Genomic DNA, 40,717 nt, shown 5'->3' with positions numbered 1-40,717 from the left:
GCCGAGCCCCGCACGACGGCCAGTACCCGGTGGCCGTTGCGCTCCGCGTCCGACAACCGCTCCACCAGCAGCATGCCGACCCCCTCAGCCCACCCGACGCCGTCGGCGGAGTCGGCGAAGGCCTTGCAGCGGCCGTCGGGGGCGAGGCCGCGCTGGCGGCTGAACTCCACGAAGGTGGCCGGGGTGGCCATCACCGTCACCCCGCCCGCGAGGGCGAGGTCGCACTCGCCGCTGCGCAGGGCCTGGGCCGCGAGGTGCAGGGCGACCAGGGAGGAGGAGCACGCCGTGTCGACAGTCACCGCCGGTCCCTCCAGACCGAAGGTGAAGGCGATACGGCCGGAGGCCACGCTGGCGTGGCTGCCGTTGCGCAGATAGCCCTCCAGTTCCTCCGGTGCGTGCTGCAACCGGCCGCCGTAGTCGCCGTACATGACGCCGGTGAAGACGCCGGTCGTGCTGCCGCGCAGGGTGGCCGGGTCGATTCCGGCGCATTCGAAGGTCTCCCAGGAGACCTCCAGCAGGAGCCGTTGCTGCGGATCGGTGGCCAGGGCCTCGCGCGGGCTCATGCCGAAGAAGTCGGGGTCGAAGTCGCCGGCGTCGTGCAGGAATCCGCCGTGGCGGGTGTACACCTTTCCGGCCCGTGCGGGGTCGGCGTCGTAGAGGTCGTCGATGTTCCAGCCACGGTCCGCGGGCATGTCGCCGATGGCGTCGGTCCCCTCGGCGACGAGGCGCCACAGGTCCTCCGCGGACCGCACACCACCCGGGTAACGGCAGCCGATCCCGACGATCGCGACAGGTTCGTCGTACGCCCCGGCCCTGCTCGACGGTACCGCCGCGCTCTCCCGGGCGCCGGTGAGCTCGCACCGCAGGTGCCGGGCGAGTCCGCGGGGTGTCGGGTGGTCGAAGACCAGGGATGCGGGCAGCCGCAGTCCGGTGGCCGTGGTCAGTCGGTTGCGCAGTTCCACCGCGGTGAGCGAGTCGAAGCCCAGCTCCCTGAACGCCCGGTCAGCGTCGAGTCCGTTGCTCGCTGCGTGGCCCAGCACTGCCGACGCATGCGTGCCGACGAGGTCCAGCAGCATGCCCTCCTGCTCGTCCGCGGACAGCCCAGCCAGGCGTTGGGGCAGGCCGGAGGCGTCTGCTTCGGGGGCTGCCGCGGCGACCCGCCGTAGGGGTGTACGGAGCAACCCGCACAGAACGGGCGGGAGTTGGCCGGCCGTGGCCTGTGCGCGTACGGCGGTGAGGTCGAACCGGGTTGCCACCAGTGCCGGTCGGCCGGTGGTCAGCGCCGTGTCGAAGAGGGCGAGGCCGCGCTCCGAGGAGATCGGCAGGACGCCACCGCCGAGCATGCGGGCGCGATCGCCGTCCTCCATGTGTGCCGTCATGCCGCTGGTCTGCTCCCACAGGCCCCAGGCGAGGGAGGTGGCGGGCAGGCCCTGTGTGTGGCGGTGGTGGGCGAGGGCGTCCAGGAAGGTGTTCGCGGCGGCGTAGTTGGCCTGCCCCGGACTGCCGAGCGTTCCGGTGATGGAGGAGAACAGGACGAAGGCGGCGAGGTCGTGGTCCTGGGTGAGGTGGTGCAGATTCCACGCGGCGTCGGCCTTGGGGCGCAGGACGGTGTCGAGGCGGTCCGGGGTCAGGGACTGCACGGTGGCGTCGTCGAGGACGCCGGCGGCGTGGATGACGGCGGTGAGGGGGTGCTCGTCGGGAATGCCGGCCAGCAGTGCGGCCAGCGCCTCGCGGTCGGCGGCGTCGCACGCGGCGATGGTCACCTCCGCACCGTGGGCGAGGAGTTCGGCCTCCAGTTCCAGGGCGCCGGGCGCCGAGGCGCCGCCGCGGCTGGTGAGCAGCAGATGCCGTACGCCATGCCGCTCCACCAGGTGACGGGCGACCAGGCTGCCGAGGGCCCCGGTGCCACCAGTGATCAGAACGGTGCCGGCCGGGTCGAGCGCGGACGCGGCGGCGTCCTGGGTGGGCGCGGTGCGGGACAGCCGGGGGATGTGCGCGGTTCCGGCGCGCAGGGCGAGTTGGGGTTCGCCGTCGGCCAGGGCCTGGGGCAGGGCGGTCGTGGAGGCTTCGTCGTCGTCGAGGTCGATCAGGACCAGACGGCCCGGATGCTCGGACTGGGCGCTTCGGACCAGGCCCCATACGGCGGACGCGGGTTCATCGGCCACGTCCGCGCCGGTCCAAGCGCCGCTCCCGCCTTCCGGTGAGCCGGGTACAACCACGGCCCCGCGGGTGAGGACGACCAGGCGGGCGTCGGCGACCTCCTCGTGGGAGAGCCACTCCTGGATCAGCCGGAGCACGTGCCTGGTGAGGGCGTGGGCCCGTGCGGCGGCGTCGGCGCTGCCGGGTGCGCCGTCTGCGGCCGGTACAGATGCGAACACACAGTCGGGCACCACGCCTCCCGCCATGACCGACTCTGCCAGCGCGTCGACACCGAGATGGATCTCGGGCCGCACACCGTCCGGCCCCGTCACCCGCTCGGCCGCTTCGGCGTCGAGGGCTGCCCAACCGGCCGGTGGCGCGCACGAGGCGACGGGAGCGACGGTGGAAGCGATCGCGGGCGCCGCCGCCGTGGCTCCGGTTTCCGTGGCCGCCTGGGCCGGGGCCGGGATCCACTGCACGTGATACAGCGCGCCCTCATGGCCGCTACCGCCCTCGATGAGCCGGTCGGGTGGCGCACCGCGCAGCGTGAGGGACGCGACGGTGAGGACGGGCGCACCGGACGGGTCGGTGATCGTTGCCGTGACCGTGTCGTCGGCGGCCCGCGACCAACGGACCAGGCCCGCGGTCGCTCCTGTGGCGTGCAGGGTGACGCCGGTCCAGGAGAACGGGAGTCGGATGTGCCCCTGGGCGTCGACGCCCAGCCGGCCGGCCGGTGCCAGCCCGTGCAGCGCCGCGTCCAGCAGGGCCGGATGGATACCGAACCGGGCCGCGTCCGCCTGCTGGTCCTCGTCCAGGCGTACCTCGGCGTAGTGGTCGTCACCGTGCCGCCAAGCCGCCCGCAGGCCCTGGAAGGACGGTCCGTACTCGTACCCCTGGTCGGCAAGCCCGTCGTACAACTCGGAGACTGAGACGGGGGTTGCGCCCGCCGGGGGCCGAGTACCGGGGCTCTCTCCAGGGTCGGCGGCAGGGCCGGTGCCGAGCAGCCCGGTGGCATGGCGGGTCCAGGGCTCGTCGTCGGCGGTCTGCGGCCGGGCGTGCACGCTGACGCGTCGGCGGCCGTTCTCGTCCGGCGGGGCCACCGTCAGCTGGAGGCACACCGCTGTCCGTTCGGTCAGGACGAGGGGTGCCTCGAGAGTGAGGTCGTCGATGCGATGGCAGCCGGTGCGGCCGGCCGCGTGCAGCACCAGTTCGACGAAGGCGGCGCCGGGCAGCAGGGCGGTGCCGTGGACGGCGTGGTCGGCCAGCCACGGGTGGGTCTGCAGTGACACCCGGCCTGTCAGCACCAGCCGGTCGTCGTCGGCGAGGGCGACCTCGGCGCCGAGGAGGGGATGGCCGGCGTCGCCGAGTCCGAGGCCGGCGGCGTCCGTCGCCACGCCGCCGGACGGCAGCCAGTGGCGCTCGCGCTGGAAGGGGTAGGTGGGCAGGTCGACCGGGCGGTTGCCGTCGCCGGTGAGGAGGGGCCGCCAGTCGACGGTCGTGCCCCGTACGTGGGCCTCGGCCAGGGAGGCGGCAAACCGGGTCCAGCCGCCTTCGCCGCGGCGCAGTGATCCGATGGCGGCGGCGCCCTGGGCCCCGGCGTCGTCGAGCGTCTCCTGGACCGCCATCGTCAGCACCGGGTGCGGGCTGGTCTCGATGAAGGTGCGGTGTCCGGCGGCGAGCAGGGCGCGGGTGGTCTCTTCGAAGCGCACGGTCCGGCGCAGGTTGCGATACCAGTACTCGGCGGTCAGTTCGGCAGTGTCGATCGGGGCGGCGGTGACGGTGGAGTAGAAGGCGACGGCGGTGGGCCGGGGGCTGATGCCCGACAGGACGTCCAGGAGGTGCGCGTGGAGGGACTCCACATGGGCGCTGTGCGAGGCGTAGTCGACGGGGATTCTGCGGGCCCGTGTGCCGTCGGCCGTGCATATGGCGACGATCTCGTCGATGGCGTCGGGGTCGCCGGAGACGACGGTGGAGGCCGGGCCGTTGATCGTGGCGATGTCGAGACGGCCCCGCCACCGTTCCAGCAGCGGCGCCACCCGCTCTGCCGGGAGCGCGAGGGAGGCCATGCCCCCGGTGCCGGCCAGCGCGACGAGGGCGCGGCTGCGCAGAGCGACGACGGCCGCGGCATCCTCCAGGGACAGCGCGCCGGAGACGGCGGCGGCGGCGATCTCTCCCTGGGAGTGCCCGACCACCGCGTCCGGGTGGACACCGAAGGAGCGCCACAGTTCGGCGAGCGACACCATCACCGCGAACAGGGCGGGCTGGACCACGTCGACCCGGTCCAGCGTCGGCGCGCCCTCGGCTCCCCGGAGCACATCGGTGAGCTGCCAGTCCACGTGCGGCGCCAGGGCCTCGGCGCAGGCGTCCATCCGCTCCCGGAAGACGGGGGCCGTGGCCAGCAGGTCGAGCGCCATACCGGCCCACTGCGAGCCCTGGCCCGGGAAGACGAACACGGTCCGGCCCGGGTCGCCCGCCACGCCGCGCACCAGTTGTGGCGCGGCCGAGCCCTCGGACAACGCGCGCAGGCCCTCGATGCGGCCTTCCCGGTCGCCGCCGAGGAGCACGGCTCGGTGGCCGAACGTGGCGCGGCTGGTGAGCAGCGAGCGGCCGATGTCGTGGGCGTCCAGGTCCGGGGCGGCCGCCACGAGTTCAACGAGCCGCCGGGCCTGGTCCTGCAGGGCCTGACCTGTCTTGGCGGAGACGAGCCAGGGCACGACGGGGGCGGCGGGGCGGCTCTCGTCGGCGACAGCGCTCGTGGGTGCGGCCGGCGCCTCCTCGATGATCACGTGTGCGTTGGTGCCGCTGATGCCGAACGACGACACCGCCGCCCGGCGTGGTCCGTCGGCACAGCGCGGCCAGGGCCTGGCCGCGGTGAGCAGCGACACTGCGCCGGCGGACCAGTCGACGTGCGGACTGGGCTCGTCGACGTGCAGGGTCTTCGGCAGTTGTCCGTGTCGCAGGGCCATCACCATCTTGATGACGCCGCCGACGCCCGCCGCGGCCTGCGCGTGCCCGATGTTGGACTTCAGCGAACCGAGCCATACGGGCTGGCCGGTGGGGCGGTGCTGCCCGTAGGTGGCGATGACGGCCTCGGCCTCGATGGGGTCGCCGAGCGTTGTCCCGGTGCCGTGTGCCTCGACGACGTCGATCTGGTCGGCGCGCAGCCTGGCGTTGGCCAGTGCCTGCCGGATCAGCCGTTCCTGCGACGGGCCGTTGGGGGCCGCGAGCCCGTTGCTGGCTCCGTCCTGGTTGATCGCCGAGCCGCGCAGCACGGCGAGCACCTGATGGCCGTCGCGGCGCGCGTCCGCAAGCCGTTCCAGTACGACCATGCCGGCGCCCTCGGCCCATGCGGTGCCGTCGGCGGACGCCGCGAACGCCTTGCACCGGCCGTCGCGGGCGAGCCCGCGCTGGCGGCTGAACTCCACGAACATGCCGGGTCCCGCCATGACCGCGGCGCCTCCCGCCAGGGCCGTCGAGCAGTCGCCCTGCCGCAGTGCCTGGATGGCCAGGTGCAGGGCGACGAGCGACGACGAGCAGGCGGTGTCCACGGTCACCGCGGGGCCCTCCAGGCCGAGGGTGTACGCCACCCGGCCGGAGGCGACACTCGGCGTGCCGCCTGTCAGGAGGTGGCCGCCGAGCCCTTCGGGAGCCTTGTGCAGCGGTGGCCCGTAGTCCTGGGCGGTGGCGCCCACGAAGACGCCGGCCGGTGCGCCGCGCAGGGTGAGTGGGTCGATGCCTCCCCGTTCGAGAGCCTCCCAGGCGACCTCCAGCAGCAGTCGCTGCTGCGGGTCCATGGCCAGCGCCTCGCGTGGGCTGATGCCGAAGAAGGCCGGGTCGAACTCGTCGGCGTCGTACAGGAATCCGCCCTGGCGGACGTAGCTGGTGCCGTTCGTCTCGGGCGAGGGGTCGTAGAGGGTGTCGATGTCCCAGCCACGGTTGGCCGGAAAGGGCCCGATGGCGTCCCGTTCCTCGTGCACGAGCCGCCACAACTGTTCGGGCGAGTCGGCGCCACCCGGGAAGCGGCAGGCCATGCCGACGATGGCGATCGGCTCGTCGTCCGCCGTGGTGGCCGGTGCCACCAGGGTCGGCGGGGTGGCCGTCTTCGTCAGTTCGGCCAGTAGATACCGGACCAGCGCGGCGGGTGTCGGGTGGTTGAAGGTGAGGCCCGTGGGCAGACGCAGCCCGGTCGTGGCCGACAGTCGGTTGCGGAGTTCGACGGCGAGCGACGAGTCGAGGCCGAGGTCCTTGAAGGCCCGGTCGCCGTCCACCGCGTCGGGGGTCACATGCCCGAGGACGAGGGCCACCTGCGTGCGGACCAGGTCCAGCAGGGCCCGCTCCCGTTCGTCTTCGGCCAGCGCCACCAGCCGGTCCGCCCAGGACGGCGTGCGGTCGTCGGAGGGGTCTTCGGACGCTGGGGCGGGGGCGTCCGCAAGCGGCATCGGGGCGTCGGCGGGTGCATCGGCCGGCTCGGGCCAGTGGCGCCGTCGTTGGAAGGCGTACGTGGGCAGGTCCACGCGTCGTGGCCGGTGCGGGGCGAGGACCGCGTCCCAGGCGACGGGGCTGCCGTGGACGTGGAGCCGGGCCAGGGCGGTGAGCACCGCTTCCGGTTCCGGCCGCCCGGAGTGCAGGGTCGACACGAGTACGGGGGCGTCGGCGACGGTGTCGAGGCAGTCCTCCGCCATGCCGGTCAGCACACCGCCGGGGCCGAGTTCGAGGTAGGCGGTGGTTCCATCGGCGTGCAGGGTGCGGATGCCGTCGAGGAACCGCACGGCCTGCCGGGCGTGCCGGGCCCAGTACTCGGGTGTGCCCAGGTCCTGCGACTGGGCCGGGCGGCCGTCCAGGTTGGAGACGACGGGGATGCGCGCCGGAGCGTACGACAGCCCGGCGGCGACCTCGGTGAACTCGGCCAGCATCGGCTCCATCAGCGAGGAGTGGAAGGCGTGGCTGACGCGCAGCCGTTTCACCTTTCGTCCCTCGGACCGCCACCGCTCAGCCAGTTCCAGGGCCGTGTCCGCCACGCCGGACACGACGACGGAGCGGGGGCCGTTCACGGCGGCGATACCGACGCGGCCGTCCGTGCCGGCGAGCGACGCCAGGACCTCGTCCTCCCTGGCCTCGACGGCCACCATTGCCCCGCCGGGCGGCAGTTGCTGCATGAGCCGGCCACGCGCGGCGACCAGGGCGCAGGCATCCTCCAGGGACAGCACGCCGGCCGCATGGGCAGCGGTGATCTCGCCGACGGAGTGGCCGATGAGCGTGTCGGCGCGCACGCCCCAGTACTCGAAGAGGCGGTAGAGCGCGGTCTCCACGGCGAACAGGGCGGCCTGTGTGTAACGGGTGAGGTGCAGCAACTCGGCGTCGGCCGATCCCTGTTCGGCGAAGACGACGCGCCGCAGCGGACGGTCGAGGTGGGCGTCGAGGTGTCGGCCGACGGCGTCGAACGCCGCGGCGAACGGGGGGAACTCCTCGTACAGTTCGCGTCCCATGCGCGCGTACTGGCTGCCCTGACCGGTGAACAGCACCGCGAGCCGGGCCACGTCGCTGACGGACCCCGCGCATACCAGCCCGGCGGCGGGCTCCCCGGCGGCAAGCGCCCGCAGGCCGTTCAGCAGGTCGTCCGTGTCCCGGCCCAGGAGCACCGCGCGATCCTCGAAGGCCGTGCGCGTCGTGGCGAGCGACCAGGCGATGTCCGCCGGAGCGGCGGCGGGACCGGTACCGAGGTGCGCCCGCAGCCGATCGGCCTGCGCGCACAGCGCTGCGGCGCCGCGACCGGACACGAGCCAGGGCACGACGGGCGGTGCGGCCTCCGCGTCCCCGGCGGGCAGAGCCGCGTTCCGCTCCCTGTGACCGGGCGGCTCGGCGAGGATCACATGGCAGTTGGTGCCGCCCATGCCGAAGGAGCTCACCCCGGCCAGCAGAGGCCGGTCCTCGTGCGGCCACGGGCCGAGGTCGCGCTGAACACGGAGATGCAGCGCGTCCAGCGGAATGCCGGGGTGGGGTGTGACGAAGTTGAGGCTGGCGGGGAGTTGCCGGTTACGGATGGCCAGGGTGGCCTTGATCAGCCCGACGATGCCCGCGGCGCCTTCCAGATGGCCGACGTTGGTCTTCGCCGAGCCGACCACCAAGGCGGACCCGGGGTTGCGGTCGGTCCCGTACACGGAACCCAGCGCGGACGCCTCCACGGGATCGCCGACCCGGGTGCCCGTACCGTGCAACTCCACGTACTGCACGTCCCGCGGATCCACTCCGGCGTCGCCGCAGGCCCGCCGGATCGCCTCTTCCTGGGCTCGCGGGCTGGGTACCGTCAGGGCGTCGGTGGCGCCGTCGTTGTTCAGAGCGCTGCCGCGGATCACGCAGTGGATCGGGTCCCCGTCGGCGAGCGCCGCCGCCAGCGGTTTCAGTACGACGAAACCGCCGCCCTCGCCCCGGACGTAGCCGTTGGCCCGGGCGTCGAAGGTGTGGCTGCGCCCGTCCGGGGAGAGCGCGCCGAACTCGGCGGTCATCGCGGTGCTGTCGGATCCGATGATCAGCTGGACACCACCGGCCAGCGCAAGGTCGCACTCCCCCGCGAGCAGGCTGCGGCGGGCGAGGTGGACGGCGGTCAGCGAGGAGGCCTGGGCGGTGTCGACGGTGAGGCTGGGTCCGTGCAGCCCCAGTGCGTAGGACAGCCGGTTGGCGATGATCCCGCGGTTGGTGCCGGTCAGCGTGTGCTGGGTGTACGCGCCGCGCCTGGCGAGCAGGGTGGCGTAGTCGTCGGCGATGGCTCCGACGAACACACCCGTCGCGCTGCCGTCGAGGGTCCGTGGGAGGAGTGCGGCGTTCTCCAGCGCCTCCCAGCCGAGTTCGAGGGCGAGCCGCTGCTGCGGGTCCATCTGGGCGGCTTCCCGCGGGGAGATGCCGAAGAAGTCCGCGTCGAAGTGGTCGATCCGGTCCAGCAGTCCGGCGTGCCGCGGCAGCCGCTCCTCGGGGTCGCCGGTGGTGCCGAGCCGGTCGCCGAGGCGCTGGGTGACCGCGCTGCGGCCGGCCGCCAGCAGTTCCCAGAAGGCCTCCGGATCGGGCGCCCCGGGGAGGCGGCAGGACAGCCCGATGACGGCGAGAGGGGTGTCGCAGGCCCTTGTGCCGTCGGCTGCGGTCCCGGCCCGGGGAAGCATCGCCATCTGCCGTCCTCCTGTATCCGTGTGCCGGCGAGCGCGCAGCAGAACCACGGCCGCCATCTCAATTCACGACCCGCAGCGGCCCTCATTCCGCGGGCGGGCAAAACCGCAGGCAAAAACGGGCCCTGGGAAAACGCCTAGGGCAATTCCCGGGACACGGAAGGCCGATTCACGCCATTGCGCAGTCTTGTCCGGCGGCCTTAAGCCCGTCTAACAACCCTCTTTCGCCCCGGCCCCGGGAATGACCCGGCATGGCTTCAGGACGGCTTCAGGGAGACGAAAGCGGAAAATTGTCACTCTCCGTAGTGGCGGACGTCGGCCGTGTACTCCTGCGCCCGCTGCTGTACGACCTCCGGCAGCGTGCCCTGGGCGAGGTCGGCGAGCGTTGCGGTCTCCAGCACCTGGCGCAGACTGGTGCGCACGGCCCGCCATACGTCCGGCAGGACGGCTGCCGGGCCCGGGTATTCAAGGCCGGTCAGGCTCAGGTCCCGCACCTTGGCCAGCGACCCGTCCACCGCTCGGATCACGTCTGCGAGGCTGATTTCCGCGGCCGTCGTGGCCAGCAGATATCCGCCGCGCGGGCCGCGCACGCTGTGCACCAGACCGGCCAGTCTCAGCTCGCCCAGGATGCCGAAGAGGAACCGCACCGGGATGTCCTGCCGGTCCGACAACTGCTCGGCCGTCAACGGTGTCTCGCCGGACGCGGCGAGTTCGGCCATCGCCCGCACCGCGTAATCCGTCCTTGCCGTGATCCGCATTCGGCCAATTTCTCATACGAGACCCCTCGCTGACCGACCCTGGACCTCAAGTGACTTCCGAATCATGCACAGAGCGTGAGGAGATCCCACACCGGAAACCCGCCAAAAGGGGCGCGCAGGGCCAAATCCCTGACCGTTGCGAGTAGTTCAGCGAAATGGTGAACTACTGCGCACCGGCCATGCGGCACGGGCGGTTCCGGTAGGCGTGAACCGCCCTCACCGCATGGCCGCACACGTCCGTCACATTCGGCGCGGACGACAGGTGCGCCGGTGTGTGCCGACCCGGCCGGGTTCACCGGCCGACAGGAGGCATCGCATGACTCCATCAGTCCCGCGGCATTCCGTGGCCGTCGTAGGAGCAGGCGCGGCCGGCGCCCTGGTCGCCGTGCAGCTCTGCGAAACCGCGGTCCGCCGCAGGGTTCCCCTGGACCTGTTTCTGATCGATCCGGCACCGGAGGCCGGCCGCGGCACCGCCTACGCCACACGCGATCCACGGCATCTGCTCAACGTGCCCGCCGGGAACATGAGTTGCCATCCGGACGACCCCGATCACTTCCTGCGGTGGCTGTGCCGGCACGGCGAGCCGACCGTCACTGCCGCCGACTTCGTCTCACGCCATCGCTACGGCGCCTATCTCGCCGACACGCTCGGCCGCGCCATCATCGCCGCCCATGGCGTCGTCTCCGTGCGCCGCCTGAAGGTCCGGGTCACCGACTGCCGCTGGAGCCGTGGCCCCGCCGGTCCGGCCCGGCTCGAACTGTCCGACGGTACGGCCGTCGAGGCGGACGGGGTGGTGCTGGCCACCGGCCCGGCACGTCCGTCCTCCGCATGGCTGCCGAACGCGCTGTGCACCAGCGACCGCTTCATCCCCGATCCCTGGGCGCCGGGTGCCCTCGACGCCGCGGCCGACGAGCAATGTCGCGATGACGTCCTGCTGGTCGGGACGGGGCTGACCGCTGTGGACGTGGCCCTGCGGCTGGACCGTCCCGGCCGCACGGTGCACGCGGTGTCCCGCAATGGCCGGCTCCCCGAGGCGCACGCCGTCGCCCCGCTGCCCGCCACGCCCTGTGCCGAGCCGCTGCTGGGACTGCCGCTGCCGGAGCTGCGCGCCGAGATCCGCCGGCACATCGGCCGGGCACTGCGCACCCAGGGCGACTGGCGCCCGGGCCTGGACGGACTGCGCCCGGTCACGGCCGAGTTGTGGGCGTCCCTGTCCGTCGAGGAACGCGCCGACTTCCTCGCCCGCGACGGCTCGCTGTGGAATGTGCACCGCCATCGCATGCCCCCGGCCACCGCGGAGACCGTGGCACGGATGTGCCGTACCCGGCGGCTACGGACCGCCCGCGGAGGCATCACCGATGCCCGGCAGCTGCCCGACGGGCTGCTCGCGGTCGGCCTCGGTGACGGCCGTGAGCTCCGGGTCGGCCGCGTCGTGGACTGCACGGGCCCGGGCCTGGGGCCGGCGGACCTGACCGATCCGCTGTGGGGGAACCTGCTGCGCCGCGGTGACGCCGTGACCGGCCCGCTGGGCCTCGGCGTGTCCACCGTGCACGGGCGGCTGCGCGACCGGGACGGCCGTACCGTACGCGCGCTGTGGACGCTGGGCGCACCGCGCCGCGGCGAACTGTGGGAGACCACCGCGATCCCGGAGATCCGCGTCCAGGCCCTGGCGGTGGCCGAAGCGGTGCTCGCCCGCCCGGCCGATCACTCGTCTCCGGCTGGGCGCAAGGTACGACGGCCCACCGACGGCGGCGGACTCGCCCTGAGCACCCACTCCGCCGCGGCCGCCGCCTACCGCTCGGGAGTGGACCGGCTGCTCAAGGTGCGGTTGGGGGCCCAGGAGGCGTTCCGCCGGGCCGCGGCGCTGGATCCGGGCTTCGCGTGCGCCCATGCCGCGCTCGCGCTGATCGGCCATGAGTGCGGAGCCGACGTGGACGTACCCCGCGCCCTCGCCGATGCCCAACGCTGCGCACGTGAAAGGGCCGACGAGCGAGAGCGCTCCTTCGTCGACGTGGTCTCCCGGCGCGTCCGGGGCACGACCGAGGAAGGCGACGCGGCACTCGTCCGCCACCTGGATGTCTATCCGTGCGACCGGCTGGCGCTGGCCGCCGCAGTGCCGACCATCGCCTTCTCCGGGCTGTACGACCTCGACGGCAGCGCCGCGCTGCGGCTGGTGGAGCGGACCGCTCCGGCGCACCGGGGGCACTGGTTCCACACCTCGCTGCTGGCCTTCGTACGCCAGGAGGAGGGCCGCTACGACGAGGCCGGCGTCCTGGCCGAGCAGGCGCTGGCGAGGGAGCCCGCCTCGGGACACGCCATGCACGCCCTGGCCCATGTGCACTACGAGTGCGGCGACCACGACAAGGGCCGTGCACGGCTGGACGCTTGGCTGAGCGGCCAGGGCCGCGGCGGCACGCACCGGGCCCACTTCGCCTGGCATGCCGCGCTGCACGAACTCGCCGTGGAGGATGCCGCGGCCGTGCGCCGCAGGTGGGCGACCCAACTGGCGCCCGGGAAGGTCAACGGCATCCGGGCGCTGGTGGACTCCGGTTCCCTGCTGTGGCGGGCCCGGGTGGCCGACACCTGGCAGGGCCGGCTGCCCATCGACGACGTACTCCAGTCGGTCGCCGCGGAGATCCTGGAGCATCCGGCCACCGCGTTCACGGCCCTGCATGCCGCGGTCACGCTTACCGCGGCGGGCGATCTGCCGGGGCTGCGGCGACTGCAGGCGCACGCACTGGACGCGGACCAGGTGCAGCGCGAGGTTGTTGCGCCGCTGTGCGAGGCGTTCGAGCACGTCGTGGAGGAGAACTGGGCCGAGGCGGCACGGCGACTGGAACGCATCCTGCCCTCGCTCCGCCTCGTCGGCGGCAGCGCCGCACAGCGCGAAGTCGTCGAGGAGACCCTGCTGTACGCGCTGGTGTCGGCGGGCCGCTGCGATGCGGCCCGGGCACGGCTGCAAGAACGCCTGGACCGCCGGCCCTCACCTCATGACCGGCGCTGGCTTGCTGCCCTTCCGCGCTGAACGCCCGTCGGGGGGAGGCCACTTGGGACAGGGGCTGCACGACGAGAGCCGTGCGGCCCTTCCCTTGGGACCAGCTCGCGTGAAACAGGATGACGAGGGCCGATCGCTGCCGACACACTGGACCGGGTGATCCGGGCACTGCGGCGAGCGAAGTGGGCCGTGCAGGCCGGAAGCGGTCCGCTTCCCGAACGTCACCCCGCCGGCAGTGGCCCGCCGTGACGCCCTGCGCGATGCCGATGCCGCGGCTGGACACTGCCGACTACCGGCTCAAGCAGACAGCCGCCTGATTCACGAGCTTCCCTCTCCCGGCACGGCCCCCGCCACGGGCCTGTGTCGGGGACTCGAATTCGCACGGCACTCCCTCGACGCCCCGGCTGACGAGCCAAGTCGTACCCCCGTGGCGGACACTCCCGCCTGCCCGGGATCACCTCCCCGCCACCACATCTGTTCGGCCCGGCTGCATGCCGCCGGGCCCACCGACGCTCTGAACCCACGGCACCGCTTCACGGTCAACCTCCTTAGAGAACGCTTGTGTTCACTAAGGCCGAGTCGCTATCGTCCTGGCTAGTGAACGCACACGTTCACTACTTCGCCTCTGGGGGACCTTCCTGTGACGCACGATCAGATACAGACGCAGTCACCCGTGCCCGCGCCACCGGGTCCGGCCTCACGCCCGGCACGCCCGGGCATCGCGCTCACGGTCATCGCCGCGTGCCAGCTGATGGTGGTGCTCGATGCCACCATCGTCAACATTGCCCTGCCCGACATCCAGACCACGCTGAACTTCTCCACGACCAACCTGACGTGGGTGGTCAGCGCCTACACCCTCACCTTCGGCGGCCTGCTGCTGCTCGGCGGGCGAGCCGGGGACATCCTCGGGCGCCGCAGGGTCTTCATCGCCGGCATCCTGCTGTTCACCTTCGCCTCGCTGCTCGGCGGACTCGCCCAGGAACCCTGGCAGTTGCTGGCCGCACGAGTGCTGCAGGGAATGGGCGGCGCGATCGCATCACCCACCTCGCTCGCGCTCATCACCACGACGTTTCCCGAAGGCCCCGAGCGCAACCGCGCATTCGGCATCTTCGCGGCCGTCTCCGCGGGCGGCGGCGCCATCGGACTCCTGGCCGGCGGACTGCTCACCGACTGGCTCGACTGGCGCTGGGTGCTCTTCGTCAACGTACCCATCGGCATCCTCATCGCGGCACTCGCACCGCGCTACATCAACGAGTCCGAGCGCCACCCCGGCCGCTTCGACCTGACCGGCGCGCTCACCTCGACACTCGGCATGGTCGCGCTGGTCTATGGGTTCATCAGGGCGGCGTCCGACGGCTGGCGGGACTCGCTGACGCTCGGCGCGTTCGGCGCGGCCGTGGTGCTGCTCGTCGCCTTCATGTTCGTCGAAAGCCGCGCCAAGGAACCGATCACACCCCTGCGGATGTTCGCCGACCGCAACCGCTCGGGCACGTACGTGATCATGATCAGCCTCGCGGCGGCGATGTTCGGCATGTTCTTCTACATCGTGCTGTTCGTCCAGAACGTGCTGGGCTACTCCCCCATCCGCGCCGGCCTGGCCTTCCTGCCTGTCACCGTGGTCATCGCGGTGGGCGCGGGGATATCGCAGCGACTGCTGCCGGCGCTCGGCCCCAAGCCGTTCCTGATGACCGGAACCACCCTCGTCGCCATCGGCCTGGCCTGGCAGTCCTTGGTCGACTCGGGCAGCTCCTATGTCGGCGGGGTGCTCGGCCCGATGCTGGTCTTCGGCTTCGGCATGGGACTCAACTTCGTCACCCTCACCGTGACCGCCGTATCCGGCGTCGCCCCGCGCGAGGCGGGGGCGGCCTCCGCCCTTCTCAACACGACACAGCAGGTGGGCGGTGCACTCGGTCTGTCCATCCTCACCACCGTCTTCGGCTCGGCCAGCCGCGACGAGGCGACCAAGCAAGTCGCATCGTTCATGGCCCAGGCCACGCCGGAGCAGAAGGCCGCGTTCGCCAAGACCCAACAGCTGCCTGCCCCGTGGAGCCACGAAGTCCTCGCCCAGGGGATCTCCACGGCCTTCATCCCGGCCGCCGCCATGGCCGTCCTCGCATTCGTCGTCGCTACGGTCGTCGTACGGGTCCGCAAGAGCGACTTGGAAGCCCTCAGCGGCTCGGGCGGCGGCGCCCCGGCCGCGTAAGCTCCGCGCGTCCCCCTTTCGCGGCGTCCGTAACCGACCGCCCCGCCCGCCACGGGACGTCGGCCCTACGGACGCCGTGCGGTGCCCTCTGGCCGGGCAGCCCCCGCCATCACGTCGCGGCCCGAATTCGGAACCTGATAACGCGCGTTGGAGCGCCACCGGACGCGACGACTGTGAACATCGCGCTCCCGCACATTCAAGATGAATGCCACGCAGCAGGTTGGCGGTTCGCTCGGACTGTCCATCCTCACGACGGTGTTCGGCACAGCCAGCAAGGACGAGGCGGAGAAACAACTGCCGCAGTTCATGGCGGAGGGCTCGGCCCAGCAGAAGGCGGAGTTCGCCCAGACGGGTCAGCTTCCCTGCCGGTGGGGCCATGAAGTGCTCACCCAGGGCATCTCGACGGGCGATCTTGAAGCCCTCTCCGGTACGGCGGGGCCGATGGCCGGCTGACCCGGCCGGGCCCGCACAGGGCCGCGGGTGGCTGGATCGCGTCCGGGGGACCGACGGCGAGGACGACGAACCGGCCATCCGCACCACCCGCACGGCGACCGTCCCCGGGCCGGCCCCGACGGCCCGGGGAAGCCCGAGCCCACCGAGCACCGCAGCCGCCGCTACCAGCAGCACCCCGCCCAGCACCGACATGAGTCCCATGGTTCAGCCCCCTGCACCCCTCGTGCGTCACCGGTGCATACGGCCCCCGAGGCCGCATAGCAACTGACACGACAACGGACTGCCGGTCACGCAGAGTTCCCGGCATGCACAGAAAGTTATCGAGGGGCGCCAGGTTGGGCAGAAGCGGGCTACGTCGGCGTCGGCGCCCACTCCGGGAGCGCCTCGGTCCGCTCCAACCACTCGGCCGGCGCCGCCCCGGCCTTCCCGGAGCCGATCACGCCGCCCACGATGGCGCAGGTGGTGTCGACGTCACCGCCGACCTGCGCGGTCGTCCAGAAGGCCTGCTCGTAGTCGCCCAGGGACCGTGCGGCCGACCAGAGCGTGAAAGGCACGGTGTCGTGGGCCGTCGTACGCCGCCCGCAGCCCAGGACGGCCGCGACGGTGCCGGCATCGCCGTAGTCGAGCATGTCCCGGGCGCGCCGCAGGCCCGCCCCGACCGCGCTCTTCGGAACCAGAGCGATGACGTCGTCGAGAAGGGACTCCGGGCTGGGCGGACCGCCGGGGGCACCGGCCAGCGCGGCAGCCGCGGCGACGGCCATGGCGCCGACCACGGCCTCGCGGTGCTGATGCGTGGGATAGGCCGAGATCTCGGCCTGGTGGGTCGCCTGCTCGGGGTCGTCCGCGTACCAGGCGCCCAGCGGCGCGATCCGCATCGCGGCGCCGTTGCCCCAGGATCCCTGGCCGTTGAAGAGCGCAGCCGACAGCTCACGCCAGTCCCCGCCCTCCCTGACCAGGCGCAGCAGCCGGTTGACCGCGGGGCCGTAGCCCCGGTCGAAGTCGTGATGCTCGGCGAAGGAGCGGGCCAGGGCGTCCTGGTCGATGCGGTGGTGGGCGGCCAGGACGGCGACCACGGAGCAGGCCATCTCCGTGTCGTCGGTCCACTGCCAGGAGCCGGACGGCAGCTCGCGCCGCTTGAGCAGCGGGTAGTTCACCGGCACGAAGAACTGCGAGCCCAGCGCATCCCCCACCGCGAGTCCGCGCAGGCTGGCAAGGGCGCGGTCCAGGCGCCCTTCGGGAGAGAAGTCAGCGGTCATCGCCCTGCCACTCTATCCGGTGATCCCGTACGGTTCCGGATCACGCCAGCGTTCGAACGGCCGGTTCAACGTGTACTTGCCGTCGTCCCCGAGAACGAGCATCCGCATCTCCGCGTTCCCCGGATTCGACAGCGACTCGAATTCCGCGACCGTCCAGTGGAACCAGCGCATGCAGAACAGCCGCATCGCCAGCCCATGGGTCACCAGCAGCACGTTCGGCGGGTGATCGGGCGCCTCGAAGCTGCGGAACAGGCTCTCCAGGAAGCCACCGACCCGGTCGTACACGTCGGCGCCGGACTCGCCCTGGGCGAAACGGTAGAAGAAGTGGCCGTAGGCGTCCCGATAGGACTTCTGGAGGCGTACGTCGTCGCGGTCCTGCCAGTTCCCCCAGTCCTGTTCCCGCAGCCGGGGCTCCTCCCGCACCCGTATGAGCCCGGGGTCCAGGTGGAAGGCGCGCAGTGTCTCGTGCGTACGGCGGTAGGGCGAGACGTACACGCTGACGCGCTCGCGGCCGAAGACCTCCCGCAGTCGTTTGCCCGTCTCCTCGGCCTGCCGCCAGCCCCGCTCGGTCAGAGCCAGCGCGTGGTCGGGCTCACGCTCATAGACGGTGTCATCAACATTGCCCGTTGACTCCCCGTGTCGGACAAGGACGATGCGCCGTGGTCGTGCCATGCCAAAACCCTAGATCGACCGGCGGCCGATCGAGCACTCGTACGGGCTCCATACGGCGTAGGTCACACATTTCCTGCACCAGCAGCCGCATTCAGGCGCACGCGTAACGGGTCCGGAATTCAAACCGTCCAGGTCGACTCGAGCTCCACGATGTCACCCGTGAGGGCCGCGATGTCCGCCTCCGTCTGAGCCCGCAGCGCCAGTCGCTCCACGCGCTCGGTGCGGTACTTGCCGTGCTCCGCGGCCGAGCGCCACATCGACAGCACCAGGAACTCATGACCCGGTGCCTCGCCGAACAGACCGCGGACCATGCCCGGGGAGCCGGCCATGGCGGGGTTCCAGACCTTCTCCTGCATGAGCGTGAAGTGCTCGGCGCGCTCCTCGTGGACACGACAGTGGGCCACCCGGACGAGGTCCGCGTCGGTGAAGCGCGGCTCGAAGCCGGTCTTCACGTCGAAGCGGTAGTCGAACAGTTTGACCTGTATGTCCTTGAAGGTGCCCGACTGGGCCGCCGCCAGCCTGTCGTGGGAGCGGGCCATGAAGGAGTCGTAGAAGGAACGGCTCTCCCAGAACGAGAAGATGTGCGCCACCCCCTGCCGTCCCCGGCTCCACCCACCACCCTGCCCCCGAAATCCCGGCTCCCCCAGAAGCCCCGCCCATTTTCGCTGCCCCCGCTCGAAGCCGCGGCGGTCCACCACGGTGCAGCGAATCCACTTGACCAGCACCGCGCCATGGTAAGGCCACTCAGCGTGGCGTCGGTCACGCTCGGCGAGAGAGCTGCCCGGCGCGCGCTCCCACATGCGTGGCAGGATGGACAACCGGCCTTGTCCACGAGGCAGTTCGGGCTGAGGGCAAACGCGTTACGGGGAAGGGGAAGCCTGGTGAACGCCATCAACAAGGGGCTCGGGAAGATCGAGATCTCACTCAAGTGGGACCCGAGTGCGGCCGGACAGCCACCCACCGATCTGGACATAGTGGCCGCGACATATCCGGCGAGCGATCCCTACGGGGATCCCGCCTACGTGGTGCACTTCGACAGCCGCTCGCCCGACGGCACCATCTATCTCAACCGGGACAGCAAGGACGGCAAGGGCTTCGGCTGGGACGAGGTGCTGACCGTGGAGCTCGACCGGCTCGACAGCCGGTACGCGCGCGTGATGGTCGGCGTCGTGATCCAGCAGCGCCCCGCGCAGCGCACCTTCGTCAGCGTCATCAAACCGGCCCTGCGCATCCGCGAGGGCTACACCGTCATGGCCGAGGACGACTTCGGCGGCGTCCTCGGGTCGACGGCGGCGACGGTCGCGGAGTTCGTCCGCGAGGGGTCGGGCCCGTGGGAGTTCCGTCCCGGCGTCCTCGGTTTCGAGGAAGACCCGGAGACGTTCACGGCAACCATGGGCCGCACTCGCCGACCCTGAGAGCCGCACGCACACGCGTGGAGACGCCCCGCGCGTGAGGGGACGTACGACAAAGAGGGGCGCCGACACATGGTCGGCGCCCCTCTCTCGCGGAACCTGCAGTCAGAGCCCTTCAAGGTCTGTGGTATTCCTGCCAGTTCACGCTCTGCGTCGCCGTGGCCGGGGGCCCGGGCGGTAGCCGAGCTACTCGACGGCATCCGGCGGACGGCCCGAACCTTCAGACGGCGCCCGCATCCGTCACCCGGGCCCCCGCCTGGCTCGTCCCAACGAACGTTCACCGCGCCGGCGCCCAGCCTGTTGAATGGCGATTCGGGTCTCCAAAGCACCGAGCGACGGAGATGTCATGGGCGAAGCCGAGAACACGCGACTGATGCAGCGCATCTTCGCCGGGCTCTCGGCCAGGGAACGGCCGCCCCCTGGCCGAGAGCCTCGCCGACGACTTCTGCTGGACGATCACCGGCGCGACGAAATGGTCCGGGACTTACGAGGGCAAACAGGTCGCCCTGAACGAGCTCTTTCGCCCCCTGCTGGCCCAGTTTGCGGATACATACACGAACACCGCACAGCGCTTTATCGCCGCCGGCGATTGCGCGGTGGTGGAGTGCGGGGGCCACGCCACAACCAGTGAAGGGAAGCCTTTTCACTCGGGGACCCGGACAACAGAAGGCCCCGATAACAACGACTGCCGAGACCGAGCGGATATCGATGCCGTGGGCAGCAAGTCTCTTCGCCGCGGTTGTGGGACTGATCGGCATCCCCGCCAGATGACCGGGGAGAGCCATCGCGTGTCATCGTGGACCACGCGTCCTACGACTGAGGTTGAATTAGCGACCGCAGCACCAGACGGTTCCGGTATTCGTCGGAGACTCCGGAGCAGATGACAGTGGTGGACGCGTATTCATGGCCGACTTGGTCCTGCACAACGCGTTCCGGGTAGCCAGTTCGAGCTCGTCTGGCAGGCCTGCTATTTCGCGGGCCGTTTCGAGGGCTTCATCTAGGCGACGCAGCGACAGCCGCCCACGCCTCTCAGCCACCCACAACACTGGGCGCTTCCCCGGCGAGAAAGCCGGCCGGATCTCTTCCAGGTAATGATCCAGGACATCGACGATCGCGCAACGAACAAATATCGCTCCGTAGCGCCCAAAGTCAGGAACTTTCGGGTTGCGTCGCAGATCAGGGAGTCCAAGCCGCAGGCTTCCTGGCGCCGCAGACGTCATAGTCTGCGGTCCCCGTTCTGGTTTTCCCTCGTACACACTGGAGTGAGTGTTTTTGTTCCATTCGTGCAGAGCGAAACGGCGAACCAGCCGCCCGCGCGGCTTGATCATGTCGTCCTCATCCAGGAACCGAGCTCGCTGTTGGACGACCCAGCCGTCCAACATTGCCTCGAAGATCCACCCACCCTTGAATCGCTTAGGCCACGCTGGTCACTAGCATGACGAAGGGGATCGACGCTCGGTCGATCCCCTTCGTAAACTGCTGATCAGCTAATGGTCAGCTAAATGTGCGAGCTACGGCGGATGTTGCAGCTGACGCAATTCCGCTCAGCTTCAGCTACAACCGCTGGTCGAGCCACAGCCCTCGCAGATGTAGCAGGAGCCGGCCCGCTGCATCTTGGTGCCGCACGAGAAGCACAGCGGGGCGTCGGCCTGGATGCCCAACTGCATCTCCACCAGCTCGGCGCTGGTGTGGGCCTGCTGCGGCGCGGCCTTCGCCGCCGCCCCGGCGTCGGACTTCGGAGTGGAGACGGCCTTGAGCTCCTGTGCGCGCGGGGCCGACTGGGCCAGGCCCTCGACGTCCACCTCGTCCTCGTTGGGCTCGTAGGAGCCCGTCTCCAGGTGACGCTGACGCTCCTCGGCTGAGTGGATGCCGAGCGCGGAACGCGTTTCGAAGGGCAGGAAGTCCAGCGCCAGGCGGCGGAAGATGTAGTCGACGATCGACTGCGCCATCCGCACGTCCGGGTCGTCCGTCATGCCGGCCGGCTCGAAGCGCATGTTGGTGAACTTCGAGACGTACGTCTCCAACGGCACGCCGTACTGGAGGCCGACGGAGACCGCGATGGAGAAGGCGTCCATCATGCCCGCGAGGGTCGAGCCCTGCTTGGACATCTTCAGGAAGACCTCGCCAAGACCGTCGTCCGGGTAGGAGTTGGCGGTCATGTAGCCCTCGGCGCCGCCGACCGTGAAGGACGTCGTGATGCCGGGACGACCCTTGGGGAGGCGCTTGCGGACCGGGCGGTACTCGACGACCTTCTCGACCGTCTCACGGATGGTGGCCTCGGCCTTCTCCGTGATCTCGGCCTTCTCCTTCTCCTTGGTCTTCGCGGAGAGCGGCTGGCCGACCTTGCAGTTGTCGCGGTAGATGGCGAGCGCCTTGACGCCCAGCTTCCAGGCCTCGAAGTAGATCTCCTCGACCTCTTCGACGGTCGCCGACTCAGGCATGTTGACCGTCTTGGAGAGCGCGCCGGAGATCCAGGGCTGAATCGCGGCCATCATACGGACGTGGCCCATCGCCGAGATGGAGCGCTCGCCCATGGCGCAGTCGAACACCTCGTAGTGCTCGTGCTTGAGGCCGGGGGCGTCGACGACATTGCCGTGTTCGGCGATGTGGGCGACGATCGCCTCGACCTGCTCCTCCTGGTAGCCCAGGCGGCGCAGGGCCTGCGGAACGGTGCCGTTGACGATCTGCATCGAACCGCCGCCGACCAGCTTCTTGAACTTGACCAGCGCGAGGTCGGGCTCCAGGCCCGTGGTGTCGCAGGACATCGCCAGACCGATGGTGCCGGTCGGGGCGATGACGGACGCCTGGGAGTTACGGAAACCGTTCTTCTCACCGATGCGCAGCACGTCCTGCCAGGCCTCCGTGGCGGCGGCCCAGATCGGAGTGTCGAGGTCGTCCATGCGGACGGCCTTGCCGTTGGCGTCGGCGTGCTGCTTCATGACGCGCAGGTGCGGCTGCGCGTTGCGCGCGTAACCGTCGTACGGGCCGACGACCGCGGCGAGTTCGGCGGAGCGCTTGTACGACGTGCCGGTCATCAGGGAGGTGATGGCACCGGCGAGGGCGCGGCCGCCGTCGGAGTCGTACGCGTGGCCGGTCGCCATCAGCAGGGCACCGAGGTTGGCGTAGCCGATGCCGAGCTGACGGAACGCGCGCGTGTTCTCACCGATCTTCTGCGTCGGGAAGTCCGCGAAGCAGATGGAGATGTCCATCGCGGTGATGACGAGCTCGACGATCTTGGAGAAGCGCTCGACGTCGAAGGACTGGTTGCCCTTGCCGTCGTCCTTCAGGAACTTCATCAGGTTCAGCGAGGCCAGGTTGCAGGACGTGTTGTCCAGGTGCATGTACTCGCTGCAGGGGTTCGAGCCGTTGATACGGCCGGACTCCGGGCAGGTGTGCCAGTGGTTGATGGTGTCGTCGTACTGGATGCCGGGGTCGGCGCAGGCCCAGGCGGCCTCGGCCATCTTGCGGAACAGGGCCTTGGCGTCGACCTCTTCGATGACCTCGCCGGTCATCCGCGCGCGGAGGCCGAACTTGCCGCCCGCCTCGACCGCCTTCATGAACTCGTCGTTCACACGGACCGAGTTGTTGGCGTTCTGGTACTGGACGGACGTGATGTCGTCGCCGCCCAGATCCATGTCGAAGCCCGCGTCGCGCAGCGCGCGGATCTTCTCCTCTTCCTTCACCTTGGTCTCGATGAAGTCCTCGATGTCGGGGTGGTCGACGTCGAGGATGACCATCTTGGCGGCGCGACGCGTGGCACCGCCCGACTTGATCGTTCCTGCGGAGGCGTCGGCGCCACGCATGAAGGAGACCGGACCGGAGGCGTTGCCGCCGGAGGACAGCAGCTCCTTGGAGGAGCGGATGCGGGAGAGGTTCAGGCCGGCACCGGAGCCGCCCTTGAAGATCATGCCCTCTTCCTTGTACCAGTCGAGGATCGACTCCATGGAGTCGTCGACGGCCAGGATGAAGCAGGCGGAGACCTGCTGCGGCTGAGGCGTACCGACGTTGAACCAGACGGGGCTGTTGAAGCTGAAGATCTGGTGCAGGAGGGCGTAGGCCAGCTCGTGCTCGAAGATCTCGGCGTCGGCGGGCGAGGCGAAGTACTTGTTGTCCTCGCCGGCCTTCCGATACGTCTTCACGATGCGGTCGATGAGCTGCTTCAGGCTCACCTCGCGCTGCGGGGTGCCGACGGCACCGCGGAAGTACTTGCTGGTGACGATGTTGACCGCGTTCACCGACCAGAAGTCGGGGAACTCGACGCCGCGCTGCTCGAAGTTGACCGAGCCGTCGCGCCAGTTGGTCATGACGACGTCACGGCGCTCCCAGGCCACCTCGTCGTACGGGTGCACGCCGGGGGTGGTGTGGACGCGCTCGATACGCAGTCCCTTGGCCGCCTTGCTGCCCTTGGCGCGGGAACTCCGTGCCGGACCGCTCGCCGTCTCTGTCATGCCGCCTCCCTGTACGGGCTAAAACGCCCTGAAGTGCCCCGATGTTCCCCGTGGCACGTGTTCTGTCTGGTGCTGCGGGCACCCTCTGATCGCCACCCGCAGCAGGTCTTCTGTCGCCGCCCTCTCGACCGGATCCGGGTCTGACCACCGGGTCCGGCTCGCCCTCAGTCGGCGGCGTTGGCGGGCACCGGGACCTGTGCAGTCCCCCCGGCCCCGCGCTTGTCTTCCTGGCCCCCCGTGCCTGCGTCCACATCGCCCTCGCGGTCGTCGTCGTCCGCGGCGCGTCCCGTCGCCTCCCTCAGTTCCGCGATCGCGGCCTCGAAGTCCTCGAGCGAGTCGAACGCCCGGTAGACGGAGGCGAATCGCAGATAGGCGACGAGGTCGAGTTCCTGCAACGGGCCGAGTATGGCCAGCCCCACGTCGTGGGTGGTCAGCTCGGCGCTTCCGGTGGCCCGCACCGCCTCCTCGACCCGTTGGCCGAGCTGGGCGAGCGCGTCCTCGGTGACAGGTCGTCCCTGGCATGCCTTGCGCACGCCGTTGATGACCTTGGTACGGCTGAACGGCTCGGTGACTCCGGACCGCTTGATCACCATCAGCGAGCATGTCTCCACGGTCGTGAAACGACGGGAGCACTCAGGACACTGGCGGCGCCTGCGGATCGATGTGCCGTCGTCGGTCGTACGGCTGTCGACGACACGACTGTCGGGGTGCCTGCAGAAGGGGCAGTGCATAACTCCCAACCCTCCTCACAGCAGACTCAATAGCCTCGCCTGGCCTCATGGGCCCCGCGAAGCAGCCCCAAGCATAGGCGATCTCCGAGCGTCCGAAGACCCGGGGGACCACAACTTCTGGGCTGCTGCCGCAATCCAACCACTAGATGTGGGGATTGGCTCATACATCCAGGCCATGCGCGCGTGTCGCATGGAGCACGGGCACGTACCCTGGACCGCGCCTGCGCTCCACACTCGTGGCTGCACAGCCGTATCGCTGCGGCACATACGGAGATACCGTGAGCGCCGCGCGGAGGGGGCGTGGGACTCCCGCGCAGATGAGGGTCGGTTCCTGGTTGAACTGATCCCTGATGGCAGACTGGGGCAACGACCCACGAGGTCACGCCCCGGCGGTGAAGAGTACAACAATGGGCCCTTTTGCCCGCCGGTCAGGTCGTCAGCCATACACCCCGACACGCGATCACGTAAGCCGATCCGCGATTTTTCACTCGAACGTGTGTTTGGCGCAACCTTTCGAAAGCAACTACCGTTGTGCAGCAGGGAGACCATCGAGAGGGGCCGACGTGACCACCACCGCAGACAGTGCCACCATCACTGCCCAGGACCGCTCCCAGAGCCGACTCGAGCCGGTGCATGCGATGAACGAAGCCGTGAATCCCGAGGGACACAAGCGTTCCCTGCCGGGTCGACCTCCCGGCATCCGGGCGGACAGCTCAGGGCTCACCGACCGGCAACGCCGCGTGATCGAGGTCATCAGGGATTCCGTGCAGCGGCGCGGCTACCCACCGTCGATGCGGGAGATCGGCCAGGCGGTCGGCCTGTCCAGCACGTCCTCGGTCGCGCACCAGCTCATGGCACTGGAGCGCAAGGGCTTCCTCCGCCGCGACCCGCACCGCCCGCGCGCATATGAGGTACGCGGCTCCGACCAGGCCGCCTCCGTGCAGCCCACGGACACCGCCGGCAAGCCCGCCGCGTCGTACGTCCCGCTGGTCGGCCGTATCGCCGCCGGTGGCCCGATCCTCGCGGAGGAGTCGGTCGAGGACGTCTTCCCCCTCCCCCGTCAGCTCGTCGGCGACGGTGAGCTGTTCGTGCTGAAGGTCGTCGGCGACTCCATGATCGAGGCCGCGATCTGCGACGGTGACTGGGTCACCGTCCGTCGCCAGCCGGTCGCCGAGAACGGTGACATCGTGGCCGCGATGCTCGACGGAGAGGCCACCGTCAAGCGCTTCAAGCGCGAGGACGGCCACGTCTGGCTGCTCCCGCACAACGCGGCGTACGAGCCGATCCCCGGTGACGACGCGACCATTCTGGGCAAGGTGGTGGCGGTGCTGCGGCGCGTGTGACGGCTGCGGCGGGCGAACCCGGAAGGTGTCGCCCCCTGACCGGGCCCCGGGACCCCTGCGCCGGTTCCGGGGCCCTGTGCTGTCCCGAGGTCCACGCGGTCGGACCCCGGCGTCAACGGTTTGGGATCAGTGGTTGGCCTGTAGCGGGCGCCCGCTACAGGCCAACCACGATCACTGGGGCTGTGCCGCCTCCGCCTGCTGCGCCGCGGCATCGATCGCCGCAAGCGACTTTCGGACCTGGTTACGGTCCGTCGTGTACCAGAAGTCGGGCAGTGACGCCTTCAGATAGCTCCCGTAGCGGGCCGTGGCCAGCCGCTGATCCAGTACGGCGACGACGCCCCGGTCCCCCGATGCCCGTACGAGACGGCCGGCACCCTGGGCCATGAGCAGCGCGGCGTGGGTGGCGGCGACCGCCATGAAGCCGTTGCCTCCGGCGTCCTCCACCGCCTTTTGGCGGGCGCTCATCAGAGGGTCGTCAGGGCGCGGGAACGGGATCTTGTCCATGACGACGAGCTGACAACTGGGGCCGGGCACATCGACGCCCTGCCAGAGGGACAGCGTGCCGAACAGGCAGGTCTTCGGGTCGGCCGCGAAGTTCTTGATCAGCTCGCCGAGCGTCTCCTCGCCCTGGAGCAGGATCGGGAACTCGGGGATGCGGGAGCGGAGCTCCTCGGCGGACAGTTGGGCGGCTCGCATCGAGGAGAACAGGCCGAGGGTGCGACCGCCGGCCGCCTGGATCAGTTCGGTCAGCTCATCGAGCATGTCCGCACGGTCGCCGTCCCGTGCGGGGCGCGACAGGTGCTTGGCGACGTAGAGGATGCCTTGCTTCCGGTACTCGAAGGGTGAGCCGACGTCCACGCCCTTCCACTGCGGGACGTCATCGCCTTCCGTGCCCTCCGGAGCGAGCCCCAGGGACGCACCGACGCCGTTGAAGTCGCCGCCGAGCTTCAAGGTCGCGGAGGTCAGGACTACGGAGCGGTCCGCGAAGAGCTTCTCGCGCAGCAGACCCGACACCGACATGGGCGCCACCCGCAGGGACGCGCCGAAGCGGTCGTGACGCTCGTACCAGACGACATCCCACTCGGAGCCGTTGGTGATCCGCTCCGCCACGTCGTGCACGGTCTCGATCGAGGCCAGCGCCTGCTTACGGACCGCGTCCTCGTCCTGAATCGACTTGTCGCGGGTGGCGCCGATCGCGGAGATGACGGTGCGGCAGGCGTCACGCAGCGCCATGAGCGCGTACGCGAGGTCCTCCGGGATCTCTTCCAGGCGGCCCGGCAGAGCGAGCTCCATCAGCCGCTCAAAGCCCTCGGCGGCGGTCTGGAGCTGGTCGGCGGCCTTCTCGTTGACGAGCCTCGCGGCGCGGCGCACCGCTCGGTTGACCTGGCCGGGAGTGAGTTCGCCGGTGGCGACTCCGGTGACGCGGGAGACCAGTTCGTGCGCCTCGTCGACGATCAGTACCTCGTGCTGCGGGAGGACCGGTGCGCCCTCGATGGCGTCGATCGCGAGCAGCGCGTGGTTGGTGACGACGACCTCCGAGAGCTTGGCCCGCTCACGGGCCATCTCGGCGAAGCATTCGGCGCCGTAGGCGCACTTCGAGGCGCCGAGGCACTCCCGCGACGACACCGACACCTGCGCCCAGGCACGGTCGGACACGCCGGGCGCCAGGTCGTCGCGGTCGCCCGTCTCCGTCTCGTCCGCCCAGTCCCGCATCCGCAGCAGGTCCTGCCCCAGCTTGCTGGTGGGGGCGGCGGCCTCGAACTGGTCGAAGAGCCCCTCTTCCTCGTCCTGCGGGACGCCCTCGTGCAGACGGTGCAGGCACAGGTAGTTCGACCTGCCCTTGAGCATCGCGAACTCGGGGCGGCGGCGCAGCAGCGGGTGCAGCGCCTCAACAGTGCGGGGCAGGTCCCGCTCCACGAGCTGGCGCTGAAGGGCCAGGGTGGCCGTCGCCACGACGACGCGCTCCCCGTGCGCGAGCGCGGGCACGAGGTAGCCCAACGACTTGCCGGTGCCGGTGCCGGCCTGGACCAGCAGATGTGAGTTGCCGTCGATCGCCTCCGCGACGGATTCGGCCATCGTGACCTGGCCGGGGCGCTCCGTGCCGCCAACGGCAGTGACGGCAGCATGCAGGAGTTCGGGGAGTGAGGGCTTCGTCATAGCGCGACCACCCTACGGCCCACCACTGACATTCGGGCCACCACGGTGAAGTCGGGAGACTGGATCAAGACCGGGGTTTCCTCGGTGGGGATCGGGTCGGTTCGGGTGGGTGCGGGAACGGATCGGTTGAGGTCAGGGGTGGTTCGGGTGGGAGGCGGAGTGAGGTCGGGGGCAGGCTCGGATGTGATCAAGGGCGGTCGGCTGTGAGCCCGGAGGCGGTCGGCTGTGAGCCCGGAGGCAGTCGGCTGCGGGGCCCGGGGGGGGGCAGCCGGCTGCGGATCCGGGTTGTCGGCTGCGCCCCCCGGATCCGGCCGTCTGCGGACCCGGACTAGGCCGTCTGCGGACCCGGATTCGGCCGGCCGCGGACTCGGGTGGGGCCGTGAGCCTTCGGTGCGGAGACGATGAGACCCATCCTGTGGCGGACGCGCCCCGCGCAGTCTCCTGATCGCGGCAGTCATCGACTCGGCCTGAATTCGGTTCCGCGGGAGTGGGAACCGGATCAGCGCGAGCGGTGTACCAAAAGTGATGATGCCGCGACGCGGCGTCACAGCAGATGACGCAGGCTCCGGTCTCTGATCATGAGCGCGGCTCGCTTGGCGGGCAGGGCGATCTCGGCGGAGAACCGGAAGCCGGCGGTCAGGAAGGCAGCCACAGAAGGGGTGTTACGAATGTCGGGTTCAGCGACGATGCGAGCGCAGGCGGGCCACTTGTCGAGTGCGAGGTCGGCGACGGCTCGGAGAAGGGTCCCGCCCAGGCCTCGCCCACGGTCGGCGACGGACCCGACAAGGAGATGGACTCCAATGTCATGGGGCCGAGCGGGATAGTGGCGGGCCAGCGGATCGAGATCGGCCCGGTAGATCTCCCAGTAGCTCATCGGCGTGCCCTCCAGCAGACCCAGGCACGGAACGCTGCGCCCGTCACCATGGAGCTGGGAGCGCAGATGCTCCTCGGTCGCGTTCTCGGGTCCGGCCAGCCCCCAGAACGCTGTGACGGCGGGGTCGTTCATCCACCGGCTGATGATCGGAAGGTCTCGCTCGATCTGCACGGGGACGAGGTGCAAAGCCCCTGCCGTTGTACTGGCCGGTCCCCAGCCGGCGACGTTCCCGAGCAGATCACCGGCGTTCCGGAGAGCTGAGTCAGGTGCGCCTGTGTCTGCGCCGGGGCTTCGCTTCCCGCCGACACCGGTGTCCTCCGCGAAGAGGGCGAGGAGTTCGCAGGGCAGGCGCAGATCCAGCGTGTCCTCGATGTCTGCGCCCGCGTCGGCTGACGGGCCGGTACGGCTCTCGCGAGCAGCTGGACTCAGGGGGGTGCCGATCTCGGTGGCCGGGGCGATGCCCGCGTTGGCACTCGCGTCGGTGGGAGACACGGGGACTCTCCTCTCAGGAGGCGGGGTGGGGCATGTTCCTCAGGAATGAAGGGGGTTGGCGATGGTGACGTAGACGGACTGGGTGTCGACCGGGCCCACGAGTTCGTCGAGGCCGTGCAGCCGGGTCAGGAGGTTGGCCTTGCAGCGCAGGACCGGTGAGTCGAGGAGGTGGGAAGGCAGCGCGGTGCGCAGCCGAGCGGGACCGGAGGCCACTTCGCCGAGGAAGCCGCGGAACGCGGCGAGCAGCAGCCGTTCGTCGGCGAGGCGCTGGGAGCCGAAGGCGCCGATGAGACCGAACACGTTGTTGATCGCGAGGTAGTACGCGAACCGCTCATCGGCGACCTCGTCCGAGACGAAGGTGTCGCTGTGCTCCCCGATGCCGGACAGCCGGGCCTCGAGCTCGGCTCGCCGGGACTCACGGAAGTAATAGCCCTGGTTGTCGCGGTACCGGCCGCCCGAAGGCCAACCGTCTGCGTCCAGCAGAAGCAGCGTGTTCTGCTGGTGTGCCTCCAGGGCGACTCCGGCCCGGGCGTCGAGCCACAGCACTGGGCGAACGACATGTTCGAGGTACCGCAGGAACCACTCCGCGGCAACGGCTCCTCGCGGGCGGCCGGTTCGGGCGGCGAGACGTGTGACCAGCTCGGCCAGGCGGGACCGCAAAGGCTCCCTGTCCAAGCGGGAGCGGGCCGCGGGACTGCCAGGTTGTGAGAGAGGGAGAGGTGAGACGAGGCCGGCTACACAGGACACGTCGTCGGAGGGTCGGAAGGGGTTGTGCCGGATCATCACGTCGAGACCTGGAACCGGGACACCGTCCAACCCGTCGACGCCGAGCCAGGCCGGGTCGCGAACGATGTCGAACGCCGGGTGCGCGGCCTGCCACTGCGTACAGAGACCGCTTCGCAGAAGGCGGTGGACCTCCACGCCTCGGTGCAACTCCTTGCGGAGGTTCTCACGGCAAGAGTTGGTGATGCGCAGGCCGAGCGACAGCTTGAGCATGGCCGGGGCGTGGGATCTGTGGACGGTACGTACGGAGGAGGTGGGATGCCACGCGGCGCCGTGGGCGCCGAGGTCGACCAGCAGTCCGGCATCGAACAGCGCCGCGGCTTGCGGACGGTACCGGACCTCCCGGAGTTGCCAAGGGTGCAGGGGCAGGGCCATGTAGCCGTCGTCGGGCAGCGGCAGCTCAGGGCCGGCCAGTCGGGCTGTGAGCTGGGCCGCGGGGACGACACGGCCGCGTTCGGTCCATGCCGAGTCGGTGGCGAGAAGGGAGGGAGCGACAGCCAGCCAGTGCAAGGGGAAGGAGCCGCGCAACTCGGGTGAGTACAGCCATGCTTCGGCCTCGGAGAGGCCCTCGCGACTCTTCGGTGTCGGATGGTGCGGGTGTCCGAGGAGGAGCGCCTGCTCGGCAGAGAGGAAGAGGTCGGGGCTGTCGGCCGGCTTCTCTCGCCGCTCCCTGATGAAGGTGGCGGTTCGCCGGGTGGAGTCGGCGACACGGGCGGCGAGATCGGGGCCGGCGGATGTCGGGCAGGTCGTGAGGTCTGCGGGTTTCGGTGCCGTGGACGTCTCGGATCCGGCGGTGGTGGCGGTTCGGGATGCGTCGTCAGGCGCCGAGGCCAACGGAACGGCTGCGGCGTTGGAGGCAAGGCAGGTGGCGGGGTCGTAGCCGGAGGACACCGAGTCCGAGGCCGTCTCCCTGGCGAGCAGTGCGGCGAGGGTGACGGCGTCGATGGGCGGGGACTGGTCCGGCACGTCGGCCAGGTGTGGGATGCCCAGGCGGTGCCACCCCGTCGGGGACCAGTAGTGGACCGCGACCAGCAGGGCTGTGCCGGTGGCAGGCAGCGGGATGCGGAGGATCCCGTTGTGGGGTGCCGGGATGTTCCTCTCGCGTACCCAGCAGCGGAGCAGGTTCTCAACGGCCGCGGCCTGGGCCGCGATGTGCGGGTCGGCGTGTTCCAGGAGGTCGAAGCTGATGCCGTGCAGACGCTCGATGTCCGGGGCGCCTGCCTGGGCCGGCGTGCGGGCCGGTACCTGCGAGGGAACCGGCGGCTCCTCCTGCGAGACGCGTGCTGCGGAGGGGTCTCGCGGATGGGTGTCGGGACGGCCGTCCGTTGCGGGGGTGCTGTTCAAGGTTGGTCCTCTTGGGGTGGTTCTGGATTGCGCGGCGGCGACGGCCGTACCGCGGTGAGGGGCGTGGCTTGGAGAGGGCCGCGTGAAGGCGCTTTTGGAGGGGGTGTGTCAGTTGGAGTCGGTGTGTCGGGGAGGCGTGATGATTCGGCTGAGGGTGAGCCGCCGCCTGGGCAGGGCTCGGTCGACGGACGACGATGCGAGGGAGCGGGTCGGCGTGCGTACCGTCACGCCTCCATTGGCTGCCCGGCTAGCCCACGCGGTCGGCACGACCGGATCGGTCGCCATGCCGTCGCTCCCCTGCCTGCGAACCGTGCGGCCGGTCGGGGCCGGTGTGACCGCGGGAGGCCGCGTCCATCGCGTCGGCGAGTCGGTCGAGCACCGCGGTCGCCTGTTCGTCGCTGATGGTCAGGGGTGGAAGCAGCCGTACGACGCTGGAGTGCCGGCCGCCGAGCTCGACGATCAGGCCACGTCGCAGGCACTCTCGCTGGACGGCGGCGGCGAGTTCGGGGGCGGCGGGTCGCGGGCGCCCTTCCGAGCCGCCTGGCACCGCCGCCGTTCCTCCTCCTCGACCGGCGGAGGCAACGCCCGTCGGAGCACCGCTCGCGCTCCCGGCAGGGTCGAGAGCCGCGAGTCCTCCGGCCCCGTCTCCAAGCTGACCGAGGTCTGCCGAAGGGCCTGGCACCGCTTGGCCGGCGGCTCCCCCACGCCAGTACGGAGCGGCCAGGGCGGAGATCCCGTCCCCAGTCGCCGGAGGCTGCGAGCGCTCCTCGTGGCGCTCGGGTTCGGCTTCTGGATCGACCACCTCGACCCCGATCATCAATCCCCTCCCCCGCACATCCCCGATGCACTCGAACTCGCCTGCGAGTCCGCGAAGTTGGTGCAGCATGCGCGAGCCCAGTTCGGCCGCGCGCTCGGCGAGGTGGTTCTCGCGGACGTAGGCGAGCGTCGCGGTGCCGGCGGCCATGGCGAGTTGGTTGCCGCGGAAGGTGCCGGCGTGGGCGCCGGGTTGCCAGGCATCGAGGTCGTCGCGGTAGACGATGACAGCAAGGGGCAGGCTGCCGCCGATGGCCTTGGAGAGGACCATCACGTCGGGGGTGACGCCGCTGTGCTCCACGGCCCAGAAGGAGCCGGTGCGTCCGACGCCCGTCTGGACCTCGTCGGCGATCAGGGGGATGGAGCGGTCGGCCGTGATCTGCCGCATACGTCGCAGCCACCCGTCCGGTGCGGGGATCACTCCGCCCTCGCCCTGGACGGGTTCGAGGATCATCCCGGCGGGGTGCCGGACGCCCGACTTGGGGTCGTCGAGGACGGCCTCGGTCCAGCGGGCGGCGAGTTCGGCGCCGTGGTCGCCGCCGACGCCGAAGGAGCAGCGGTAGTCCTGCGGGTAGGGCAGGCGCGCGACCCGTACGTCAAAGGCGCCCCCGGACGCCTCGAGCGCTCCGGCGGTCATGCCGTGGTAGGCGCCGCTGAAGGCGAGGATTCCGGTGCGGCCGGTCGAGGCGCGGACGAGCTTGAAGGCGGCCTCCACCGCATCGGTGCCGGCCGGTCCGCAGAACTGCACGCGGGCGTTGTCGGCGAGTCCGGGTGGCAGGGTGCGGAACAGTTCGGTGATGAAGGCGTCCTTGACGGGGGTCGCCAGATCGAGGACGTGCAAGGGCGCGCCCGAGTCGAGGACCTTGCGGATGGCCTCCAGGACCACGGGGTGGTTGTGTCCGAGCGTCAAGGTCCCCGCGCCGGAGAGGCAGTCCAGGTAGCGGCTGCCGTCCGCCCCCTCGATGGTCAGCCCACGCGCCCGCACCGGCACGATCGGCAGGGCACGCGCGTAGGTGCGCGCCGCCGATTCACGGGCCGACTGCCGTCGCAGGATCCCCTCGTGCGCGGCGGCGCCCACCCCCGCCGACTCGGACATGCCCCCGCGCACAGATTCGGTCACGACCATGGCTCCCTGTCCTCCCGCTGTCCAGGGGCGAGCAGGTCTCTCGCATCCTCGCCCGACCCGACATACGAAGCCCCGCGAGCGTCCACTCGAAACTCCGGGGAACTGGGCACGGGGGACCGCACACGGGCGGCCGGCCCCCCACGGCTACCAACCCCGGACCGTTCACCCGGTTACGGGTTGCTTCAAGATCCTTGCCGAGACAAAACCATCAGTGATCCGGCCGCCGCCCAACCGGATGCCGCGGAGACGGCCGCGGCTCGCGGTGTCGTGGCTGTCCGGTCGCCACGGACCGGGCCCCGCTGCGAGCGCCGCCGCACATGGGCGGCGCCGTCCATGCGGGACACCGAACCTGGGTCGGGGTGCCGTGGGGTGCGGATCGGATCACTGTCGCCCAGTGCCGGCGCTCGCCAAGGTCGCCCGGTCGGCGCGTGGGCCATTGAGCCTGAGGTAGAGCAGGGCGGCGCCGGTGACGGCGAGTGGCCACAGGAGGTACCGGCCCGACATGAGCAGCATGATCACCACGGCCACGAGGGCGACGAGCGCCGCCGCGCGGGCCTTGCCGCGCTTCGGCAGCAGGCGTACGGCGGCGGCCACGCCGACCGCGTACACGGCGACGAACGACCCGGTGGTCAGGAGTACCAGCGGACGGGCTCCCACTCCGGTCAGGGTCACGGTGGCCAGCGACAGCAGGGCGAGCGACGACACGACGCTGAGGCTGCGGCGCGGCACTTCACCGGCCGTGCTGCCCCGGGTGAGCCAGGCCGGCAGCGCCCCGTCCCGGCCGAGGGCGGCGCCGAGCTTGGCGGCGCCCGCGAAGTAGGCGTTCATCGCGCCGAGGGTGAGCAGCAGTGCCGCCACCGCGGCGAGCAGCCGGGCGTTGCCGCCCAGCCCCTGGGCCATGAGCTCGCCCAGCGGCGCTTCGGAGCGGGCGGCGCCGGGGCCCAGCACCGCGATGACGGCGAAGGCGACCGCCAGGTACAGCACGCCGACGATGACGACTGCGGCGGTCGTGGCTCGCGGCAGGTCACGGCTCGGGGAGCGGAACTCGCCCGCGAGGTGGGTGATCGCCTCCCAGCCGGCGAAGCTCCAGACCAGCAGGGCCGCCGCGGGAGCGATCGCGGTCCAGCCGTGCGGTGCGAAGGGCCGCAGGTTGTCGGTGCCGGCGTGCGGCAGGGAGAAGGCCACCGCCACCAGCAGCAGGGCGACGAGCAGCCCGGCCAGGGCGAACTGGAAGCGCCCGGTCACCCGCACGCCCACCGCGTTGGACGCGGTGATGACGGCCATCAGTCCGACCGCGGTCACCGTGGTGGTGGTCCGCCCGCCGCCGAGCGCCGCGGACACATAGGCGCCGCCGAAGAGGGCCGCCGCGCTCGCTCCCGGAGGAACCGCGAGGTAGAAGCACCAGCCGACCACGGCCGCCGTACGGTCGCCGAACGCCAGGCGCGCATAGTGGGACACCCCGCCCGCGTCCGGATGCCGTGCACCCAGAGCCGCGAAGGTCGCCGCCAGCGGAGCCGACAGCAGCACGAGCGCGAGCCACGCGAGCAGGGAGGCGGGGCCGGCGGCCTCGGCGGCGAGCGCGGGCAGCGCGATCACCCCGGTGCCCAGGACCGCGCCCACGTACATGGCCGTGCCCTGCACCGCGGTGAGCCGGCCCGACGGCCGGATCGTGTGCGTCTTGATGGTGTCGGAACTCATGCAGAGAGGGTTTCCGAGCGTGATCAGCACGCACAATCGGCAGAAACGACAGGGCACGCTAAATTCCTGCCATGCAGCGACATGTTGTGGCCGTTGCCGTGGCCGATGGCGCCCCGACGTTCGAACTCGCCGTTCCGTGCGAGGTGTTCGGTATCGATCGCAGTGATCTGGTGGATCCCTGGTACGAGATGCGGTTGTGTGCGGCGCAGCCGGGGCCGCTGCGTACGGCGACCGGGCTCGTCGTGCCCACCTCGCAGGGGCTGGACGGGCTGGCGGAGGCCGACACCGTGGTCGTGGCGGCGTGTTCCCGGGCCGTGCAGCTCGATCCCCCCGCCGACCTGCTGCAAGCCGTACGCAGCGCCCACGGGAGGGGCCGCCGTATCGTCTCCATCTGTTCCGGCGCCTATGTGCTGGCCGCGGCGGGGCTGCTCGACGGGCGGCGTGCGACGGCGCACTGGATGAGCGCGATGGACTTCAGCCACCGCTTCCCCGACGTCGACTTCGACCCGACCTCCCTCTACATCGAGGACGGCACGATCCTCACGTCGGCCGGTACGGGGTCCGCCATCGACCTCTGCCTCCATCTGGTCCGCCAGGACTACGGCTCCGCGGTCGCCAACGAGGTGGCCCGGCGCATGGTCGTGCCACCGCATCGCGAGGGCGGACAGGCGCAGTACGCGCGGTCGCCGGTCCGGGTGCGGAAGGCGAGCGGCACGCTCGCACCGGTTCTGGAATGGGCCCGCCGTCATCTGCACGAGCAGCTCACGGTGCCGCAGCTCGCCCGGCGGGCGGGGCTGAGCGAGCGCACCTTCGCCCGGCGGTTCCGCGAGACGCTCGGTACGACGCCCCTGCAATGGATCCTCCAGGAACGGGTGCGCCTCGCCCAGGAGTTGCTGGAGACGACCGACGCCGCCGTCGAGAGTGTCGCGCGGCGAACCGGCTTCGGCAGCGCGACCAACCTCCGGTACCACTTCGGCCGGCTCACCGGCGTCTCGCCGCAGACGTATCGCCACGTCTTCCGGCACCGCGCCACACGGGAGCAGGGCGGGACCCGGGCTTCCGGGGCGCTCGCCGGGCAAGGTCATCAAGGGATACCGTCGGAGACGTGAAAACGGTGGCGATCCGGACAAGTTGCCTGCTCAGAAAGCCCGTAGCGAAACCGTTGCCGTTCCGTCGGAACTCCCCCACAGCGAGCGCATAGTGTGTGGTGCCGTCCCAGCGCGCCATCGCAGCGCGCCGTGACAACCCGCACGACCAGCGTCAAGTACCTTCACATCAGGGGGAATCAGACCATGCGATCGATACGGCCGTCGTTCACCTCCCGCCGAGGGAGGAGCGCCCGCCGCAGAACCTCTCCGGTTCCCCTGGTCGCGCTCGCCGCGGCGCTGGTTCTCACCGTCACCGCCTGCGAGTCGGGCGACTCGGAGGCGGGTGCCGACGCCGGCGCGTCCGCCGTGGCGGGAGGTGAAGGCAAGATCACGATCCCGGACGACATCAAGGACAAGCTCAAGGAACACGGGATCGACATCGACAAGTGGAAGAACGGCGCCTGGAAGAACTGGGACCGGGACGACTGGCTGCGCGAGGCCAAGGACTACATCAACCCGATCATCGAGGGCCTGTGGGACCCGGACCGCATGCGCGACGCCGAGGACCCGGACCGGGGCGTCGACGACAGCGACCTCTCCGGTGACCAGGGTGTGACCGACCCGACGCCTCAGCCGGTGGACGCGCAGGCCGTGTCGCCCACGTACCACGCCAACGCCCCGGAGGCGGGCAAGGTGTTCTTCGACTCCCCCGAAGGCACGATGGTCTGCTCGGCGACGGTCGTACAGGACCCGGCCAACCCCGGTAAGTCCAACATGGTGTGGACGGCGGGTCACTGCGTGCACGCCGGCAAGAGCGGCGGCTGGTACCGCAACATCGCGTTCGTGCCGTCGTACAACGACAAGGCCCTGGGCTCGAGCGCGTTGGAGAGCGCCACCAGGGAGCAGGTCGCCCCGTACGGCGTCTGGTGGGCCGACTGGGCGCAGACCTCGGACCAGTGGATCGACCAGGGCGGTCCGACGGGCGGCGAGGGCGCCCCGTACGACTTCGCGGTGCTGCATGTGAAGCCGGAGGCGGGCGGCGGCAAGTCGCTGGAGGAGACCGTCGGTTCGGCTCTCCCCGTGGACTTCAACGCCCCGGCCGTCCCGGATGTGGACAGCATGAAGGCAATCGGCTACCCGGCGGCAGCTCCGTTCGACGGCCAGAAGCTGTACCAGTGCCAGGACCAGCCGGGCCGTCTGTCGCTCAGTGCCTCCGATCCGACCATGTACCGCATCGGCTGCACGATGACCGGCGGTTCGTCCGGTGGCGGCTGGATCACGGCCGGCTCGGACGGCAAGCCCGCGCTCGTGTCCAACACCTCGATCGGACCGGTGGACGCGGGCTGGCTGGCGGGACCGCGGCTGGGCAAGGAGGCCAAGACGATCTTCGACGGGGTGAGCGAGAAGTTCGCCGGTCGGTGACGATCGCCGAAGCCGGAGGGTGACGTCACCGCACGGCGGACCGCACGGCGGTGGGATGGTGGGGAGAAACCTTCACCGCCTCACCGCCGTTCGCTCTCAACTCCCCGGGCATAGTGGGATGTCGCGTCCGAGGGGCCGAACGGAGCCTGCGGTCGGACGGCTCCACCGTCGCTTCCCACAGACGCAGACACACGCACGCGCACACGCACACGCTCACGCTCACGCACAGCAGCATCACGCTTCAACGGGGGTTATCGCACCATGTGTTCCACACCTGCGCCCGCAGTGCCACTCCGCCGGCGGCGCTCCCTCCTCGCCGCCACCGGGCTCGTCGCCGCGCTGGCACTGACCGCGACCGCCTGCGGAGGCTCAGCCGGGGACTCGACGAGCGACCGGGCCGAGGCCGCCGCCTCGAAAGCCGCCGACGCCGCCGGTGACGGCAAGGTCGAGATCCCGGCCGAGATCGCGGACAAGCTCAAGGAGCACGGGATCGACGTCGACAAGTGGAAGGACGGCGCCTGGAAGAACTGGGACAAGGACAAGTGGCTCAGCGAGGCCAAGGACTTCGTCAATCCGGTCATCGAGGGCCTGTGGAAGCCTGACCGGATGCAGTCCGCGAAGGAGGCCAACAAGACGGTCACCACGCAGGACACCGCCGCCGACCAGGGCGTGAGCGACCCGGAGCCGGAGCCGGTCCGGGCCACGGCGGAGAAGACGCCGTACCACGAGAACGCGGCCCCCGTCGGCAAGGTCTTCTTCGACACCCCCGACGGCCCCGCCGTCTGCTCCGGCACCGTCGTCAAGGACGTCAACCACCCCGGCAAGTCCAACCTCGTCTGGACGGCCGGCCACTGTGTGCACGCCGGCCGGAGCGGCGGCTGGTACCGCAACATCGTCTTCGTCCCGGCCTACAACGACCTCGGCAAGTCCGAGGCCGCGCTGCGCAATGCCACATCCACTCAGATCGCTCCCTACGGCAACTGGTGGGCCAACTGGGTCTCGACCTCCAACCAGTGGATCCAGGGCGGCTCGGAGACGGGCGGCGCGGGCGCGGCGTACGACTACGCCGTACTGCATGTGAAGCCGGAGGCCGGTGCGAAGTCGCTGGAGGAGACGACCGGCGCCCTGGACGTCGACTTCACCGCCCCGTCCGCGACCGAGGTCGGCACGATGGGCGCCTGGGGCTACCCGGCGGCACCGCCGTACAACGGTCTGCGGATGTTCAAGTGCCTCGACCGTCCGGGCCGTCTCTCGCTCAGCCCGGCCCTGCCGACGATGTACCGCATCGGCTGCACCATGACCGGCGGTTCGTCGGGCGGCGGCTGGTTCCGCGTGGTGAACGGCAGGACCACGCTGGTGTCCAACACATCGATCGGCCCGCAGGACAACACCTGGCTCGCGGGCCCGCAGTTGGGCGCCGGAGCCGAGTCGCTGTACCAGAACATGAGCAGGACGTACGGCGGCCAGTGACCCGCGCACACTGACCCATGCAAAAGGCCCGCCCCCTGTGACAGGGGGCGGGCCTTCGGCGGTTCTACGGCAGCTCAGGCCGCCTTCTTGCGACGGCTCAGGCGGTCGGCGCCGGAACATACGGCGCGAGGTCCGCCGCCAGCTCCTCGTGCACCCGCACCTTGAGCAGCGTGCCCTCCGGGGTGTGCTCCTCGGAGATCACCTCGCCCTCGGTGTGGGCGCGGGCAACCAGCTTGCCGTGCGTGTACGGCACCAGGGCCTCGATCTCGACGGACGGCCTGGGCAGCTCGTTGTCGATCAGGGCGAGCAGTTCCTGGATGCCCTGGCCGGTGCGGGCCGAGACGGCGATGGAGCGCTTCTCGATCCGCATGAGCCGCTGCAGGATCAGCGGGTCGGCCGCGTCCGCCTTGTTGATCACCACGATCTCCGGTACGTCGACCGCGCCGACGTCCCTGATCACCTCGCGCACGGCGGCGAGCTGCTCCTCCGGGTTCGGATGCGAGCCGTCCACCACGTGCAGGATCAGGTCGGAGTCGCCGACCTCCTCCATGGTGGAGCGGAACGCCTCGACCAGGTGGTGCGGCAGGTGCCGTACGAACCCGACCGTGTCGGCCAGTGTGTACAGCCGCCCGCCCGGGGTCTCGGCCCGGCGCACGGTCGGGTCGAGGGTCGCGAACAGCGCGTTCTCGACCAGCACGCCCGCGCCCGTGAGGCGGTTGAGCAGGGAGGACTTGCCGGCGTTGGTGTAGCCCGCGATGGCGACCGAGGGCACCTTGTTGCGTCGGCGCACCTGGCGCTGGATCTCGCGGCCGGTCTTCATCTCCGCGATCTCCCGGCGCATCTTCGCCATCTTCTCGCGGATCCGTCGCCGGTCCGTCTCGATCTTGGTCTCACCGGGGCCACGGGTGGCGAGGCCGCCGCCCTTGCCGCCGCCCATCTGCCGGGACAGCGACTGACCCCAGCCGCGGAGCCTCGGCAGCATGTACTGCATCTGCGCGAGCGCGACCTGCGCCTTGCCCTCCCGGGACTTGGCGTGCTGGGCGAAGATGTCGAGGATCAGGGCCGTACCGTCGATGACCTTGACCTTGACGACGTCTTCGAGGTGGATGAGCTGGCCCGGGCTGAGCTCACCGTCGCAGATGACGGTGTCCGCGCCCGACTCGAGCACGATATCCCGCAGCTCGTCGGCCTTGCCGGAGCCGATGTAGGTGGCCGCGTCGGGCTTGTCGCGGCGCTGGATCACGCCGTCGAGCACGAGCGCGCCCGCGGTCTCCGCGAGAGCGGCGAGCTCCGCCAGCGAGTTCTCCGCGTCCTGCGCGGTACCCGAGGTCCAGACACCGACGAGCACGACCCGCTCCAGGCGGAGCTGGCGGTACTCGACCTCGGTGACGTCCTCGAGTTCGGTGGAGAGGCCCACCACACGGCGCAGGGCCGCGCGGTCGGAGCGGTCGAACTGGTCGCCGTCCCGGTCTCCGTCGATCTCGTGGCTCCAGGCGACGTCCTCTTCCATCAGGGCATCGGCCCGGCGACCGTCGGCGTAGGTGTGCGCGAAACGCTGCGTGTCCTGGGAAAAGGAAGAAGAGGAGGTCATTGGGTCCTTACGTCGGTCGGAAATCCACTTACGCCGGTTCAACGCACGAGCGCCCCGGGAGATTCCCGCGGGCCGCGCCGCACCGACCCGAAAATGGTCGCACGGCACGGCCCGTCTCGTCACCGCCTTATTTTTCGGTCGCCTTCCCGGTCGCCTTCTTGGCCGCCTTCTTGGTCGCCTTCCCGTTCGCCTTCTTGGCCGCCTTCGCCGGGTCCACCGACTTCCACTCCGGCCGACCCGGCATCGGCGGGGTCTTCTCGCCGTACAGCCAGGCGTTCAGGAACCCGTCGAGGTG

Annotated in this window: 21 protein-coding genes and 1 pseudogene (1 of these 22 running past the window's edge); 8 read left to right on the top strand and 14 right to left on the bottom strand. The window is 70.6% G+C overall.

Annotation, left to right across the window (positions count from 1 at the left end):
- A partial coding sequence (locus tag ACP4J3_RS41255) for an SDR family NAD(P)-dependent oxidoreductase (protein WP_426541738.1) occupies positions 1-9,296 on the bottom strand: 9,296 nt, incomplete at its 3' end.
- 290 nt (positions 9,297-9,586) lie between these two features.
- Positions 9,587-10,051, bottom strand: coding sequence for an RrF2 family transcriptional regulator (locus ACP4J3_RS41250; protein WP_426541736.1), 465 nt, complete (start codon positions 10,049-10,051; stop codon positions 9,587-9,589).
- A 316-nt stretch (positions 10,052-10,367) separates the two neighbouring features.
- Between ACP4J3_RS41250 and ACP4J3_RS41245 the strand changes: the two genes are divergently transcribed.
- The 3 genes and pseudogenes from ACP4J3_RS41245 to ACP4J3_RS41235 all read left to right on the top strand — a co-directional run.
- The gene (locus ACP4J3_RS41245) at positions 10,368-13,076 is read left to right on the top strand and encodes an FAD/NAD(P)-binding protein (RefSeq protein ID WP_426541734.1); all 2,709 of its coding nucleotides are present in this window, start codon (positions 10,368-10,370) and stop codon (positions 13,074-13,076) included.
- A 643-nt stretch (positions 13,077-13,719) separates the two neighbouring features.
- Complete coding sequence (locus ACP4J3_RS41240) at positions 13,720-15,249, top strand: MFS transporter (RefSeq protein WP_426541732.1); 1,530 nt, start codon at positions 13,720-13,722, stop codon at positions 15,247-15,249.
- Between the two features lie 201 nt (positions 15,250-15,450).
- Positions 15,451-15,702: pseudogene (locus ACP4J3_RS41235) on the top strand (MFS transporter); the annotation flags it as partial.
- A 350-nt stretch (positions 15,703-16,052) separates the two neighbouring features.
- On the opposite strand, the gene ACP4J3_RS41230 reads toward ACP4J3_RS41235, so the two are convergent.
- The 3 genes from ACP4J3_RS41230 to ACP4J3_RS41220 form a co-directional block, all read right to left on the bottom strand.
- Positions 16,053-16,958: an ADP-ribosylglycohydrolase family protein gene (locus ACP4J3_RS41230; protein WP_426541730.1), complete on the bottom strand. Its 906-nt coding sequence runs from the start codon at positions 16,956-16,958 to the stop codon at positions 16,053-16,055.
- A 12-nt stretch (positions 16,959-16,970) separates the two neighbouring features.
- A complete protein-coding gene (locus ACP4J3_RS41225) occupies positions 16,971-17,630 on the bottom strand; it encodes a histidine phosphatase family protein (RefSeq protein ID WP_426541728.1) in 660 nt (219 codons plus the stop codon).
- 119 nt (positions 17,631-17,749) lie between these two features.
- Positions 17,750-18,355: a YdbC family protein gene (locus tag ACP4J3_RS41220; protein ID WP_426541726.1), complete on the bottom strand. Its 606-nt coding sequence runs from the start codon at positions 18,353-18,355 to the stop codon at positions 17,750-17,752.
- A 156-nt stretch (positions 18,356-18,511) separates the two neighbouring features.
- Between ACP4J3_RS41220 and ACP4J3_RS41215 the strand changes: the two genes are divergently transcribed.
- The gene (locus tag ACP4J3_RS41215) at positions 18,512-19,045 is read left to right on the top strand and encodes a TerD family protein (RefSeq protein ID WP_426541724.1); all 534 of its coding nucleotides are present in this window, start codon (positions 18,512-18,514) and stop codon (positions 19,043-19,045) included.
- Between the two features lie 1,547 nt (positions 19,046-20,592).
- On the opposite strand, the gene ACP4J3_RS41210 is transcribed toward ACP4J3_RS41215, so the two are convergent.
- The gene (locus ACP4J3_RS41210) at positions 20,593-23,490 is read right to left on the bottom strand and encodes a vitamin B12-dependent ribonucleotide reductase (protein ID WP_426541722.1); all 2,898 of its coding nucleotides are present in this window, start codon (positions 23,488-23,490) and stop codon (positions 20,593-20,595) included.
- Between the two features lie 164 nt (positions 23,491-23,654).
- Positions 23,655-24,221 carry a transcriptional regulator NrdR gene (gene nrdR / locus ACP4J3_RS41205; protein ID WP_426541720.1) on the bottom strand — a complete coding sequence of 189 codons (567 nt, stop codon included), beginning with the start codon at positions 24,219-24,221 and terminating at the stop codon, positions 23,655-23,657.
- Positions 24,222-24,784: 563 nt separating this feature from the next.
- Between nrdR and lexA the strand changes: the two genes are divergently transcribed.
- Positions 24,785-25,564 carry a transcriptional repressor LexA gene (gene lexA / locus ACP4J3_RS41200; RefSeq protein WP_426541718.1) on the top strand — a complete coding sequence of 260 codons (780 nt, stop codon included), beginning with the start codon at positions 24,785-24,787 and terminating at the stop codon, positions 25,562-25,564.
- Positions 25,565-25,735: 171 nt separating this feature from the next.
- Here lexA and ACP4J3_RS41195 read toward each other — a convergent pair whose 3' ends face one another.
- The 5 genes from ACP4J3_RS41195 to ACP4J3_RS41175 form a co-directional block, all read right to left on the bottom strand.
- Entirely contained in the window at positions 25,736-27,721 is a 1,986-nt protein-coding gene (locus ACP4J3_RS41195) for an ATP-dependent DNA helicase (RefSeq protein ID WP_426541716.1), read from the bottom strand.
- A 544-nt stretch (positions 27,722-28,265) separates the two neighbouring features.
- Positions 28,266-29,087 carry a GNAT family N-acetyltransferase gene (locus ACP4J3_RS41190; RefSeq protein ID WP_426541714.1) on the bottom strand — a complete coding sequence of 274 codons (822 nt, stop codon included), beginning with the start codon at positions 29,085-29,087 and terminating at the stop codon, positions 28,266-28,268.
- A 39-nt stretch (positions 29,088-29,126) separates the two neighbouring features.
- Positions 29,127-31,214 (bottom strand): IucA/IucC family protein, encoded by a 2,088-nt coding sequence (locus tag ACP4J3_RS41185; protein ID WP_426541712.1) that lies wholly within the window; start codon positions 31,212-31,214, stop codon positions 29,127-29,129.
- Positions 31,215-31,461: 247 nt separating this feature from the next.
- On the bottom strand, positions 31,462-33,153 hold the full coding sequence (locus ACP4J3_RS41180; RefSeq protein WP_426541710.1) for a diaminobutyrate--2-oxoglutarate transaminase family protein: 1,692 nt from the start codon (positions 33,151-33,153) through the stop codon (positions 31,462-31,464).
- A gap of 381 nt (positions 33,154-33,534) precedes the next feature.
- Positions 33,535-34,851 carry an APC family permease gene (locus ACP4J3_RS41175; RefSeq protein WP_426541708.1) on the bottom strand — a complete coding sequence of 439 codons (1,317 nt, stop codon included), beginning with the start codon at positions 34,849-34,851 and terminating at the stop codon, positions 33,535-33,537.
- Positions 34,852-34,922: 71 nt separating this feature from the next.
- On the opposite strand from ACP4J3_RS41175, the gene ACP4J3_RS41170 reads away from it, so the two are divergent.
- From ACP4J3_RS41170 to ACP4J3_RS41160, 3 genes are all read left to right on the top strand, one after another.
- Entirely contained in the window at positions 34,923-35,960 is a 1,038-nt protein-coding gene (locus ACP4J3_RS41170) for a GlxA family transcriptional regulator (protein ID WP_426541706.1), read from the top strand.
- Positions 35,961-36,143: 183 nt separating this feature from the next.
- Positions 36,144-37,361, top strand: coding sequence for a trypsin-like serine peptidase (locus tag ACP4J3_RS41165; RefSeq protein ID WP_426541704.1), 1,218 nt, complete (start codon positions 36,144-36,146; stop codon positions 37,359-37,361).
- Between the two features lie 261 nt (positions 37,362-37,622).
- Positions 37,623-38,831, top strand: coding sequence for a trypsin-like serine peptidase (locus ACP4J3_RS41160; protein ID WP_426541702.1), 1,209 nt, complete (start codon positions 37,623-37,625; stop codon positions 38,829-38,831).
- Between the two features lie 97 nt (positions 38,832-38,928).
- Here the strand turns inward: ACP4J3_RS41160 and hflX are convergent, their stop codons facing one another.
- The gene (gene hflX / locus ACP4J3_RS41155) at positions 38,929-40,422 is read right to left on the bottom strand and encodes a GTPase HflX (RefSeq protein WP_426541700.1); all 1,494 of its coding nucleotides are present in this window, start codon (positions 40,420-40,422) and stop codon (positions 38,929-38,931) included.
- A 127-nt stretch (positions 40,423-40,549) separates the two neighbouring features.
- Positions 40,550-40,717 carry the 3' portion of a M1 family metallopeptidase gene (locus ACP4J3_RS41150; protein ID WP_426541698.1) on the bottom strand. The gene runs 1,392 nt beyond the window's last position, so only the last 168 of its 1,560 coding nucleotides appear in the window; the start codon falls outside the window, past its right edge; its stop codon occupies positions 40,550-40,552.

This window comes from Streptomyces sp. UG1 (genome assembly GCF_049974585.1).
In the GTDB taxonomy this organism is placed as follows: Bacteria; Actinomycetota; Actinomycetes; order Streptomycetales; family Streptomycetaceae; genus Streptomyces.
The sequence above is the reverse complement of the archived record's forward strand: the minus strand, read 5'-3'. Positions and strand labels throughout refer to the sequence as shown.

Coding starts and splice junctions, on each gene's coding strand:
- ACP4J3_RS41250 (WP_426541736.1), bottom strand. CDS start 10,051: ATGCGGATCACGGCAAGGACGGATTACGCGGTGCGGGCGATGGCCGAA.
- ACP4J3_RS41245 (WP_426541734.1), top strand. CDS start 10,368: ATGACTCCATCAGTCCCGCGGCATTCCGTGGCCGTCGTAGGAGCAGGC.
- ACP4J3_RS41230 (WP_426541730.1), bottom strand. CDS start 16,958: ATGACCGCTGACTTCTCTCCCGAAGGGCGCCTGGACCGCGCCCTTGCC.
- ACP4J3_RS41225 (WP_426541728.1), bottom strand. CDS start 17,630: ATGGCACGACCACGGCGCATCGTCCTTGTCCGACACGGGGAGTCAACG.
- ACP4J3_RS41210 (WP_426541722.1), bottom strand. CDS start 23,490: ATGACAGAGACGGCGAGCGGTCCGGCACGGAGTTCCCGCGCCAAGGGC.
- nrdR (WP_426541720.1), bottom strand. CDS start 24,221: ATGCACTGCCCCTTCTGCAGGCACCCCGACAGTCGTGTCGTCGACAGC.
- ACP4J3_RS41195 (WP_426541716.1), bottom strand. CDS start 27,721: ATGACGAAGCCCTCACTCCCCGAACTCCTGCATGCTGCCGTCACTGCC.
- ACP4J3_RS41180 (WP_426541710.1), bottom strand. CDS start 33,153: ATGGTCGTGACCGAATCTGTGCGCGGGGGCATGTCCGAGTCGGCGGGG.
- ACP4J3_RS41175 (WP_426541708.1), bottom strand. CDS start 34,851: ATGAGTTCCGACACCATCAAGACGCACACGATCCGGCCGTCGGGCCGG.
- ACP4J3_RS41170 (WP_426541706.1), top strand. CDS start 34,923: ATGCAGCGACATGTTGTGGCCGTTGCCGTGGCCGATGGCGCCCCGACG.
- ACP4J3_RS41165 (WP_426541704.1), top strand. CDS start 36,144: ATGCGATCGATACGGCCGTCGTTCACCTCCCGCCGAGGGAGGAGCGCC.
- ACP4J3_RS41160 (WP_426541702.1), top strand. CDS start 37,623: ATGTGTTCCACACCTGCGCCCGCAGTGCCACTCCGCCGGCGGCGCTCC.
- hflX (WP_426541700.1), bottom strand. CDS start 40,422: ATGACCTCCTCTTCTTCCTTTTCCCAGGACACGCAGCGTTTCGCGCAC.